Source organism: Nonomuraea sp. MG754425 (genome assembly GCF_021699195.1).
Taxonomy (GTDB): Bacteria; Actinomycetota; Actinomycetes; order Streptosporangiales; family Streptosporangiaceae; genus Nonomuraea.
This window is the reverse complement of record NZ_SSXE01000036.1, coordinates 1-56,539: the sequence shown is the minus strand read 5'-3', so window position 1 is coordinate 56,539 and position 56,539 is coordinate 1. Positions and strand designations below refer to the sequence as shown.

At 71.2% G+C, this 56,539-nt stretch carries 53 protein-coding genes (1 of these 53 cut by a window edge); 28 read left to right on the top strand and 25 right to left on the bottom strand.

All coding sequences use genetic code 11. The features are described from left to right. Positions 1-505 carry the 5' portion of a 3-hydroxybutyrate dehydrogenase gene (locus FAF44_RS15530; protein ID WP_237103859.1) on the bottom strand. The gene continues 260 nt to the left of window position 1, outside the view, so the window shows 505 of its 765 coding nt (coding positions 1-505); its start codon is at positions 503-505; its stop codon lies off the left edge, out of view. A gap of 243 nt (positions 506-748) precedes the next feature. Between FAF44_RS15530 and trpD the strand changes: the two genes are divergently transcribed. After that, a complete protein-coding gene (trpD, locus tag FAF44_RS15525; protein WP_237103858.1) occupies positions 749-1,789 on the top strand; it encodes an anthranilate phosphoribosyltransferase in 1,041 nt (346 codons plus the stop codon). A 16-nt stretch (positions 1,790-1,805) separates the two neighbouring features. Here trpD and FAF44_RS15520 read toward each other — a convergent pair whose 3' ends face one another. The 3 genes from FAF44_RS15520 to FAF44_RS15510 all read right to left on the bottom strand — a co-directional run bounded on the left by FAF44_RS15520 (position 1,806) and on the right by FAF44_RS15510 (position 6,256). Further along, the gene (locus tag FAF44_RS15520; RefSeq protein ID WP_237103857.1) at positions 1,806-3,191 is read right to left on the bottom strand and encodes an aspartate ammonia-lyase; all 1,386 of its coding nucleotides are present in this window, start codon (positions 3,189-3,191) and stop codon (positions 1,806-1,808) included. A 66-nt stretch (positions 3,192-3,257) separates the two neighbouring features. Beyond that, complete coding sequence (locus FAF44_RS15515) at positions 3,258-5,087, bottom strand: serine/threonine-protein kinase (protein WP_237103856.1); 1,830 nt, start codon at positions 5,085-5,087, stop codon at positions 3,258-3,260. Between the two features lie 35 nt (positions 5,088-5,122). Beyond that, positions 5,123-6,256: a serine/threonine-protein kinase gene (locus FAF44_RS15510; protein ID WP_237103855.1), complete on the bottom strand. Its 1,134-nt coding sequence runs from the start codon at positions 6,254-6,256 to the stop codon at positions 5,123-5,125. A 726-nt stretch (positions 6,257-6,982) separates the two neighbouring features. Here FAF44_RS15510 and FAF44_RS15505 point away from each other — a divergent pair. Next, positions 6,983-7,171 (top strand): DUF5999 family protein, encoded by a 189-nt coding sequence (locus tag FAF44_RS15505; RefSeq protein WP_237103854.1) that lies wholly within the window; start codon positions 6,983-6,985, stop codon positions 7,169-7,171. 117 nt (positions 7,172-7,288) lie between these two features. Here FAF44_RS15505 and FAF44_RS15500 read toward each other — a convergent pair whose 3' ends face one another. Further along, positions 7,289-8,941, bottom strand: a complete 1,653-nt coding sequence (locus FAF44_RS15500; RefSeq protein WP_237103853.1) for a fumarate hydratase — start codon at positions 8,939-8,941, stop codon at positions 7,289-7,291. A 56-nt stretch (positions 8,942-8,997) separates the two neighbouring features. After that, a complete protein-coding gene (locus FAF44_RS15495) occupies positions 8,998-9,873 on the bottom strand; it encodes a DMT family transporter (RefSeq protein ID WP_237103852.1) in 876 nt (291 codons plus the stop codon). Between the two features lie 68 nt (positions 9,874-9,941). On the opposite strand from FAF44_RS15495, the gene FAF44_RS15490 reads away from it, so the two are divergent. After that, positions 9,942-11,342 (top strand): PLP-dependent aminotransferase family protein, encoded by a 1,401-nt coding sequence (locus FAF44_RS15490; RefSeq protein ID WP_237103851.1) that lies wholly within the window; start codon positions 9,942-9,944, stop codon positions 11,340-11,342. Positions 11,343-11,391: 49 nt separating this feature from the next. Beyond that, a complete protein-coding gene (locus tag FAF44_RS15485) occupies positions 11,392-12,336 on the top strand; it encodes a Gfo/Idh/MocA family oxidoreductase (protein ID WP_237103850.1) in 945 nt (314 codons plus the stop codon). A gap of 116 nt (positions 12,337-12,452) precedes the next feature. Here the strand turns inward: FAF44_RS15485 and FAF44_RS15480 are convergent, their stop codons facing one another. From FAF44_RS15480 to FAF44_RS15470, 3 genes are all read right to left on the bottom strand, one after another. After that, positions 12,453-13,607 carry an MFS transporter gene (locus FAF44_RS15480; RefSeq protein WP_237103849.1) on the bottom strand — a complete coding sequence of 385 codons (1,155 nt, stop codon included), beginning with the start codon at positions 13,605-13,607 and terminating at the stop codon, positions 12,453-12,455. A gap of 110 nt (positions 13,608-13,717) precedes the next feature. After that, on the bottom strand, positions 13,718-14,410 hold the full coding sequence (locus FAF44_RS15475) for a DUF998 domain-containing protein (protein ID WP_237103848.1): 693 nt from the start codon (positions 14,408-14,410) through the stop codon (positions 13,718-13,720). A gap of 86 nt (positions 14,411-14,496) precedes the next feature. Beyond that, on the bottom strand, positions 14,497-15,294 hold the full coding sequence (locus FAF44_RS15470; RefSeq protein ID WP_237103847.1) for an SDR family NAD(P)-dependent oxidoreductase: 798 nt from the start codon (positions 15,292-15,294) through the stop codon (positions 14,497-14,499). 218 nt (positions 15,295-15,512) lie between these two features. Here FAF44_RS15470 and FAF44_RS15465 point away from each other — a divergent pair, with 218 nt between their 5' ends. Further along, positions 15,513-16,163: a DUF1707 domain-containing protein gene (locus FAF44_RS15465; protein WP_237103846.1), complete on the top strand. Its 651-nt coding sequence runs from the start codon at positions 15,513-15,515 to the stop codon at positions 16,161-16,163. A 60-nt stretch (positions 16,164-16,223) separates the two neighbouring features. On the opposite strand, the gene glpX is transcribed toward FAF44_RS15465, so the two are convergent. Then, positions 16,224-17,258 (bottom strand): class II fructose-bisphosphatase, encoded by a 1,035-nt coding sequence (gene glpX / locus FAF44_RS15460; RefSeq protein ID WP_237103845.1) that lies wholly within the window; start codon positions 17,256-17,258, stop codon positions 16,224-16,226. Positions 17,259-17,428: 170 nt separating this feature from the next. Between glpX and FAF44_RS15455 the strand changes: the two genes are divergently transcribed. From FAF44_RS15455 to FAF44_RS15445, 3 genes are read left to right on the top strand one after another with little or no spacing between them, the layout of a single operon-like run. Next, positions 17,429-18,040 (top strand): TetR/AcrR family transcriptional regulator, encoded by a 612-nt coding sequence (locus tag FAF44_RS15455; protein WP_237103844.1) that lies wholly within the window; start codon positions 17,429-17,431, stop codon positions 18,038-18,040. 11 nt (positions 18,041-18,051) lie between these two features. Then, positions 18,052-18,582 carry a DUF4245 domain-containing protein gene (locus FAF44_RS15450; RefSeq protein WP_237103843.1) on the top strand — a complete coding sequence of 177 codons (531 nt, stop codon included), beginning with the start codon at positions 18,052-18,054 and terminating at the stop codon, positions 18,580-18,582. Between the two features lie 32 nt (positions 18,583-18,614). Further along, positions 18,615-18,875, top strand: coding sequence for an exodeoxyribonuclease VII small subunit (locus FAF44_RS15445; protein WP_237103842.1), 261 nt, complete (start codon positions 18,615-18,617; stop codon positions 18,873-18,875). A gap of 16 nt (positions 18,876-18,891) precedes the next feature. Here the strand turns inward: FAF44_RS15445 and FAF44_RS15440 are convergent, their stop codons facing one another. Next, positions 18,892-19,305, bottom strand: a complete 414-nt coding sequence (locus FAF44_RS15440; protein WP_237103841.1) for a nitroreductase family deazaflavin-dependent oxidoreductase — start codon at positions 19,303-19,305, stop codon at positions 18,892-18,894. 84 nt (positions 19,306-19,389) lie between these two features. On the opposite strand from FAF44_RS15440, the gene FAF44_RS15435 reads away from it, so the two are divergent. After that, on the top strand, positions 19,390-19,992 hold the full coding sequence (locus FAF44_RS15435; protein WP_237103840.1) for a TetR/AcrR family transcriptional regulator: 603 nt from the start codon (positions 19,390-19,392) through the stop codon (positions 19,990-19,992). Positions 19,993-20,011: 19 nt separating this feature from the next. Here FAF44_RS15435 and xseA read toward each other — a convergent pair whose 3' ends face one another. Further along, the gene (gene xseA, locus FAF44_RS15430) at positions 20,012-21,235 is read right to left on the bottom strand and encodes an exodeoxyribonuclease VII large subunit (protein ID WP_237103839.1); all 1,224 of its coding nucleotides are present in this window, start codon (positions 21,233-21,235) and stop codon (positions 20,012-20,014) included. Positions 21,236-21,262: 27 nt separating this feature from the next. Further along, on the bottom strand, positions 21,263-22,288 hold the full coding sequence (locus FAF44_RS15425; protein WP_237103838.1) for a hypothetical protein: 1,026 nt from the start codon (positions 22,286-22,288) through the stop codon (positions 21,263-21,265). A 101-nt stretch (positions 22,289-22,389) separates the two neighbouring features. Between FAF44_RS15425 and FAF44_RS15420 the strand changes: the two genes are divergently transcribed. Then, positions 22,390-23,355, top strand: a complete 966-nt coding sequence (locus FAF44_RS15420; protein ID WP_237103837.1) for a 4-hydroxy-3-methylbut-2-enyl diphosphate reductase — start codon at positions 22,390-22,392, stop codon at positions 23,353-23,355. A gap of 9 nt (positions 23,356-23,364) precedes the next feature. On the opposite strand, the gene FAF44_RS15415 is transcribed toward FAF44_RS15420, so the two are convergent. Continuing rightward, complete coding sequence (locus tag FAF44_RS15415; RefSeq protein WP_237103836.1) at positions 23,365-23,874, bottom strand: DUF6542 domain-containing protein; 510 nt, start codon at positions 23,872-23,874, stop codon at positions 23,365-23,367. 14 nt (positions 23,875-23,888) lie between these two features. Then, entirely contained in the window at positions 23,889-25,145 is a 1,257-nt protein-coding gene (gene rmuC / locus FAF44_RS15410; protein ID WP_237103835.1) for a DNA recombination protein RmuC, read from the bottom strand. A 95-nt stretch (positions 25,146-25,240) separates the two neighbouring features. On the opposite strand from rmuC, the gene FAF44_RS15405 reads away from it, so the two are divergent. Both FAF44_RS15405 and ychF read left to right on the top strand, forming a co-directional pair. After that, the gene (locus FAF44_RS15405; protein WP_237103834.1) at positions 25,241-25,957 is read left to right on the top strand and encodes a hypothetical protein; all 717 of its coding nucleotides are present in this window, start codon (positions 25,241-25,243) and stop codon (positions 25,955-25,957) included. 11 nt (positions 25,958-25,968) lie between these two features. Then, positions 25,969-27,045, top strand: a complete 1,077-nt coding sequence (ychF, locus tag FAF44_RS15400) for a redox-regulated ATPase YchF (RefSeq protein ID WP_237103833.1) — start codon at positions 25,969-25,971, stop codon at positions 27,043-27,045. 44 nt (positions 27,046-27,089) lie between these two features. Here the strand turns inward: ychF and FAF44_RS15395 are convergent, their stop codons facing one another. Continuing rightward, on the bottom strand, positions 27,090-27,287 hold the full coding sequence (locus FAF44_RS15395; protein ID WP_237103832.1) for a hypothetical protein: 198 nt from the start codon (positions 27,285-27,287) through the stop codon (positions 27,090-27,092). Positions 27,288-27,481: 194 nt separating this feature from the next. On the opposite strand from FAF44_RS15395, the gene FAF44_RS15390 reads away from it, so the two are divergent. The 11 genes from FAF44_RS15390 to FAF44_RS15340 all read left to right on the top strand — a co-directional run bounded on the left by FAF44_RS15390 (position 27,482) and on the right by FAF44_RS15340 (position 42,419). Beyond that, positions 27,482-27,781, top strand: coding sequence for a hypothetical protein (locus FAF44_RS15390; RefSeq protein ID WP_237103831.1), 300 nt, complete (start codon positions 27,482-27,484; stop codon positions 27,779-27,781). A 628-nt stretch (positions 27,782-28,409) separates the two neighbouring features. After that, positions 28,410-29,129 (top strand): conjugal transfer protein, encoded by a 720-nt coding sequence (locus tag FAF44_RS15385; RefSeq protein WP_237103830.1) that lies wholly within the window; start codon positions 28,410-28,412, stop codon positions 29,127-29,129. A 62-nt stretch (positions 29,130-29,191) separates the two neighbouring features. Next, positions 29,192-29,461: a hypothetical protein gene (locus tag FAF44_RS15380; RefSeq protein ID WP_237103860.1), complete on the top strand. Its 270-nt coding sequence runs from the start codon at positions 29,192-29,194 to the stop codon at positions 29,459-29,461. A 57-nt stretch (positions 29,462-29,518) separates the two neighbouring features. Beyond that, positions 29,519-32,677 carry a TcpE family conjugal transfer membrane protein gene (locus FAF44_RS15375; RefSeq protein WP_237103829.1) on the top strand — a complete coding sequence of 1,053 codons (3,159 nt, stop codon included), beginning with the start codon at positions 29,519-29,521 and terminating at the stop codon, positions 32,675-32,677. 47 nt (positions 32,678-32,724) lie between these two features. After that, the gene (locus FAF44_RS15370; RefSeq protein WP_237103828.1) at positions 32,725-35,199 is read left to right on the top strand and encodes an ATP-binding protein; all 2,475 of its coding nucleotides are present in this window, start codon (positions 32,725-32,727) and stop codon (positions 35,197-35,199) included. Further along, positions 35,196-37,562 carry a type IV secretion system protein gene (locus FAF44_RS15365; RefSeq protein ID WP_237103827.1) on the top strand — a complete coding sequence of 789 codons (2,367 nt, stop codon included), beginning with the start codon at positions 35,196-35,198 and terminating at the stop codon, positions 37,560-37,562. Before FAF44_RS15370 ends, FAF44_RS15365 begins: the two co-directional genes overlap by 4 nt. Positions 37,563-37,564: 2 nt before the next feature. Continuing rightward, on the top strand, positions 37,565-38,188 hold the full coding sequence (locus FAF44_RS15360) for a hypothetical protein (RefSeq protein WP_237103826.1): 624 nt from the start codon (positions 37,565-37,567) through the stop codon (positions 38,186-38,188). Further along, positions 38,185-39,276, top strand: coding sequence for a bifunctional lytic transglycosylase/C40 family peptidase (locus FAF44_RS15355; protein ID WP_237103825.1), 1,092 nt, complete (start codon positions 38,185-38,187; stop codon positions 39,274-39,276). Before FAF44_RS15360 ends, FAF44_RS15355 begins: the two co-directional genes overlap by 4 nt. After that, positions 39,273-39,665, top strand: a complete 393-nt coding sequence (locus FAF44_RS15350) for a (deoxy)nucleoside triphosphate pyrophosphohydrolase (protein ID WP_237103824.1) — start codon at positions 39,273-39,275, stop codon at positions 39,663-39,665. The genes FAF44_RS15355 and FAF44_RS15350 overlap by 4 nt, the downstream gene beginning before the upstream one ends. 67 nt (positions 39,666-39,732) lie before the next feature. After that, positions 39,733-40,986: a hypothetical protein gene (locus tag FAF44_RS15345; RefSeq protein ID WP_237103823.1), complete on the top strand. Its 1,254-nt coding sequence runs from the start codon at positions 39,733-39,735 to the stop codon at positions 40,984-40,986. Between the two features lie 98 nt (positions 40,987-41,084). Beyond that, complete coding sequence (locus FAF44_RS15340; RefSeq protein WP_237103822.1) at positions 41,085-42,419, top strand: hypothetical protein; 1,335 nt, start codon at positions 41,085-41,087, stop codon at positions 42,417-42,419. Between the two features lie 46 nt (positions 42,420-42,465). Here the strand turns inward: FAF44_RS15340 and FAF44_RS15335 are convergent, their stop codons facing one another. The 7 genes from FAF44_RS15335 to FAF44_RS15305 form a co-directional block, all read right to left on the bottom strand. Further along, a complete protein-coding gene (locus tag FAF44_RS15335; protein ID WP_237103821.1) occupies positions 42,466-43,227 on the bottom strand; it encodes a succinate dehydrogenase/fumarate reductase iron-sulfur subunit in 762 nt (253 codons plus the stop codon). After that, the gene (locus FAF44_RS15330; protein ID WP_237103820.1) at positions 43,224-45,125 is read right to left on the bottom strand and encodes a fumarate reductase/succinate dehydrogenase flavoprotein subunit; all 1,902 of its coding nucleotides are present in this window, start codon (positions 45,123-45,125) and stop codon (positions 43,224-43,226) included. The genes FAF44_RS15335 and FAF44_RS15330 overlap by 4 nt, the downstream gene beginning before the upstream one ends. A gap of 12 nt (positions 45,126-45,137) precedes the next feature. Further along, positions 45,138-45,926 (bottom strand): hypothetical protein, encoded by a 789-nt coding sequence (locus FAF44_RS15325; RefSeq protein ID WP_237103819.1) that lies wholly within the window; start codon positions 45,924-45,926, stop codon positions 45,138-45,140. A 204-nt stretch (positions 45,927-46,130) separates the two neighbouring features. After that, on the bottom strand, positions 46,131-46,571 hold the full coding sequence (locus FAF44_RS15320; protein WP_237103818.1) for a response regulator: 441 nt from the start codon (positions 46,569-46,571) through the stop codon (positions 46,131-46,133). After that, positions 46,568-47,734: an ATP-binding protein gene (locus FAF44_RS15315; protein WP_237103817.1), complete on the bottom strand. Its 1,167-nt coding sequence runs from the start codon at positions 47,732-47,734 to the stop codon at positions 46,568-46,570. The genes FAF44_RS15320 and FAF44_RS15315 overlap by 4 nt, the downstream gene beginning before the upstream one ends. Further along, positions 47,731-48,843: a PP2C family protein-serine/threonine phosphatase gene (locus FAF44_RS15310; RefSeq protein WP_237103816.1), complete on the bottom strand. Its 1,113-nt coding sequence runs from the start codon at positions 48,841-48,843 to the stop codon at positions 47,731-47,733. The genes FAF44_RS15315 and FAF44_RS15310 overlap by 4 nt, the downstream gene beginning before the upstream one ends. Before the next feature lie 56 nt (positions 48,844-48,899). Further along, entirely contained in the window at positions 48,900-49,829 is a 930-nt protein-coding gene (locus tag FAF44_RS15305) for a LysR family transcriptional regulator (protein WP_237103815.1), read from the bottom strand. Positions 49,830-49,960: 131 nt separating this feature from the next. On the opposite strand from FAF44_RS15305, the gene FAF44_RS15300 reads away from it, so the two are divergent. Genes FAF44_RS15300 through FAF44_RS15290 form a run of 3 tightly spaced genes read left to right on the top strand, consistent with a single transcriptional unit; the run spans position 49,961 to position 53,375 of the window. Beyond that, positions 49,961-50,716: a succinate dehydrogenase cytochrome b subunit gene (locus tag FAF44_RS15300; RefSeq protein WP_237103814.1), complete on the top strand. Its 756-nt coding sequence runs from the start codon at positions 49,961-49,963 to the stop codon at positions 50,714-50,716. After that, a complete protein-coding gene (locus tag FAF44_RS15295) occupies positions 50,713-52,638 on the top strand; it encodes a fumarate reductase/succinate dehydrogenase flavoprotein subunit (protein WP_237103813.1) in 1,926 nt (641 codons plus the stop codon). Before FAF44_RS15300 ends, FAF44_RS15295 begins: the two co-directional genes overlap by 4 nt. Further along, positions 52,635-53,375 carry a succinate dehydrogenase/fumarate reductase iron-sulfur subunit gene (locus FAF44_RS15290; protein ID WP_237103812.1) on the top strand — a complete coding sequence of 247 codons (741 nt, stop codon included), beginning with the start codon at positions 52,635-52,637 and terminating at the stop codon, positions 53,373-53,375. The genes FAF44_RS15295 and FAF44_RS15290 overlap by 4 nt, the downstream gene beginning before the upstream one ends. An 85-nt stretch (positions 53,376-53,460) precedes the next feature. Here FAF44_RS15290 and FAF44_RS15285 read toward each other — a convergent pair whose 3' ends face one another. Both FAF44_RS15285 and FAF44_RS15280 read right to left on the bottom strand, forming a co-directional pair. Then, entirely contained in the window at positions 53,461-54,393 is a 933-nt protein-coding gene (locus FAF44_RS15285; protein WP_237103811.1) for a hypothetical protein, read from the bottom strand. 570 nt (positions 54,394-54,963) lie between these two features. Next, positions 54,964-55,770, bottom strand: a complete 807-nt coding sequence (locus FAF44_RS15280; RefSeq protein WP_237103810.1) for a UTRA domain-containing protein — start codon at positions 55,768-55,770, stop codon at positions 54,964-54,966. A gap of 196 nt (positions 55,771-55,966) precedes the next feature. On the opposite strand from FAF44_RS15280, the gene FAF44_RS15275 reads away from it, so the two are divergent. Both FAF44_RS15275 and FAF44_RS15270 read left to right on the top strand, forming a co-directional pair. After that, positions 55,967-56,317 carry a hypothetical protein gene (locus FAF44_RS15275; protein ID WP_237103809.1) on the top strand — a complete coding sequence of 117 codons (351 nt, stop codon included), beginning with the start codon at positions 55,967-55,969 and terminating at the stop codon, positions 56,315-56,317. Then, complete coding sequence (locus FAF44_RS15270) at positions 56,308-56,493, top strand: hypothetical protein (protein WP_237103808.1); 186 nt, start codon at positions 56,308-56,310, stop codon at positions 56,491-56,493. The genes FAF44_RS15275 and FAF44_RS15270 overlap by 10 nt, the downstream gene beginning before the upstream one ends. Positions 56,494-56,539: the final 46 nt, after the last annotated feature.

Sequence of the window (56,539 nt, the reverse complement as noted above, 5' to 3'; positions counted from 1 at the left end):
GAGCCCCTTCGAGCGCCACGACCTTGGAGAACCCCTCCAGCGCGTGCTTGGCCGTGGTGTAGGCCGACTTGTACGGGGAGGCCCGCAGCCCGTGCACCGACGAGATGTTCACGAACCGGCCCCAGCCTCTGGCGTACATGCCGGGCAGCACCTTGCGCGCGATCAGGAACGGCGCCTCGACCATCACCTTCAGCATCGTGGCGAACACCTCGGGCGGGAACTCCTCGATCGGCGCCACGTGCTGGAAGCCCGCGTTGTTCACCACGATGTCCACCGGCTCGCCGGGCAGCGCCTCGACGAAACCGGGCGCGCCGAGGTCGGCCACCACGGCGAGGCCGCCCACCTCGGCGGCCACCTGCCGTGCGGACTCGGCCCGCAGGTCCACGACCAGCACCCGGGCACCCGCCGCGGCCAGCCGCCGGGCGCAGGCCGCCCCGATGCCGCCGCCCGCCCCCGTCACCAGCGCGGTACGTCCGGTGAGCTCCCCCGTGAGATGCTTCGCCATACTCCGAACCCTAAGCCGTCACCCTCCCGGGACGCATGGGCGCGGCCGACATAGCTGGCCGTCCAGCTATGTGGATCCGGTGCGTCTGCTATGGTGAGAGGCATGATCGCGTATCCGGCACAGTGGTGGCCCGCCTCCTAGGCGGACCTCCCGACGCGATACGCACACGGCCGCCTCGACGAGGCGGCCGTCACCGTTGTTGTGGGTGGCCCCCCGTCGAGCACAGACATGAAGGGGCACTCAATGACCACCACCTGGCCACGGATCCTCACCACGCTGCTCGACGGCGCCTCGCTTACCGCGCACCAGGCGGCCTGGGCCATGGAGCAGATCATGTCCGGCCTGGCGACAGACGCCCAGATCGCCGCGTTCGCGGTCGCGCTGCGTGCCAAGGGCGAGAGCGTCGAGGAGGTGTCCGGGCTCGCCGAGGGCATGCTGGCCAAGGCCGTGCCGATCCGCGTCCCGGGCGAGTGCGTCGACCTGGTCGGCACCGGCGGCGACCGCGCCAACACCGTGAACGTCTCCACGATGGCCGCCGTCGTGGCCGCCGCCGCGGGGGCCAAGGTCGTCAAGCACGGCGGCCGGGCCGCCTCGTCCACGGCGGGCGCGGCGGACGTGCTCGAAGAACTCGGCGTGGTCATCGACCTGCCGCCCGCGGCCGTGGCCAGGATCGCGGACGACGTCGGCATCACGTTCTGCTTCGCGGCGGCCGTCAACCCGGCGCTGCGGCGCACCTCGGGGCCGCGCCGCGAGCTGGGCGTGCCCACCGTCTTCAACTTCCTCGGCCCGCTCACCAACCCCGCGCGCCCGTCGGCGCAGGCGATCGGCGTCTTCCACCCGGCGATGGCGCCGACCATCGCCGGGGTGCTGGCCGGGCGCGGGTGCTCCGCGCTGGTCTTCAGGGGCGACGACGGCCTCGACGAGCTGACCATCTGCGGCCCCTCGTCCATCTGGGTGGTACGCGAGGGCGGCGTCACCCCCACCGCCTTCGACCCGCTCGACCTGTCGATCCCCCGGGCCAGGCCCGGCGACCTGCGCGGCGGCGACGCGCGGCACAACGCCGACGTGGCCCGCGCCGTGCTCGGCGGCGAACGGGGCCCGGTGCGTGACATCGTCCTGCTGAACGCCGCCGCCGCCCTGGTGGCCGCCGACGGCACGCCGCCGGCGGCCGAGCTCACGCCCGCCCTGGCCGCGGGTCACAAGCGGGCCGCCGACGCCGTCGACTCGGGCGCGGCGCTGTCGCTGCTCACCCGCTGGGCCCACGCCACCCGGACGGCCGCCTAGCCCGCCCGCGGCAGGCTCATGGCCGGGTCATCGACAACACATCGAGCGCGGCGTCGAGCTGCTCCTCCGTGAGCCTGCCCGCGGCCACGTGACCGCGCTCGAGGACGACCTGCCTGATCGTCTTGCGCTCCGCCAGGGCCTGCTTGGCGATCTTCGCGGCCTCCTCGTAGCCGACGTACCTGTTCAGCGGGGTGACGATCGACGGGGACGACTCGGCGTACTCGCGCAGACGCTCGACGTTGGCGGTGATCCCCGCGACGCAGCGGTCGGCGAGCAGGCGCGAGACGTTCGCCAGCAGCTTGATCGACTCCAGGATGTTGCGCGCGATGACGGGCAACTGCACGTTCAGCTCGAAGGTGCCCGACGCGCCGGCGAACGTGATCGCCGCGTCGTTGCCGATGACCTGGGCCGCGACCATGGCGGTGGCCTCGGGTATCACCGGGTTGACCTTGCCCGGCATGATCGACGAGCCGGGCTGCAGGTCGGGCAGGTTGATCTCGCCGAGCCCGGCCCGCGGCCCCGAGCCCATCCAGCGCAGATCGTTGACGATCTTGGTCAGCGACACCGCCACCACCTTGAGCTGCCCCGACAGCTCGACGATGGAGTCTTGGGCACCCTGGGCCTCGAAGTGGTCGCCGGCCTCCTGGAACGGGATGCCGGTCGCCTCGCGCAGCTTGCCGATGGCCTCCTGCGCGAAGCCGGGCGGGGTGTTGATGCCCGTGCCCACGGCGGTGCCGCCCAGCGGCAGCTCCAGCACGTGCTCAAGGGCCGCCGCCACGCGTACGACACCGTGCTCGACCTGCGTGGCGTACCCGCCGAACTCCTGGCCCAGGGTCACCGGCGTCGCGTCCATCAGATGCGTGCGCCCCGACTTCACCACGCCGTCGAACTCGATCGCCTTCTCCCGCAGCGCCTCGGCCAGATGCCGGAGCGAGGGCAGCAGATGGAAGGTCACCTCGGTGGCCGCGGCCACGTGGATCGAGGTCGGGAAGACGTCGTTGGACGACTGCGAGGCGTTCACGTGGTCGTTGGGGTGCACGGGCCGGCCCAGCCGCTCCTCGGCCAGCGTCGCGATCACCTCGTTGGCGTTCATGTTGGACGAGGTGCCGGAGCCCGTCTGGAACACGTCGATCGGGAACTGGGCGTCGTGCTCGTTCTCCGCCACGTCGGCGGCGGCCTGCGCGATCGCCTCGGCCATGTCCTTGTCGATCACCCCCAGCTCGCCGTTCACCTCGGCGGCCACCGCCTTGATCAGGCCGAGGGCGGCTATGTGCGACGGCTCCAGCGGCCGTCCGGAGATCGGGAAATTCTCCACTGCCCGCTGGGTCTGCGCACGCCATTTCGCGCCGGCCGGCACGCGTACCTCGCCCATCGAGTCATGTTCGATCCGGAACTCACTCATGACCTCCAGTCTGACCCACGGCGGGCTGAACAGCCGGAAGGCCCCCCGGCCGGCCCGGAGCGGGGCTCAGCTCGAGAACAGGGCGACGATGAGGACGGCGATCACCACGGCCGCCGCGGCGGCCACCGCCATGAGCACCAGCATGCCGTTGCGGTTGCCCGCCGGCTTCTTCTCCTCCGGCCCCGCGATGGCGAACAGGTCGGTACCCAGGCCGTGCCCGCCGAACTGACGGGGGCCGCCCTGCTGGGGCGGCGGCTGCGGGGGCATCATCGGCTGCTGCTGCTGCTGCTGGGGCCGGGGCTGACCGGCCGGGGGAGCGGGCACCGGGTAGACCTGCTGGCCCGGTGAGCCCTTCGGGATGCGGGTGGTCTGGAGGGCGCCCTCGTCGCCGGACGGCTGCGGCTGCGGCGGCCGGCCGCCCCGCTCAGGTGCCGGGAACGGGCCCTTCGGACGCGAGATGCTCACCGTGCGCTCGGGGTCGTAGTCGTCCTCGCCGGGCACGTCGCCGTGCGGCCCGGCAGCCGGGGAGCCGGGACGCTGCTGCTGCCCGGGCGGGGGATAGCCGGGAGCGGCCGACTGCGGCACGGTCGGCGCGTTCGGCCCGTGGGCCTGTCCCTGCGGACCCGGCCCGGTGCCCGGCGCGTCGTTCGGCCCCGACGCGGGACCGCCCTGGGGACCCGCCGGTCGGGCCGGCACGGGGCCGCCGGGCCAGGGCCCGCCGTAGCCGCCGCCGGGCCCGTTGAAGGCGTTCGGCCCGGTGGGCGCGCCGGGCGCGCCGGTTCCCTGCATGGCGTGACCCACCCCGGGGGCTCCCGGGCCGCCCGGCCCGTAGCCGCCGGGCGGGCCCGCCTGCGGTCCGTTCTGGCCACCTGGCCCCGGCCCGTAGGGCCGCTGCCCGGGCGGCTGGCCCGGCCCGCCGGGGCCCTGGGCCGGTGGGCCGCCGGGCCCGCGACCCGCGGCGCCCTGACCGCCTGGAGTGGAACCCGCGGGGGTTCTCTGGGCGGCGAACGGATCAGGCAAAGCGGCCTCCTGCGCCATAAGAGCCTCGGCCGTCAGCACCGGCATCTCGCTCGTGGGGGTGTCGGCGACCATGCGCAGCAGGGTCTCCGCCTTGGCAGCGCCGAGCCGCTGCCGATAGTCCTTGTTCAGCAGCCCGTCGAGCACGGGACGGAGCTGGCCCGCCTGCGTGGGCGGGTCGGTGTTCTCGGTCAGCAGCGCCGCCAGTGTCTCCGCGATCGTGGAGCGCTCGTAGGCCGGCCGCCCCTCGACGGCGAAGTAGAGCGTTGCGCCGAGCGACCAGATGTCCGACTCGGGGCCGGTGTACTCGCCCCTGGCACGTTCCGGGGCGGTGTAGCCGGGTGAGCCGATCACCATGCCCGTCTTCGTCAGCCGGGAGTCGCCCTCGGCCTTGGCGATGCCGAAGTCCGTCAGCACCACGCGCCCGCTCGCGGTGATGAGCACGTTGCCCGGCTTGACGTCGCGGTGGGTGATGCCCTGGGCGTGCGCGGCGCGCAGCGCGCCGAGCAGGTCGACGCCGATCTCCGCCACGAGCCGCGGCGGCAGCGGCCCCTCCTCCTCGATCACCTGCTCCAGCGAGCGGGCCTCGATGAGCTCCATGATGATCCACGGACTGTTCTCGTGGATCAGCACGTCGTGGATCGAGGCCACCGACGGGTGGCTGATCCGGGAGGCGATGCGGCCCTCGCGCACCATACGTTCGCGCAGCTCGGCCCGTTGTTCCTCGGTGAGGCCCGGGTCCTGGCGGATTTCCTTGACCGCCACCTCGCGCCCGAGCGCGCGGTCGCGGGCGCGCCAGACCGTGCCCATCGTGCCCCGGCCGAGCGGGGCGATGAGCTGGTAGCGCTCCGCGAGCAGGCGTGTCTGCTGTTCCGGCATGAGAAGAAGATATCGATTCTCGCTTGGGAAGTGCTTTACCCTCGCTTGCGAAGTTCTCTTGGCCAGAACCGTCGAGGAAGGCACAACTTTATCACCGTCGCTTTGAAACGAGCATAAGCCGACGGCGCCGGCCGCTGTTCGACACGCCTCCTGTGCACGCCCTCGCCGGGTTTGCGTTCCTGGCGCGGTCGTTCCTGACGTGGTGAGGGCACGTCCACCGCGCCCGCCGGCGGATCGGCCCGGTGCAGCCCGCGGTGGGTCGGCCGGCGCGCGAACGACGGGGGCTGCGGCAGCGGGAACGACGACGTGGCACGCGTGGGCCTGCGCGGCGTCAGCGGCTCCTCGGCCGAGCCGCCCGCGGCCACCCTGGCCAGCATGAGCGAGGCGCGTACGGAATCGAGCCTGGTCGCGGGGTCGATCCGGAGCAGCGCGTCGAGCACGGGCGCCAGCGGGCCCGCCTTGCTCATCGGGATCGGCTCGCCGCTGGTGAGGGCCGCGAGCGCGGCGGCGGCCGTCCGCCTGCCGTGCAGGCCCCGGCCCTCGACGGTGGTGTAGAGGGTCGCGCCGAGCGACCACAGGTCGGCCGCGGGGCTGGCCTTCGAACCGAGCACGCGCTCTGGAGCGATGTATCCCGCGGACCCGAGAACGATGCCCGCCTGGGTGATGGAAACGTCACCTTCGAGCGCGGCCAGGCCGAAGTCGGTGAGCACCGCGCGGTCCTCCGTCACCAGCACGTTGCTCGGCTTCACGTCGCGGTGCAGGATGCCCTTGGCGTGCACGGCGCGCAGCGCCCCCAGGATCTGCCGGCCGATCTCGGCCGCCCTGCGGGGGTGGAGCGGTCCTTCCTCCTGGATGAGCTGCTCCAGCGACTTGGAGTGCAGCAGCTCCATGACGATCCACGGCCGGTCGTCCTCGGTGACGACGTCGAAGACGGTGATGACCGACGGGTGCGCGACCATCGCGGTTGCCCGGCCCTCGCGCTCGGTGCGCGCGCACAGCTCGGCGCGCAGCTCCTCGTCGAGCACGGAGGGCAGCCGCACCTCCTTGACCGCCACGTCGCGGTCCAGGAGTTCGTCATGTGCCCGCCAAACGGTGCCCATGCCGCCGCGACCAACCGGCTCCACAAGCCGGTAGCGCGCGGCGAGTAGGTAACCGGAGGGCGCACGCATGCCAGGCAGCTTACCTATTTGTGTAAACCGACCAGTAGAGGCGGGGCCGATAATTTGTTGCGAACTTAAGTCAACCCGCCTGACTCGTCACGTCAGCAAACCTCCTGGTCACATCGTCCCGGTTGGGGAACCCCGCGGTTTGTCCGACGCGGCCCGGAGCGGCTCGCCGAGGTACCGAACGTGGTGCGCGCGACCCCGTACGTCGAGCCACGCGGCGGGGCGGCAATCCCCGGCGCGGTCGGGGCGCGGGGCCCGCGGCGGCGTCCGGGCATCTGTGCGGGCCGGCGGCGCGGTGCCGGCCGGAACCGGGGCCGAGATGTTTGCGCAGTTCATCGCACATGTGTGCCGATCGGCACAACGACTTGCCGAATATTTGTGCATGATGCCAGGTACGGGACTTTCCGCGATGCGGCAGGCTGACTGGCAGGAACCGAGGGGCGAGGTCAGCCACTTGTAAGGGTGCCGTAAGGGGGCGGGGGCATGGTTACGGCAGGCGAAGAAGGCGAGCGCCTTCGAGCGGCACACGAGGTCCCGTCCAGTGAAGTGAAGACCATCCGAGCATGGCCCTGTTGCCTGACCGTTGAAGGACGTGATGAGGATGCGCCAGACCCGGGTTCGCCGCCGGCCGAGCAAGCCGACCGTTGCCACGCTGGATCTTCGCACGCCGTCGGGGCGAACACTGCCCTTTTGAGTCCGCGAACCGGAGCGCCGTCTGAGAGGTGCGCGATGTGCTGTCACAACCCCGTCTGCCCGAGTGCCGACTCTCCCGACCGTGAGCGGTCGCACGTCATCTCCGCCCACCCCGACCAGGGCTGGAGCCTGCTCTGCAACGGCGTCGTGTTGTTCGACGACACCGGCCTGCTGCTGCCCGACGGCTCGGTCGTGGCGCCGCACCGGGCTCCGGTGGCCGCGTGAGCGAGCGCCGGGTGCCTGGCGGCGGCGCGATCGCCGGCGCCTGACGTCGCCGGGGCCTGCCGAGCCGGGCGGGGGCGGCCTGCGCGCCACCCCTCGCCCTTGCGCGCGGCGGGGCCGTCAGCGGCGGCCGATCGACAGCACCGGCCCGGTCCTGTCGGTGAAGAAGTCCTCGCCCTTGTCATCGACCACGATGAACGCGGGGAAGTCCACCACCTCGATCTTCCACACCGCCTCCATCCCCAGCTCGGGGTACTCCAGCACGTCCACCTTCTTGATGCAGTCCTGGGCCAGCCGGGCCGCCGGGCCGCCGATGGAGCCGAGGTAGAAGCCGCCGTACTGCCGGCACGCCTCGGTGACCTGCTTGGAGCGGTTGCCCTTGGCCAGCATCACCATCGAGCCGCCCGCCGCCTGGAAGCGCTCGACGTAGGAGTCCATGCGCCCGGCCGTCGTGGGCCCGAACGAGCCCGAGGCGTAACCCGTGGGGGTCTTGGCGGGGCCGGCGTAGTAGACCGCGTGGTCCTTGAGGTACTGCGGCATCTCGCCGCCGGCGTCGAGCAGCTCGGAGATCTTGGCATGGGCGATGTCGCGGGCGACGACGAGCGGGCCCGTGAGCGACAGGCGGGTCTTGACCGGGTAACGGGTGAGCTCGGCGAGGATCTCGGGCATGGGCCGGTTGAGGTCGATCTGGACGACGTCGTCCGAGAGGTGCTCGTCGGTGGTCTCGGGCAGGAAGCGGGCCGGGTCGGTCTCCAGCTTCTCCAGGAAGACGCCCTCGGGGGTGATCTTGGCGAGCGCCTGGCGGTCGGCGGAGCAGGAGACCGCGATGGCGACCGGGCAGGAGGCCCCGTGCCGGGGCAGGCGGATGACGCGGACGTCGTGGCAGAAGTACTTGCCGCCGAACTGCGCGCCGATGCCGAGCTTCTGCGTCAGCTCGAAGACCTTGGCCTCCATCTCCAGGTCGCGGAACCCGTGCCCGGACGGCGAGCCCTCGGTGGGGATCGAGTCGAGGTAGCGGGCGCTGGCGTACTTGGCGGTCTTGAGGGCGTACTCGGCGGAGGTGCCGCCCACGACGACGGCGAGGTGGTACGGCGGGCAGGCCGCCGTGCCGAGCGAGCGGATCTTCTCCTCCAGGAAGGCCATCATGCGCTTCTCGTTGAGCACGGCCTTGGTCTCCTGGTACAGGAACGACTTGTTGGCCGAGCCGCCGCCCTTGGCCATGAACAGCAGCTTGTACTCGTCGGGGTGGCCGTGGGGGTCCTCGGCGTACAGCTCGACCTGGGCGGGCAGGTTGCTGCCGGTGTTCTGCTCCTCCCACATGGTGAGCGGGGCCATCTGCGAGTAGCGCAGGTTGAGCTTGGTGTAGGCGTCGTACACGCCGCGCGAGACGTGCGCGGCGTCGTCGCCGTCGGTCAGTACGTGGCGTCCGCGCTTGCCCATGACGATGGCGGTGCCGGTGTCCTGGCACATGGGCAGCACGCCGCCGGCCGAGATGGAGGCGTTCTTCAGCAGGTCGAGGGCGACGAAGCGGTCGTTGCCGCTGGACTCGGGGTCATCGACGATCTTCCTGAGCTGGGCGAGGTGGGAGGCGCGCAGGAAGTGGGAGATGTCGTGGACGGCCGTCTCGGTCAGCAGCCGCAGCGCCTCGGGGTCGACTTCGAGGAACGTGCGCCCGGCCGCCTCGACCTTCCGCACCCCCTCCGAGGTGATCAGCCGGTATTCCGTTTCGTCGGCTCCAAGCGGCAGCAGGTCGGTGTAGTCGAAGTCGGCCATGTCCATCCTTTCGGTCGCCCCAAGAGATTACGCGCACTGAAAGGAGGCGGTGCCGGTCAGGCTTCGGACGGCCGGACGGCCGCCTTCGCGCCCGACCGTTGCGCGCTGAGGCCGATGAGGATGCCGACGACCACGAGAGCGGCTCCGAGCAGGTCGTACGCGGTCGGCATCGCCACCCCGAGCACGACCCCGGTGATGATGGCGGCCACCGGGATGAGCCCCGCGAACAGCCCGGCCCGCCCCGGGCCCAGCTTGGGCAGCGAGTTGTACCAGAGGAAGAACGCCACCACGGTCACCACGAGGGCCAGGTAGGCGAACCCGAGCGCCTCGGGCAGGGTCGGCACTCTGACCAGGTCCGTCCCGGCGTCGATGAAGCCGACCACGACCAGCATCGGCACGGCCAGCGTCGTCGAGTACGCCGAGACCCGGATCGCCCCCAGCTTGGGCAGCAGCGGGATGGCCAGCAGGGAGAAGCTCACCTCGCCCACGAGCGCGCCCAGCGCCCACAGCAGGCTCTCCACGCTGCCGCTGCCGAGCCCCGCGGCCAGCGTCGCCCCGGTCGCCACCACGCCGGCCCCGAGCAGCAGCCGGGGCGCGGGACGTCCGCCGGCCAGCGCCAGCGCGAGCGGCACGGTGCCCAGCACGGTGCCGACCAGGGCGGGGCCGGAGGCGCGGGCGGACTCCACCACGCACACGTTGAAGAGCACCATGCCCAGCAGCGTCACCCCGACCAGGCAGAGCAGCTCGCGCGGCGTCATGCGGACGAACCGCAGGCCGAGCAGCCACGTGATGGTGAGCAGGATGACCGAGGCCACGAGGTAGCGAACGGCCTGGCCGCCGTAGATGGGGTAGTCGCCGACGAACCCGGACACGCCGGCCAGTGTTCCGATCAGGAACATGGCGGTGGCGGCCCCCGCGATGCCGTTTCTCATGCGACGGATGCTAGAGAGACGATGGTTCGCGCAAACAGTCCAATATGCCGCCGGAAGACAGGACCAATATGGCCGACCTCCACATCCGGATCGATCGCGGAACGGGTGGTTTCGCCGGGCAGATCGCGACCGAGCTGCGTGAGTCCATCCGGGGCGGCCGGCTCACGGCGGGCACCCGTCTGCCCGCCACCCGTGACCTCGCCGCCGACCTCCAGGTCTCCAGGGGCGTGGTCGTGGAGGCGTACGAGCAACTGGTGGCCGAGGGCTTCCTCGTCTCGAAGGTGGGCGCCGGCACGCGGGTCACCTCCAGGACCGCCGCCCGCCCCGCGCCCAGGCCGCGCGAGCCCGCCGAGCGGGACCGCCGGGCGTCGAACACCCAGGCGCGCCCTTCGTTCTACGGTCATCGCCCCACCTCCCCCGACCTCGGCCACTTCCCCCGTGAACGCTGGCTCGCGGCCGTGAGGCACGTCCTGACCACCGTACCGTCGGACGCCTTCGATTACGGGGACCCCGGCGGCGTGCCTGAGCTGCGCGAAGAGCTGTCCGCCTACCTCAGGCGGGTGCGCGCGGCCGACGTGCGCCCGGAGGGTCTCGTCATCGTGGGCGGCGTGGCGCAGGGGCTCAGCCTCGCCCTGCACGTGCTGACCCAGCGGCGCGCGCTGCGGCTGGGCATCGAGGACCCGACCAGCCACCGTCAGGTGCCGCTGCTGCGGCGGGCGGGCGCGCACCTCGTGCCCGCGCCGGTGGACGAGGAGGGCATCGACGTGCGCGCGCTCAACGCGGACGCCGTGCTGGTGACGCCCGCGCACCAGTTCCCGACCGGCGTGGTGCTCTCCCCGGCGCGCCGGGCGGCGCTGATGGAGTGGGCGCACGCGGGCCACCGGATCATCCTGGAGGACGACTACGACGCCGAGTTCCGCTTCGACCGCGACCCCGTCGGCTGCCTCCAGGGCCTGGCCCCCGACCGGGTGATCCTGTCCGGCAGCGTGAGCAAGGCGCTCGCCCCCGGCCTGCGGCTCGGCTGGGTGGCCGCGCCGCCCGACCTGGCCGAGGCCATCCGCCGCGCGCGCGGCGAGCTGGACCTGGGCTCGCCGGTGATCGAGCAGTACGCGCTGGCTCACTTCCTGCGTACCGGCGGCTACGACAAGCACCTGCGGCGCATGCGCAGGGAGTACCGCCGCCGCCGGGACGCCCTGGTCGGGGCGCTGGCCGGGGAACTGCCCGAGATCCGGGTCAGGGGCATCGAGGCGGGGCTGCACGTGTATCTGGAGCTGCCCCCCGGCTGGGACGAGCGGCGCACGGCCCGCGCCGCGCGGGAGCTGGGCCTGTCCGCCGAGTCGGTGGGGCCGATGCGGGAGCTGCCCGGACCGCAGGCCGTGGTGGTCGGGTTCGCGCGGCTGCCCGCGCACAAGGCGGCCGAGGCCGTACGCGGGCTCAAAGTCCGAATGTCAGGACAAGATGTTGACTGAAGGAGAGGCGCTCGCTTAGAAAGAGAGCAATCCCGGACCGGAGGGTGTCATGCGTGTGGGACTGCTGGGGCTGGGCCGGATCGGAGCCTTCCACGCCGCCACCCTGGCCGCGCATCCCCTGGTGGACGAGCTGATCGTGGCCGACCCCGTACGCACCTCGCCGCACGGCAGGCCGGGCGACCCGTTCGAGGCGGACGCCGTGGTCATCGCCACCCCGACCAGCACCCACGCCGAGTTGATCGTCAAGGCGTGCGCGCTGGGCATCCCGGCCTTCTGCGAGAAGCCGGTGGCGGGCACCGTGGCCGACACCGTCGAGGTGCTGGCGGCGCGGGCGGGCAACCGGGTGCAGATCGGCTTCCAGCGCAGGTTCGACCCCGGGTACGTGGCCGCGGCGCACGCGCTGCGGGCGGGTGAGCTGGGCGAACTGCACCGGGTGCACCTGATCACGGCCGATCCGGCCCCGCCGCCCGCCGGGTACCTCCCGCTGTCCGGCGGCATCTACCGCGACTGCCACATCCACGACTTCGACATCCTGCGCTGGGTGACCGGCCGCGAGGTGGTGTCGGTCTACGCGAAGGGGGCCAACCGCGGGGCCGCGTTCTTCGCGGAGGCCGGCGACGTGGACACCAGCGCCGCGCTGCTGACGCTGGAGGACGGCACGCTCGCCACCCTGCAGGGCTCGCGGTACAACGGCGGCGGCTACGACGTGCGCATGGAGTTGGCCGGCACCCGGCGCACCCAGGCCGTCGGCCTCGGCCCGCGCGCCCCGCTGCACACCACCGAGGACCTGCCCGGCCTCGACGAGCCCTGGCCGGACTTCGTCGCCCGCTTCGAGACCGCCTACCGCGCCGAGATCGACGCCTTCCTGCGCGGCGACCGGAGCCCGTGCTCGATCGAGGACGCGCTGGAGGCGCTCTACGTGGCCGAGGCCGCCGACCTGTCGCTGCGTGAGGGCCGCCCGGTCGAGGTCGCGGAGGTGCGGGCACGGGGCTGAACCCGGGATGAGGGCTTGGCGCAAGGGCCCGGTTCGAGCGGGCCGGGACTCGGGCGGCGGCCGGGGCTGAGGCGGTGGCCGGGGTTCGGGCGGTGGCTGGGGGCCGTTCGAGGGGGTCAGGTGGTGGTGGCGAGTCTGGGTGCGAAGCCCGGGGCCAGCACGATGATCGCGGCGGCCAGCACGAGCGGCGCGGCGTACGCCACCCGCATGTCGGCCGCGTCCGCGATGCCGCCCACCAGGGCCGCGCCCACGATGTAGCCGACGTAGTTGAAGAGGTTCACCCGCGCGATCGCCACCCCGGTGCCCGCCGGGTCGAGCCGTCCCGCCGCCGAGAACGACTGCGGCGCCACCACCGCGAGGCCCACCCCGGTCAGCCCGAAGGCGACGAGCCCCAGCACCTGGTTCGGGGCCAGCACGACGCCGAGGAAGCCGAGCGTGGCGAGCACCCCGCCGATCCTGACGATGACGGCCGGGCCGTACCGCCTGACGGCGAGGTCGCCGCCGAGCCGGACGATCAGCGTGGTGGCCTGGTAGGCGGCGTAGGCCAGCGGGATCACCCACGGGTCGGCGGTGAGCACGTCCCTCATGTAGACGGTGTTGAAGTTGGAGACGGCGGCGTCGCCGACGTACAGGAAGGCCATGGCCAGGCAGAGGGGGACGATCGGCCGCCACGGGAAGCCGCCGGCCGCCAGGGTCTCGGTCTCGGACCGCTCCTGCGCCGGGGTGTAGAGGCCGCGGCCGGCGTACAGGGAGCCGGCCACGGCGAGGAGCATCGGCAGCGCCATGACGAGTTCCAGCGGGAGCGCGACCGCCGCCGACGCCCACAGCGCCCCGGCCATGCTGAGCGCGCTCCACACGCAGTGGAACCCGTTCAGCACCTGGAGGCCGTACCTGCGCTCGACCGCCACGCCCTGCATGTTCATGCCCGCGTCCACCGCGCCCACGGCCAGTGCGTACAGCAGCAGGGCCGGGACCAGCAGCGGCACGTCGGGGGCGAGCGCGGCGAGCACGACGGCGACGGCCACCACCGGCTGCGCGATCCGCAGCAGCAGCCGGCTCCCGAGCCGGGCGGCGAACGCCCCGGCCGCCACGCTGCCGACCCCGGCGAACACCGGCACGATGAGCAGCAGCAGCGTGAGCGAGCCCTCGTCGAGGCGGTGCTTGGCCTGGAGGCCGGCGATCTGGACGAGCAGCGTGGCGAGGGACAGACCCTGCGCGCCGAAGACGACGTACGTGGCGACACGGGCCTGGCGATCACGTGCGGACGGCACAGCGGCCTCCTGATCGGGGGGAATCAAACGTGAGGCGCGGTCAGGTTAACGGCTGCCGGAGGCCGTCCGCCAGAGGCCGTCCGTCGGCACCGGATTCACGTGCCGCCCGGCTACCGGGACGTTCCGGATCGGCGCGCGTCGGCCCCGGGCCCGGCCAGGGCGACGGCGGGCGCCGGCTCCGCCGGGCCGAGCCGTCTCGCGGCGGCCCACACGCCGAGCGCCAGCAGCGCGGCCACCTCGGTGGCGGCCAGCCCCCGCTCCACCAGCCCCAGCGGCACGACGCGGTACCACGGCAGCCCGTTCCCGGCCCCGACCAGCACCGCCGCGCCGATGCCCAGCACCCACAGCACCGAGCAGATCCCGAGCCCGAACGCCGCCAGCGTGGCCTTCGAACGCTCCGCGTGCCGCCACGGCCGCGCGATGATCAGCGCCGCGAGCGGCAGGCTGAGGAAGGCCACGAGGCTGCCGGCCCGGTGGATGTCGCCGCTCAGGCTGGGCCCGACCGACCAGTCGTGCTTCTCGAACCAGGCGGTGACGAGCAGCCCGGCGCTCCAGCCCACGAGGGCGAGGGTGCCGGCGACCCCGGCCAGCCTCCTGCGCGCCAGCGACACGCAGATGGCCAGCGAGCCCGCCGCCAGCAGGGCCACTCCCAGCGCGAAGATCCAGCCGTCGGGGCCGAGGCCGTGCTCGCTGATGGTCCGCCGGAACGGGTTGGTCTCGTCGAAGCTCGTCAGGTCGAGGCCCAGGATGATCACGCTGCCCGCGCCCGCCGCGCCGAGCCCCCACCGCGCCGGTCGATGCACGTACGCACCTCCCCTTTGTCCGGCTTCCTGCCCGGGACAACGGTCGTGCGCGGACCGGGGTTCCGCCGACATCTCCGGCATACCGGTCAGTCGAGCGCCCGGCGGACGAGCTCGTCGCTGAGGTGCCGCAGCCGCTTCCTGGCCTCCAGGTCGTACGCCTGCGCGGCGGCCCGGCTCTCGCTCTGCTGGTCGAAGTAGCGCCCGGTGACGCCGTCCAGCTCGTCGATCAGCCGCATGGTGGCCGTGGCGCCCTGGCCGACGCTGCTGATGGGCGGCACCAGCGCCTCGCGCACCATCGAGGTGTTCATGAACGTCGCCGGGTGCAGCGCGTTGACCGTCACCCCCTGGCCCGACAGCTCCTCCGCCAGGTCGAAGGTGAACATGATCTGCGCCAGCTTGCTCTGCGCGTACCCGCGCATGCGGCTGTACCCCCTGGCCAGGACGGGGTCGCCGAAGTCGATGGCCTGCTGGCCGGCGGAGGCCACGTTGACCACGCGCGCCGGCGCCGAGGCGACCAGCAGCGGGGTGAGCCGCCGCGTCAGGTGGTACCCGGCCAGGTAGTTGACCGCGAGGCGGAGCTCGATCCCGTCGGCGCTCTCCTCGCGCCCGGACAGCGGCCGGCCCGCGCCGATGCCGGCGTTGTTGACCAGCACGTCGAGCCGGTCGAAGCGGTCCAGCACCTCCTCCGCCATGCGCTCCACCTGGCGCAGCTCGGACAGGTCGGCCACGACGCCCTCGGTGCGTCCGCCGGCCCGCTCGCGGGCCTTGCGCACCCGTCCGGGGTCGCGGCCGTGCACGATCACGAGGTCACCCGCGTCGGCGAGCCTGCGGGCCAGCTCCTGCCCGAGGCCGGCGGTGGCGCCGGTGATCAGGATCGTCCTCATGCGGCTCTCCTTCAAATACGAGCGAATATTCGAGACAACTCACCTCGAATATAAACGAGACCACACGTCTTGCATAGCTGGCGGGCGGGCAGGCGACCGCCACGCCGAAGCGAACGAGGGGGCAGTCCCGAGAGATGGCCGCGCCACGGGCCGCTATCCGATGACATCGGGTCATTCGGCACGAGCGAACGGGGCGAGAGCCAGATATCGTCAGAAGTGTGAACGAACGCGCGGGATCGTGGTTGCCCAAGCTGCAGGAAGTCGGTGAGCGGCTGGCCGAGGAGTGGGTGTCCGCTCGCCGTCCCCCGGCGTCGAGCGAGGTGCCGCAGCCTCACGAGCTGCGCGCGTCCGACGCCGACCGCGAGCGTATCGCCCAGGTGCTCCAGGACGCGCACGCCGACGGCCGCATCTCCCTGGACGAGCTGGAGGAACGGCTCGGCGTGCTCTACTCCGCACGCACGCTCGGCGAACTGGCCGCCCTCACCGCCGACCTCCTGCCGGCCGACGAGCAACCGCTCAACCTCGACGGCCGGCCCGTCTCGGCCATCTTCAAGCAGGAGCAGCGCGGCGGCCGCTGGGTGGTGCCCGCCGAACTCGAGGTGACGGCCATGTTCGGCACCACGAAGCTCGACTTCCGCGACGCCATCCTGCAGAACCGGCGGATCGTCATCAACGCCACCCTGGTCTTCGGCGGGCTGGAGATCCACGTGCCGGAAGGGCTGGAGGTGATCAGGGTGGCCAAGGACAAGACGGTCCGCCTGACCAAGCAGCCCACCGAACCGGGGGCGCCCGTGGTGGAGGTGCGCACCACCAACTTCGCGGGCGAGGTCAAGGTCAAGGAGCCGCCCCGCCGCAAGCGCCGCCGCTGACCTCCGGCCGTCCCACCCCCTGCGGCTCGTCCTACCCCCGGCTTCCGGCCCGGCGCCGTCTCACCCCGCGGTGTCGAAGTTGATGGCGCTGTACGCACGCAGCTTCCACAGTTGGTGCTCGCTCTCGATCTTGCGGATCGTGCCCGACCGGCCGCGCATCACCAGCGACTGGGTCACCGCCGATCCGGCGCGGAAACGTACGCCCCGCATCAGCTCGCCGTGCGTGATCCCGGTCGCCGCGAAGAACACGTCGTCGGACCTGACCAGGTCGTTCGTGGTGAGCACCTGGCCGAGATCGTGCCCGGCGGCCACCGCCTTGGCGCGCTCGGCGTCGTCGCGCGGCCACAGCCGGCCCTGGATCACCCCGCCCAGGCACTTGAGCGCGCACGCGGCCACGATGCCCTCGGGGGTGCCGCCGATGCCCAGCATCAGGTCGATGCCGGTGCCCTCGCGGGCCGCCATGATCGCGCCGGCCACGTCGCCGTCGGTGATGAACTTGATCCGCGCGCCCGTCTCCCTGATCTCCTTGACCAGCCGGTCGTGCCGGGGGCGGTCCAGCACGACCACGGTCACGTCCGACGGCGAGCAGTGCTTGGCCCTGGCCACGGCGCCGATGTTGGCGGCCACGGGAGCCTCGATGTCCACCACGTCGGCCGCCTCGGGACCGGTGACCAGCTTCTCCATGTAGAAGACGGCCGACGGGTCGTACATGGAGCCGCGCTCGCTGACCGCGATCACCGAGACCGCGTCTGGCATGCCCAGCGCCGTCAGCCGGGTGCCGTCGATGGGGTCCACCGCCACGTCGCACTCGGGGCCGCTGCCGTCGCCCACCTGCTCGCCGTTGAACAACATCGGGGCGTGATCCTTCTCGCCCTCCCCGATCACGACCACGCCGTCCATCGACACCGTGCTGATGAGCTGGCGCATCGCGTTCACGGCCGCGCCGTCGGCGCCGTTCTTGTCACCCCTGCCGACCCACCGGGCCGCCGCCATCGCGGCCGCCTCGGTGACGCGGACGAGCTCCAGCGCCAGGTTTCGATCCGGGGCGCGTTCGCTCGTGGCGAGCGCCGGAGGCACGGAAGTCTGGTCGGACATGATGAATGGCCCTCCTCTGGACATATACCTCGATCGTAGTTGCCGGTCTCTTCCCGGTCAGAGGGGGATAATCTGCTTACCGAAAACGGATTTTGCGCCATACGCTGTGCGCGTCGAGGATCTTGCCTCCACCATGGAGCGTGGCGCCCCCGCCGTGGAGGAGATCCCTTATGAGCCCCGATGTGGAGAACGCGGTCGCCCAGCCGCGTACGTCCGAGCGTGGCGCCGCCACGCGCAGCTCGCTGCTCGCCGCCGCCCGTGAGGTGTTCGTCTCGAAGGGATTCGCGGAAGCCGGCGTGACGGACGTGGTGGCCAGGGCCGACGCCAGTGTGGGCAGCCTCTACCACCACTTCGCCGGCAAGGCCGACCTGTACCTCACGCTCTGGGAGGAGTTCCAGACCCGGCAGACGCAGCGGACCAAGCGCGCGGTCCGCACGGCCCGCGCCGCCGGCGAGAGCGACCCCATGCGCGTGTTCGTCGGCGCGGCGCGCGCCTACCTCGACGGTTGCGTGGAGGAGCGTGAGCTGGCCGCGCTGTTCCTGCGCGGGGACGGGCCGCCCGGCTTCGAGGTCGTGATGCGCGACCGGATGCGCCTGTGGGCCCGGCGCAACGCCGCGCTGTTCGAGGACGAGCCCGCCCTCGTCCTCGTGGTCACGGGAGCGCTGGCGGCGGCCGTGTCCGAGGTGGTGTGCTCCGGCGACCGCGGCCTGGCCGGGGAGGTGCTGGCCATCATCGGCCAGATCCGTCCGGCCGCTTCGGCGACCGCGCCCCACAGCGGGTAACCTCGCCAACTGTGCGACGGTTCACGGAAGGTCTGTACGGCTACGCGGTAGCCCTGTTCGTCTGCCTCGCGGGGGCCGGGTTGTTCCTGCTGGTGGCCCCGCAGGGGCGGGAGGAGCACATCCCGCGGCTCGACTACTCCATCACCGTCGCCAACTTCGGCCACACGGTGCCGTTCGGCGTCTGGGCCCCCCAGCAGGACCCCGCCGACTGGGTGGCCAACAGCAACCGGATCGCCGAGGGCGAGAACGGCGCCCAGGTCCTCTACCTCGGCTACGCCACCGCCAAGCGGCAGCACGCGATGTTCGTCCAGAGCGACGAGCGGCCCGCGGCCGACTTCGCCAACCGCATGGCCAACAGCGACAAGAGCGTGGGCACCCAGCAGGTCGGCGGGGTGGCGTGGGAGCAGCGCTTCCGTAAGGACAAGAACCAGCGGTCGCTGGTGCGCGTGCTCCCCGACGTCACGCTCGTCGTCACCGGCACCGCCGACTGGAGCGAGCTGGGAGAGCTGGCGGGCCGGCTCCAGCAGCGAGCCAAAGGCTGAGGTTGTCGGCTCGCCCGTCTAGGGTGGTGGCCGTGGCAGACGAGAAGGCGGCAACCTCAGGCTCCGACGGCAAGACGCCCACCTACGAGCAGGCTCGCGAAGAGCTGACCGAGGTGGTGCGGCGGCTGGAGACCGGGGGGCTCACGCTGGAGCAGTCGATCGAGCTGTGGGAGCGGGGGGAGAAGCTGGCGGCCGTCTGCGAGGAGTGGCTCCAGGGCGCGCGGGTCAAGCTCGCCGCCGCCATGGCCCGCCGTTCCGAGCCCGCCTCCGGCCACGACGACACCCCGTTCTGACCTCCTGCCGGGCAGGTCAGCCGGCGCTGCGGTGGAGGGCGACGACCGGGATGCGGCGGGTGGTCTTGGCCTCGTACTCGGCGAAGCCCGGCGCCACGGCCACCATCCGGGCGTAGAGCCGATCGCGCTCCTCCTCCGCCACGAACTCCGCCTTCACCCCGAATGTCTCCGTCCCGATCTCCGCCGTGGCCTCGGGCGTGGCGCGCAGGTTGTGGTACCAGGCGGGGTGGTGGTCCGCGCCGGCGTTGGAGGCGATGACGACGTAGCGCTCGCCGTCCGCCAGGTACATCACCGGAGTGGTGACGGACCGGCCGCTCTTCGCTCCCGTGGTGGTGAGCAACACCAGCGGGGAGCCCTCGAACATGCCGCCGACCCGGCCCTCGTTGGCGCGGAACTCGTCGATGATCTGCTGGTTGAAATCGTTGGGCATCCTCGGCTCCTTCGATAATCGGAGAATTCTCCGGTTGGAAGGGTAATCGGAGAACTCTCCGTTTACAACCGGTATGCTGCGCCCGTGCGCGAACGCCGATCGCTGCCCGTCGTCGGGCAACCCCCGCAGGAGCGGGCCGATGCCGCACGCAACCGGCAGAAGATCATCGAGGTGGCGGCCAGGACGATCGCCGAACGCGGCGCCGAGAACCTCTCGCTGGACGAGGTCGCCCGCGCGGCCGGCGTCGGCGTGGGCACGGTCTACCGGCGCTTCGGCGACCGCACCGGGCTGCTGCTCGCGCTGCTCGACGAGCGCGAACGGCGTTTCCAGTCGGCCTTCTTCTCGGGGCCGCCGCCGCTCGGCCCCGGCGCGCCCGCCGGTGAACGGATCGAGGCGTTCCTGCACGCGCTGGTCGATCGCATCCTGGCCGACCAGGACCTGTTCCTGCTGCTGGAGAAGGGGAAGACGGGCAGCGGCCGCACCGGGCCGTACCAGGTGCACCACATCCACCTGGCCACCCTGCTCGCACGGGCGTGCCCGGCGACGGACGCCGCCTACCTGGCGGACGCCCTGCTCGCGCCGGTCAACGCCCACCTGATCGCCGCGCAGCGGGAGGAGCGCGGCATGAGCGTCGAACAGATCAAGGCCGGCCTGACCACGCTGGTCGAGGCTGTGACACGAGCCTGAACGAGCCGCCGCCGGACGATCAGGCGCCGGTGTCCTCGCCCGGCTCCTGCGCGCGGACGGTCAGGCGGTCGTCGGTCAGGCGGATGGTCAGCAGCGTGCCGGGCACGACGTCCTTGGCCAGCCGCACGACCTCGCCCGACGGGTGCTGCACGATCGCGTAACCGCGCTCCAGCGTGGCCGCCGGGGACAACGAGACCAGGCGGGCCCGCAGGTGGGTGAGATCGTCGGTGGCGCGGTCGAGGGAGCCCGACAACGAGCGCCTGGCCCGGTCGCGCAGCGCCTCGGCCTGCTCGGCGCGGCGTTCGAGCTCGCGTACGGGGTCGGCCAGCGAGGGACGCGAGCGGGCGGACGTCAGCCAGGACATCTCACGGTCGAGCCAGCCGCTCACCACCCTGCGGCCACGGTCGCGGAGCTGGCGCACCAGCGTGAGCTGCTCGCCGACGTCGGGCACGACCTTCTTGGCGGCGTCGGTCGGGGTGGACGCCCGCACGTCGGCCACCAGGTCGAGCAGCGGGTTGTCCTGCTCGTGCCCGATCGCGCTCACCACGGGCGTGCGGCAGGCGGCCACCGCGCGCACGAGGGTCTCGTCGGAGAAGGGCAGGAGGTCCTCCAGCGAGCCGCCGCCCCGGGCGACCACGATCACGTCGACCGAGGCGTCGGCGTCGAGCTTGCGCAGCGCCTCCGTCACCTCGGCCACCGCGTACGGCCCCTGGACGGCCACTTCCTCGACCTTGAACCGCACGGCCGGCCAGCGCCTGCGGGAGTTCTCCAGGACGTCGCGCTCGGCCGCCGACTCACGCCCGCAGACGAGCCCGATCGTGCCCGGCAGGAACGGCAGCCGCCGTTTCCTGTCGGCGTTGAACAGCCCCTCGGCGGCCAGCAACTGCCTGAGCCGCTCGAGCCTGATCATCATCTCGCCGACGCCGACCGGGCGCATCTCCAGCGCGGTGAACGCGAACGAGCCCCTGTTGACCCAGAAGTCGGGCTTGACGTGCAGCACCACCCTGGCGCCGTTGGCCGGCCGGGGCACCGTCGCCTCGTAGACGCCACGCGGGGCGGTGACCCTGGCGGACACGTTGGCCACCGGGTCACGCAGGGTCAGGAACACCGTGCCGCCACGCGCGCTCAGGTCGGTGATCTCTCCTTCGACCCAGACCGTGCCGAGCCTGCCGATCCAGCCGCCCACCATCTGCAGGACCGTGCGGATCGGCAGGGGAGACTCGGGCGTGGTCTTCGAGGTCATGGCGGAAGACTACGGGTTCGGTGTGACTTATTCCCCGGCCTGGAGCTTCGCGAGACGGTTCTCGAACATCCTGATGACCTCGGGACGTGCCGTCGTCGCCCGCTCGTAGGCGAGGAAGTCGCCGATCTGCCCGGCCGTCTTGCCGCGCATCCTGGCGCGCAGCGACGCGACGGTGAGCTCGGACCAGCCCGGCAGCGGCTCGGTCAGGTCGACGGCGGCGGGGGCCGCGACCGGCTCGGGGGCCGTCGCCGGCTCGGGCGCCGTGGCGGGCTCCGCCGTGGCGGCGGGCTCGGCGGGGGCCGGGGCGGGCTCCGGCGCGGGAGCGGGCTCGGCGGCCTTCGGCTCCGCCTTGGGCTTGGCCTTGGCCCTCGCGGTCTTCGGCTTGGCGGCGGGCTTCACCTCGGGCTTCACAGCGGGCTCCACGGCGGGTTCTGCCGCGGCCTTGGGTGCTGCCTCCGGCTCTGCGACGGCGTCCGCGACGGCTTCCGCGACGGCTTCCGCGACGGCCTTGGGCTCCGTGACCGGGGACTCCACGACCGTGGACTCCGCCGCCTCGGGCTCGGCGACCTTGGGGGCGTCGGCGGCCTTGGGAGCGGACGTCTCGGCAACCGGGGCCTCCGGCGCGGCGGTCTCGGAGCCCGGCTTGGCCGCCGCCTCCGTCTTGCCCGCCGGAGCGAAGATGACCGGGTCCGGCTTGGTCTTGGCCACGCCGTTGGGCTCGGCGGGGGCGGAACGCGGCGCGAAGATGACCGGCTCCTTGCGCGCCGGACGGTCCTCCGCCTTGGTCTCCGTCGCGGAATCGGCCGCGGATTCGGCCGGGGCGGCGGCCACCTGCTCGGCGGCGGAGGGACGGGACTCCTGCTCCTCCTCCCGCTCCTTGTTGCCGAGCCCCTTGATGGAGTTCTTCATCCGGTCCACGAGCAGCAGAGCCTGCCCCGCGGCGCTGAGCGTGGTCTGGACGACGAGAAGCGGCAGGTCCTTGGCCTTCTCTTTGAGTTCGTCCTTGTTGGTAACGGTTCTGGTGATGTTGCGTATCACGTCGCTGAGGGACATGTACGTCTCCCTGGGAGGTCAGTATTGGACGGCTAGTCTGGCAAACCGTGGACAACCACGCACGGGCGGGCCAGATGGCCGCTCCACGTAGCATAGAAAGTATGGAGCCCCAGACCCCCTCTTCCCGCCGAGTCCTCGTCGCCAAGCCGCGGGGCTACTGTGCCGGAGTCGATCGAGCCGTGGTAGCGGTCGAGAAGGCTCTGGAACAGTACGGCGCCCCGATCTACGTCCGTAAGCAGATCGTGCACAACACCCACGTCGTCAAGACGCTCGAGGCCAGGGGCGCCATCTTCGTCGACGAGACCGAGGAGGTGCCGGAGGGGGAGATCGTCGTGTTCTCGGCCCACGGCGTCTCGCCGGCCGTGCACGAGGAGGCCAGGCAGCGCGGGCTGCGCACCATCGACGCCACCTGCCCGCTGGTCACGAAGGTGCACAACGAGGCCAAGAGGTTCGCGGCCAACGACTACGACATCCTGCTGATCGGGCACGAGGGGCACGAGGAGGTCGAGGGCACCTCGGGCGAGGCCCCCGACCACATCCAGCTCGTCGACGGGCTCGACGCGGTCGACCAGGTGCGGGTCAAGGACCCGAGCAAGCTGGTGTGGCTGTCGCAGACCACGCTGTCGGTCGACGAGACCACCGAGACCGTGGCCCGGCTCAAGCAGCGCTTCCCGACACTCATCGACCCGCCCAGCGACGACATCTGCTACGCCACCCAGAACCGCCAGGTCGCGGTCAAGGAGATCGCGGCCGAGTCCGAGCTCGTCATCGTGGTCGGCTCCGAGAACTCCTCCAACTCCAAGCGCCTGGTCGAGGTGGCCAAGGACTACGGCGCGCGGGAGTCGTACCTGGTCGACAACGCCGACTTCATCCGCGACGAGTGGTTCGAGGGCGTCACCACGGTCGGCGTCACCAGCGGCGCATCGGTGCCGGAGGAACTGGTGGCGGAGGTGCTGGCCCGGCTGGCCAGGCACGGCTACGGCGAGGTGACCGAGGTCGAGCCGGTGGAGGAGCACATGCGCTTCGCCCTGCCCCACGAGCTGCGCAAGGACCTGCGCGCCTCCTAGCCGCGGCGGTCAGTCCTCGCCGCGCGGGGTGCCGTACACCTTGGGCTCGAAGTAACCTTCGGGCTCCGGCACGAACGGCTGGCGCGGGCGCGACACCTCCGCGCCCGCCTTCAGCTCTTCCCGCAGCTCGCGGACGTTGTCGCGGAGTCCGCGCCGCCACGCGACGCCCAGCACCAGAGCCGAGCCCGCGAACAGCCACGGCGCCCCGCGCGTCATCGACGTGTAGAGCCCGAGCGCCAGCGACTGCACGATCGACACCGAGCCGAACGCCCGCCCCAGCTCGACGAACAACGTGGCGCAGAAGAACACCAGCGGCGGCGTGACCACCAGCGACAGCAGCTCGCGCCGGTTGACCAGCACCGCGCCGAGCGCGCTGGCCAGCACGAACGCCGCGCCCACGATGTGGTCGACGCCGAGCAGAGCCGTCAGCACGTAGCCCGCCAGAGTGGCGACCAAGGCGAGCGCGATGGCGCCGCGTGCGGTCAGTCTGACGGCAGGACGCCTGCCCTTCTCACCCACTCGCCCACCCCCATTTACTGCGACCCGCCTGCCAACTTACCGTTCGCGTGGGAAATCAGAGATGGGGTTTCGAGCAGTTCGGGGGAGGCCAGGGGCCTGGGGAGCCCGTCGAGCATCTCGGGGGAGTCGAGATCGCCCTCGACGACCCCGAGATCGTGCAGTTTGCGAGCGGTGACCAGGACGCGGCTTTCGAGCGACCCCACCGACTTGTTGTACGCCTCCACGGCCCGCGTCAGCGCCCGGCCGAGCGACTCGACGTTCCTGCCCAGGGAGGACAGCCGCTCGTACAGCTCCTTGCCCAGCTCGAAGACCGCCCGCGCGTTCTCGCTCAGCGCGGCCTGCTGCCAGGCGTAGTGGGCGGTGCGCAACATCGTGATCAGCGTCGTCGGGGTGGCGATGTGCACGCGCCGCGTCATCGCGTACTCCAGCATGCCGGGATCGCGTTCGAGGGCCGGGGCCAGGAACGCCTCCCCGGGGATGAACAGCACCACGAACTCCGGCGACGGGTTGAACCCCTGCCAGTACGCCTTGGCCGCCAGCCGGTCGATGTGCTCGCGTACGTGCCTGGCGTGCGCGTCGAGGCGTACGGAGGCGAGCGACTCGTCCGCCGCCTCGGCGGCCTCCAGGTAGGCGGCCAGGGAGACCTTGGAGTCGACCACGACGTTCTTGCCCCCGGCGAGCCTGACGACCATGTCGGGCCGCATGGAGCCCTCGGTGACCTGCTCCTCGAAGTCGCAGTGGTGCTGCATGCCGGAGATCTCGGCGACCCTGCGCAACTGCAGTTCGCCCCACCGGCCCCGGGCCTCGGGCCGCTGCAGGGCGCGCACCAGGGCGGTGGTCTGGGAACGGAGCTGCTCGTTGCTCTGGCGGACGAACTCCATCTGCTTGGTCAGCTCCGCGCGCGCCGCGCGCTGCCCCGACTCGGTGTCGCGTAGCTGCGCCTCGACCCGGGCCAGCGCGTCCTTCAGCGGCTCGACCAGGTGCTCGACGGCCTGCCTGCGCTGCTCCAGATCGCCCGCGGCCTCCGCGCGGCTGGCCGAGAACCGGGTCTCGGCCAGTTCCAGGAACCGGACGTTGTTGACGTCGAGCGCCCGCGTGGAAAGGGCCTGGAACCGCTCGGCGAGCTGTTCCTCGACGTAGACCAGCTTCTCGGCGGACGACCTGGCCCGCGCGTCGGCCTCGGCCACCCGGACCGCGGCGCGTGTCCTGGCCACCAGGAAGCCCACGAGCAGCCCGATGGCGATACCGATGAGAAGCGACACGACATCCACTCCATTGATGATCGCAGGAGACGGGGCGCGAATCTTCCCGACACGCTTGGTCGTTCCGCTTGTGCGCCCTGACGCCCGTCACGCACAGTACTGGGATGGATACGCGACCGAAGCTGGCCGCCGCGGTCGCCGCCCTGGTGGTCGCGCTCCTGGCGCTGGCCGGCGCGGTCATCGCGGGCGCGAGGGAGGGGGCGCAACCGCGTCCGGTGCTGCGCTGGACGCCCGGCGCGTGCGTCACGGACAAGCTGGCGCTGACGGCGTGCAACGGCGGCGAGGCCGAGGTGGTGGCGATGGCCCCCGACCCGCCGGGGCCGGGCGACTGCCCCGCGGACACCGACGACGTCCTGCGGGTCGGCTCGGGCCGCACGGCGTGCGTGCGCAACTTCCTGGAGCCGCACCCCGGCGATCCCGGCGCGGGCGGCGGGGTGCTCCGTCCGGGCGACTGCGTCACGCTGGACGGCCTGGAGCGGGCCTGCGCCCGGCCCGGCTGGCACGGCAGGGCGCTCGCCCTCACCCCCGACGCCGCGGCCTGTCCCGAGGGCACCCTCGACACCCTCGACGGCGGTTCCCAGGTCATCTGCCTGGGCCGGGGCGGTCAGGTCCTCGACGTCGGCGACTGCGTGGCCGAGCCCGCCACCGACGTGATCGCCAGGTCGGCCGTCGGCCGGGTGCCGTGCGACTCCCCGCACGCCTGGGCGAAGGTGCTGTCGTTCGAGCGCGCGCCCTCGGCCTGCCCGGCGGGCGCGCGCCGCTACCTGCGCGCCGACGAGGGCAATCGTCCGGTTACCTGTCTGGACGTACTCAGCAAGTAAACTCGCTGTCCGTGAGTCTCTCCATCGGCATCGTCGGCCTGCCCAACGTCGGTAAGTCCACGCTCTTCAACGCGCTGACCAAGACCGGCAACGCGCTCGCGGCGAACTATCCGTTCGCCACCATCGAGCCCAACGTCGGCATCGTCGGCGTGCCCGACGACCGGCTGCCCGTGCTGGCCGAGATCTTCGGCTCGGCCCGGATCCTGCCCGCCAAGGTCGAGTTCGTCGACATCGCGGGCCTGGTCAAGGGGGCGTCGGAGGGGCAGGGCAGGGGCAACCAGTTCCTCGCCAACATCCGCGACACCGACGCGATCTGCCAGGTCATCCGCGTCTTCGCCGATCCCGACGTCACGCACGTGGACGGCGACATCTCCCCCAAGCGCGACATCGAGACCATCAACACCGAGCTGATCATGGCCGACCTCCAGACGGTCGAGAAGGCCGTCCCGCGCTTGCAGAAGGAGGCGCGCAACAACAAGGACAAGAAGGCCGCCCTGGAGGCCGCGGAGGCCGCCCTGGCCGTCCTGGAGACCGGCAAGACCGTCTTCGAGAGCGGTCTCGACCGCGACGAGCTGCGCGAGCTGCACCTGCTGACGGCCAAGCCGTTCCTGTACGTGTTCAACCTCGACGCCGACGAGCTGACCGACGCCGCGCTCAGGGAGCAGCTCTCGGCCCTGGTCGCCCCGGCCGAGGCGGTCTTCCTCGATGCCAAGATCGAGTCCGAGCTGGTCGAGCTCGACGAGGAGGAGGCGCTGGAGCTGCTGCAGTCGGTGGGCCAGGAGGAGTCGGGCCTGCGCCAGCTCGCCAGGGTCGGCTTCGAGACGCTGGGCCTGCAGACGTACCTGACGGCCGGGCCGAAGGAGACCAGGGCCTGGACGATCCGCAGGGGCGCCACGGCGCCCGAGGCGGCGGGCGTCATCCACACCGACTTCCAGCGCGGCTTCATCAAGGCTGAGGTCGTCTCCTTCGGCGACCTGGTGGAGATCGGCTCGATCGCCGGCGCCCGTTCGGCGGGCAAGGCCAGGATCGAGGGCAAGGACTACGTCATGCGCGACGGTGACGTCGTGGAGTTCCGCTTCAACGTCTGACTTGGGCGGCGGGAAGAGTCTTCCGGCCGCCCGGCAGGGCGCCGTCAGCCGTGGATGAGCTGCTGGTCCCAGGTGCCGCCGCTGCAGATGGCCTTGCCCCTGCCGACGGGGGTGAGCTTGCCGCCGCCGTCGAGGCACTCGTCGGTGGTCACCCAGGCGGGCGCGGCGGTGGCCGGGGCGCCGATGAGGGCGTACGCGGTGAGCACGGCGGCGGGCGCGAGTGCCGCGGCGAATCGTCGCATGTCATGAGTCCAATCACGTAGAGCGATCATTCGCTACGGTAGGTTACCGACGGCGGACGGCGGCGAGGCCCCCTTGGACGTCTGATGCCCCGGAGGCGACCCTGCGTTTGTCGCCGGGGCGGGCGATGCGTCAACCACTTTGGGCCCCCGCGCGTCGAATCGTCACGGCGTTCACGCTGACTCGGGAGGCCCTCATGTTCCGTCGCATCATCCGGAAACGACGCTCGGCGCCCACGCTCGCGGGCATCACGCTCGAGGAGGAGCTGGCCCTCATCCGGGTCGAGCTCATGTACGGCCTGCGCGTCAACCGCGAGGCGTATCTCCGCAGGAAAGTGGACGAGCGTAACGAGATGGCCACCCGGATGCGGGAGCGCGAGCCCGCCGAGATGCTGGCGGACCTGCGCGGCTCCCTGGAGCGCGCGGTGCGGCCGACCGTCGTCGACCTGCACAGCAGGCGTCAGGCGCGTACGAGCCAGGATCCCGAGCCGGCCTGACGGGGGCCTCCCGGGTTCAGATCCATGCCGATTCCGCAGGTCGAGACAGGTCCATGCCTGTTTTGGACAGGAATCCGTGGCCGCCCGGCTATGCGATTTTAGGCGTCTGGCCTGGTCAAAAGGCCATTCCACCGGGAAGTGACAGGAATCGACGGCGTGGCCTGTCAGGTGGGCCCGGTTTGCCGGTGGGGACCGTCATGCCGCAGCATGGGCGTGGCTTTCCTGGAACAATGGCGGAGACCGGATAGGGTGACTACTTCACCGCGGATGATGGGGATCGGCAACGGACGACACCGCGCCAGCCGGGGGGATCGGCGCGAGCGGAGGCGTGATGGCTCGTAGGTCTACCGTCCAGCACGATCCTCGGATCGCTGACGGGCCCGGCCTTTCCGCAACCCTTGATACGGCTGACTTCGAGGCGCCGCCGCCTCGCCGGCCGCGGCGCGGTGGCTGGTCGGGTGGTGGCGGACGGTGGCTGGTGTGGACCGGCCGCATCATTCTCTGGGCACTTATCATCGTTATTGTGGTGAATGGGGTTCGTGCCCCATTTGAGCGATTTACCCAGCCAGGGGCTGTGGTGGCCAATCCTGCCACTCAGGCCGACAAGGGATTCCCCGGTGAACGCGGCATGGCTTTCGCCGCACAGTTCGCGGGGGTCTATCTGAATTTCAGCCCCGACGACGCGGGGAGCAGGTCCAACAAGCTCGCGGCGTTCCTGGCCCAGGGCATGGACCCGCAGATGGGCTGGGACGGTTACGGCAAGCTGGCGGCCGTCGCGATCCAGCCGTACGACATCGAGCCGAGCGACGCCCAGAACGCCGTGGTCAGCGTGGCGTTCCAGTCGGGCCCGCGCCGGATGATGCTGTCGGTGCCGATCTACTACTCAGGCGACGACGCCGGAGGGCGCTTCGTCGTGGCGGGCCGCCCGGCGATCCTGCCCGCCCCGGCCCCGGCCGACCTCCCGCAGGTGGCCGCGCCGGAGACCGACGACGCGGCGGCGGCCGAGCTCAAACCTCAACTGGAGGGCTTCTTCAAGGAATACGCCTCCGGTGACGCCGCCGGCCTGCAGCGCTACGTCGCCGCCGGCAAGAGCCTGCCCAGCTTCGGCGGCACGTTCACCTTCTCGCAGCTCAAGGAAGTCGTGGTGCCTGTGGGGGGTGCCACCCGGGAGATCCAGGCGGTGGTGGTGTGGGCCGTGCCCAACGGTGACACGCCGCCCTCCCCCAACGCCACCGACCCGGCCGCGGTCGGCGGGACGTTGGAGCAGGCCTATCGCCTGACCGTGGAAAAGCAGGGCGACAAGTGGTTCGTCGCCGACATCCGCGGCGGTAGCCGCGTCGTCGGGTAGAGGCACGGCCGCGCCGCTGATCGGTACCCCCCAGGAGGACAAAAGTGACGCTTAACACCATATTGCTCAACTTGATCGAGCTGACGCCGACGCCGGGGTCCCCGACGACCGGCATTGACACGGGCGGGCTCGCCGACTTCCTGCGCGCCTTCTTCGCCCCGTTGTTCCTCGTGGTCGTCTCCGTGGTCGCGCTGTTCTTCCTCTTCACCCGGGAGATCACGCGTTTCGTGCAGTTCCTGATACTCGCCGTGGCCATCGGAGTGATCTTCTACGTGCCCAACATCATCGAGGTGACGGCGCGGGCGATCGCGGGCGCACTGGGCATCAGATAAGGGTTGAGACCGCTCTCCGGCGGTCATGAACGAGCGGGTGGAGAGGAGGAGGACCGGGTGGACCTGCCCACGTATACGAACATCTGGCGCATCGAGAAGCGGCTCTACAAGCTGTACGACCTACGCCTGCCGATGCCGTTGCCGATCGTCTGGATCGGCGTGTTCGTCGGGGTGTTCGTCCCGTGGTCGCTCCTGCTGGTCCTGGTGGGCGTGCCGGTGGAGATGCCCTGGCACGTGCTGTTCCTGGTGCCGCCGGGCATCGTGACGTGGTTGTCCACCCGTCCGGTCATCGAGGGCAAGCGGCTCACCGAACTGCTCGAGTCCCAGCTCCGCTACCTGGGCCAGCCGAAGGCGTGGTACCGCCTGGCGCCCAGCCCGGAGCCCGAGACCGTCACGTTCTCCGGCCGCGTGTGGCGGACCGGCCCGGCGCGGGTCAAGTCGAAGGGGCCGGGCAAGGTCCGCGTCCGGCAGCGCAAGCGGGAGGGCCAGCGGATCGCCGGGCCCCGCCAGGTTCGTCCGGCCGTCGCCGCCGCGGCCGCCGCCGCCACGCAGGCGCCCGTCGCCGAGCCGCCCGCGCGTACGGGCTGGGGCACCCGCCGCCGCGGCACCGCGCCCGCGCTCAGGAGCCACGTACGCCAGGGAGCCGCGGCCCCGGCACCGACGACCGGGGTGGCGCCCGTGTGGCGCGAGGAAGGGGCCTCAGGCGGTGCTGGACGGCGTCCGGAGCGGGCGCTCCTCGACGAGGTGGTCGGGGCGACCCGCGCAGCCGTCCCCGCCGAGAGCCGTGAGCCCGTGGACGCGGCCGGCCCGGTGTCCGCAGGCGACGTCCACGACTCGCCGGAGCGCGGGGACGAGCGGTGGGCGAGCGCCGTCGCGCACGCCGAGATGGGCGCCGAGATGGGCGCCGAGATGGGCGCGGAGGCGCTGGCCGCGCACGAGGTGGGCGTGCCGATCAGGACCGCGGAGAGCCGCAAGCCCGCGGCGGGCAAGCCCATCGACACCGAGGCGCTGCGCCGGTTGCGGCGGCTCGCGGCGAGCGCCGGCGCGCCCGCCGACACCGGGGAGCGGGCCGAGACCGGCACGCGCAGGCCGCCGGCCCGGCACCAAGACGACGCCGCCAGAGACCAGCACAGGAAGGGGCAGCCGCCGCGGCTCGCGCCGGGGCTGCTGTCCGGCACGCAGGGGGTCTGGCCGCCGCTCGACCCGAACGCCAAGCCGCTGCCCCGCCTCGGCGCCCAGCAGACCGCAGACGTCCCGGGCGACGGTGACGTGGCACCCCGGCCGGGTGACACCCCGCCGGCGCGGGCCGGCGACGGCGCTGCGGCGGGTTCCGCCGGTCACGGACCGGATACGGTGGCGGGCGACCATGACACCGCCGCGCCGGTGGCCGGCGACCTGGCCGAGCCGGTGGACGACGGCCGAGCCACGGTGGTAGCCGGCGAGCCGGCGATCCGCCGACCGGACGCGGGCGACCCGGAGGTCCCCGGCGACCAGATGGTGGCGCGGGCTCCTGAGATTGCGGCACACGACGAGACGGCGGCCCCCGGTGACGGGGCGCGCGCGGCGTCGGAGCACGATCAGGCGGCGGCACATGACGACGGGGTCGCGAGCGGCCCCGAACCGCCGGCGCGCGACGAGACGGCCCCGGACCACTCGGACACGCCGGTGACAGAGCGCCGCACCCGAACCGGAAGGCGTCGGCGGCCGGCCGCCGACGAGAGCCAGACGGTGAGCCGGCTCACCGGACCGGTGGACGCGGAGCACGAGCCGGCCCCCGAGGTCACGCCCCGACCGGCTCCCGAGCCTGAGGCGGCACCCAGCCAGGCGGCACACGGCGACGACGCCGAGCACGAGGCGCGGCACGGCGATGAGGTCGGCCGTGAGGCGCGGCACGATGGCGACGCCGGGCGCGCGGCCGCACCTGCTGTGCACACCGGTCGTGAGGCGGCACAGGGTGGCGACGCCGGGCGTGAGGTCGTGCGTGTTGAGCACGCTGGTCGTGAGGTGGCACGTGGTGATGACGCCGGGCGTGAGGCGTGGCACGGTGACGAGGCCGGGCGTGAGGCGGCACGCGGTGATGACGCCGGGCGTGAGGGTGCGCGTGATGAGCGCGCCGGTCGTGAGGCGGCACGCGGTGATGAGGTGGCGCGGGATGAGCGTGTCGGGCGTGAGGTCGCCTACGGGGATGAGGCTCGGCCGCGTGACGGGCAGCCCGGTGACCTGGTCACCCCCGTTCCGGGACCGCGGCCGGGCGAGGGCAGGGTGCGCAGGATCGAGTCCGTGGTGGGCCGGGACTCGGGGGGATGGCGGCGCATCGCGCAGGTCGTGGTCGGCGGCGGCGGAGTGCGTACGGACGGGTCCGAGATCGACGAGGCCAGGGCCAGGGCCGTGTTCGGGGGCAGCAGGCGGATCGTCGTCCTGGGCTGCACGGGCGGGGCCGGCCAGACCACGACGGCGCTCATGCTCGGCCACGCCTTCGCCCAGTACCGCGACGACCGGATCGTGGCCGTGGACGCCAACACCGGCGGCGGCACCCTCACCAGCAAGATCCAGCCGGAGACCCCCGAGACGCTGACCTCGCTGCTGTCGGGCCTCGACCGGGTCAGCGGCTACCTCACCATGCGCGGATACACCACGCGGACCGCCTCGGGTCTGGAGGTGATCAGCGCGGACACCGACGCGGGCGCCGAGCAGCGCCTCGCGGACCGGTCCTTCTTCTCCGACCACCGGCTCGGCGAATCCATGCGCCTGCTCGACCGCCACTACAAGCTGGCCGTCATCGACCCGGCCGCCGCCCTGGCGGCCAGGTTGCTGCCGTACGCCGACCAGCTCGTCCTGGTGGTTCCGGCGAGCGAGGAGGCGTCGGAGGCGGTGGCGATGACGTACGAGTGGCTCGACGGGCACGGCTGCGCGGAGCTGCGCAGGCGGGCGGTGATGGTGGTCAACGGCGTGAGCAGGCGTTCGATGACCGATGTCGAGCAGGCGGAGTCGGTGGCCAGGGGCAGGTGCCGGGCCATCGTCAGGGTCCCCTGGGAGGACGATCTGGCGCCAGGTGGCGCGGAGGTCGTCGACCCGGGGCAGTTGCGCGCGGCCGGACGGCGGGCCTACCTCGCCCTCGCCGGCGTCGTGGTCGCGGGCTTCGCGGCACAGAGCGTACGACCGAGCGAAGAGGAGTTGGCGAGTGACCCCCCGGGCACGAGAATCGGTGAGCGTTAAGTGAACAAGCGAGCAGGTCTGGCCCGTTCATGCGCCGAGGGGGCGGCATGAGCAGGGCGTCCCGAGCGCATCAGCGCCTCGCGGTCCGGTACTTCGACGATCGCATCCTGCTCACGGACACCTGCGCATGGGCGTACTTCCGGCTTCCGACGATCAGCTACGAGTTCGTCACGCCGGAAGAGCGCGAGGCGCTGGCCACCAACATCACGATCGCGCTGGCGGCGATCAGGATGCCCGACGCCGAGGTGCACCTGAGGGTGGCGCACCGCACCTACCCCGCGGCGGAGTGGGCCATGGCGCTGAACGCCACGTCCGACGAGGGGTCCGGCTGGCGCGACTACCTGGAGGAGATGTACCGGCACGTCTGGGCCAAGGACTTCTGGACGAAGGAGGTCTACCTGGGCGTGCGGCTCGGCCCGCGCGGCAAGCAGCTCGGCAGCGGGGTGCTGGCCCAGGTCTTCGGCTTCTACCAGAAGACGGAGAAGGTGCTGGGCATGGAGGACGACCACGTCCACGACAGCGAGATCGGGCGCTGGACGGAGCAGGCCGAACGGCTCGGCCGGGCGCTGGCGTCGAGCGCGCTGTACGCCCGGCACGCCACGTCGGTCGAGGTGGCGTGGATGTTCCAGCACGCGGCCGCGGGCGCGGTGGGCGATCCGCCGCCGTCGGCGAGCCCGCGACGGCGCTGGGGCAAGGGCGAGATCGAGTCGCTCATCGAGGGCGAGATCCACAACGGCCGGTCGCTGCTGCGGATCGTGCAGCCCCAGGGCGACTCGTACGTGTCCTATCTGTCGTTCGCGCGTTTCCCCGACCTGATGCCGTTCCCCGACGGCGAGCCGTGGCTGCACTTCGCCGACCAGTTGCCGTTCCCGGTGGAGATCTCCTCGCGGATGCGGCTCATCCCGCCGGTCAAGGCGTCGAAGGACGTCGCGCGCAAGCTGGCGCACGCCCGCGACATGGACCACCACATCCGCGAGGCGGGCGCGGAGGCGCCGCTGGCGCTGGCCGAGCAGATCGACGCGGCCCGCATGCTGGAGCACGGCATCACGAAGGAGCGGCTGCCCTTCGTGTACGGCTGGCACCGCCTGATCGTCTCGGCCCCGACCGAGGACATCTGCGTCCAGCGGGTGGAGGCCGTGGTCGAGCACTACCGCGACATGGGCATCGACGTGGTGAACTCGACCGGCGACCAGTTCTCGCTGTTCCGCGAGTCGCTGCCGGGCGAGAAGGTGGGCATCAACGCCTACGCCCAGCGTCAGCCGCTGCGGACCATCGCGGGCGGCATGGCCACGGCCACCGTCGATCTCGGCGACCGGCCGGGCGAGGGCAGCGAGGGCTGGCTGGGGCCGTACATCGGCGAGACCGTCGGCAGGGCGCGCAGCATCGTACACTTCGATCCGCTGGTGGCGGCCACCCGCAACCGGCCGACCGCCATCGCGATCACCGGCGAGCCGGGCGGCGGCAAGACGACGCTGGCGCTGCTGATGATCTACCAGATGGCGTTGCGCGGCGTGACGGTCGCGGTGATCGACCCGAAGGGCGACGCCGAGTCGCTGGTGCGGCTCCTGGAGAAGCGGGGGCGCAGGGCCCGGATCATCCCGCTGGGATCGGCCGCCCCCGGGCTGCTGGACCCGTTCTCGTTCGGCGACGACATCGCGGCGAAGAAGACGATGGCCACCGAGACCCTGCGGCTGCTGCTGCCCCGGATGTCGGAGGAGCGCGAGTCGGCGATGATCCAGGCGGTGGCCGCGGTGTCGAACGGGGCGGACCCGTCGCTGGGCAAGGTCGTGGACTTCCTGGAGCAGGCCGACGACCCGGCGTCGAAGAACCTCGGCGCGGTGCTGCGCTCGATGTCGGAGATGCACCTGGCCCGGCTCTGCTTCGACCCGTCCGGCGGCGACCAGATCGACACCGAGGGCTGGACGACCGTGTTCACGCTCGGCGGCCTGACGCTGCCCGACGTGACCACGGGCCGGGAGGACTACTCCTACGAGCAGCGGCTGTCGGTGGCCCTGCTCTACCTGGTGTCGCAGTTCGCGCGCAGGCTGATGAACGGCCTCGACCGGCGCGCGCCGAAGGCGATCTTCCTGGACGAGGCGTGGGCGATCACCTCCACGCCCGAGGGCGCCAAGCTGGTGCCGGAGGTCAGCCGGATGGGCCGCTCCCGCAACACCGCCCTGGTACTGGTCTCCCAGAACGCGGGCGACCTGCTGAACGAGCAGGTGACCAACTGTCTGTCGTCGGTCTTCGCGTTCAGGTCCACGGAACGGGTGGAGGTGGACCACGTCATGTCCCTGCTCGGGGTGGAGGCGTCGGAGGAGCACAAGGCCGTGCTGCGCTCGCTGGGCAACGGCGAGTGCGTCTTCCGCGACCTGGACGGCAGGGCGGGCCGGATCGGGGTGGATCTGATCTCCGAGGATCTGCTCCGCTGGCTCGACACGAACCCGACACACGACAAACCCGACGGCAGCGGGCATGATCTTCAAGGGGGCGTGGGCAGGGCGCAGGAGGTACGGTCATGAAGGTCCGGCTATCCCGACGGCTGGCGCTGGTTCTCGCGCTGGTCTGCGGTGTCCTGGTGGTTCCGCTCGTGCTGGGCGCGGTCTCGACGCCGGTCGCCGCCGCTCCCTGCGACCTCTCGGGCCCGCTCTCGCCCGAGATGGTGGGCAGCGGCCTCGACGGTCTGATCCAGGCCCCGCCCCCGGAGGGCGGGCCGCAGACCCCGACGACCAACTACTCGCAGTTCGGCATGAGCGGCCAGTTCTGGCACACGCACGAGCTGACCTGCTCCGACTACGTGGCCGTGCTCGGCAACATGTGGGCCAACGGCATCTTCACCGCGGCCAAGGCCGTGGACCGGCTGACGATCACCACGTACCAGGCGGCGGCGACCGAGGGGCCGCTGCAGTCGATCAAGGACGTGGTCGACGACATCGTCACGAACCTGTCCAACGCCATGTACTGGCCCTTCCTGCGCCCGATCGTCATCCTCGGCGCGATCTGGCTGGCCTGGTACGGGCTGATCCGCAAGCGCGCCACCACGACCGCCGAAGGCGTGATCTGGATGGTGCTGGCGGTCACGGTGGCGGTCTGGTTCTTCAGCCGTCCCGGCGACTTCACCGGCCTGGGCAAGGTCGTCACCGACAAGACCGGCGAGGTGGTCAACTCCGCCTTCTCCGGCCTGCCCGGCGCGGGCGGCGCGTCCTGCCTGCCGCCGCCCGGCGAGGCCGACCCGCAGATCAAGGCGGGCGGGTACGCCCAGGGCGGCACGCCGGGCGTGGACCAGAACGCCGACGCGCTGTGGTCCACGCTGGTCTGCAAGCCGTGGCTGGTGGGCCTGTTCGGCACCGCCGACCCGCAGCAGCCCATCGTGCGCGACTGGGGCCGCAAGGTGCTGGAGATGCAGTCGGCCCCGGCGATCACGGCCGGCCAACCGGCGCCCGACATTGGGGCCAGGCAGTCGGAGTACGCCTCGCTGGGCGACAAGCTGCGTAACGACCCCCGCTACGCCACCTTCTCCGGGCGCGACTGGTCCAACCGGCTCGGCGTGGCCGTCGGGGCGTTCATCGCGGCCCTGGTGGCGGGGCTGCTCATCTTCCTCGTGGCGGTCTCGCTGCTGGTGCTGAAGGTGGGCTTCCTGCTGCTGCTCATCCTGGGGCCGATCTTCCTGCTGATCGGGGTGCATCCGGGCAGCGGCCGGATCGTCGCCATGCGCTGGGTGGAGATGCTCATCGGCACGCTGCTCAGGCAGGCCGTGCTGACGATCGTGCTCGGCGTGCTCGTGTACGGGTACGCGCTGATCATCTCCACGGCCATGCCATGGGGCATGCAGGTGCTGTTCATGGCGCTGCTGACGATCGCCGTGTTCTTCTACCGGCGGCCGTTCCAGCACCTGTTCGCCTCGATGAGCGGGCACACGGTGACCACCCGCATGCTCGGCGAGGCCGCCAGTTCCTCGGTGCTCGAACGGTCGGCGGGCGCGCTGCCGCCGGTCGCCTCGGCCCGGATCGGCCGCTGGGGGCTGCGCAAGGCGGAGCCGCTCATCAGGGCGGCGGGGGCGGTCAACCCGGCGGGCGCGGCGGCCTCCGCGGCGGCCGGGCAGGTGCGGATGCGCAGCGAGGAAGGGGAGGGCTCGCCGTCCGGCACCAGGATCCCGGCCACGGCGGCTCCTCTCGACACCGACCAGCAGAGCGGCAAGGCGGCCGGACGGGCCACGCCAGAACCGCGCCGGGGCACCGCGCCCCCGCTCAACCTGAACGGCGCGCCCACCCGTAGCCGCGGCCCAGCGGCCGGCGGTTCCAGGCCCGGCCCCGGCGCGCCCGGTTCGGGCGGTTCGGGCGGTTCGGGCGGTTCGGGCGGTTCGGGCGGTTCCGGGGGGTCGGGTGGATCCGGTTCCGCGGGCGGCTGGTTCGGCACGGGCTCCGGCGGCGGCTGGGCCCGTCGCGGCGGTTCGGGCGGTTCGGGCGGCTCGCGCGGTACGGGTTCCCGCACCTCACGTTTCGGCGGCTCGGGCGGCTCGCGTTCGGGCGGGTCCCGCTCACGCGGCGGCTCCGGCGGCCTGTTCGGCGGCGGCGGTTCACGCGGCGGCTCAGGAGGCGGCTCGGGCGGCGGCGCGGGCGGTGGCAGCATCTTCGGCGGCGGCTCGCGCAGGTCCGGCGGCTCGGGTGGTTCGGGCGGCGGCCTGTTCGGCGGCGGCGGTGGCGGGGCCAGGTCGGGCGGCGGCACGTCGGGCGCCCCGCGGATCTTCGGCTCCGGCGAGTCGTCGTCCCGCGGCTCCGAGGCGCCCCCGCTCTGGTTGCGCAGCGGACGCGACGGCGGCGGCTCCGGGGGTGACAGCCCCGACGTGCCCTTCTGGCTCAAGCCAAACAATTCGGACAAGGACTGAACATGGCGCAGCCAGGTGACAGGCGGGGCGTGGCCTTCGTCGTCATCGTCGTGGTCATCGCGGCGGTCGGCCTCTATCTGACGATGTGGCCGGACTCCTCCGACGAGGCCGCCCGGGAGCCGACGGCGAACCCGCCCGCCACCCGCTCCGCCGCGGTGCCGAGCGCGCCGCTGGCGACCGCGAGCGCCGCCCCGTTCGACATCTACTCCTACCTGCCGATGCGCAAGGAGCAGCTCGCCGCGGCGGCGGACCTGGCCGAACGGTTCACCGCCGCGTACGGCACGTTCCGGCACGACGAGGAACCGGCCGCCTACGCGCAGCGGCTGAAGGTGTTCACCACGCCCGAACTGGCCGGCACCCTGACCAGGACGGTCACCTCGGCGGGCTTCGTCGAGCAGATGCGTGCCGACCAGACCGTCTCCACGGCCACGGCCGCTCTGAAGGAGATCAGGCAGGTCGAGCAGTCGTCCATCGTGTTCGTGGTCACCGCGAACAGGCAGGTCACCGCCAAGAGCGGCAACCAGCTCGCGACGGAGGAGTACGCGGTCACGGTGAGTCAGCTCGGCGCCGACTGGCGGATCTACGACCTCCGTCCGGCTCTTGAGGGCCAGAAAGGGGACCAGTGAACCCTTCTCGAGCGCGTCTCGCCCTGATCGTCGGTCTGGCCGGGATGGTGCTCTTGGTCGCGGTCATCGTGTCCCCGCTGCTGCTGATGTCGCCGCCGTCGTTCCTCGGCGACGGCGGCTTCTCCGTGGACTGCGACGACACGGCCCAGGTGGAGGAGGTCTCCGACTCGGCCTCGTCCGACATCCCGGACGAGTACCTGGGGCTGTACAAGGAGTACGGCCGGAAGATCGGCGTGCAGTGGAACATCCTGGCCGCCGTCGGCAAGCGCGAGACCGACCATGGCCGCTCCGACCTGCCCGGGGTCAAGAGCGGCACCAACTCGGCGGGCGCGGCCGGGCCGATGCAGTTCCTCATCTCCACGTGGGGCGGCAAGGCCAGGATCCCGGCGTCGTCCGACGTCAACGGGTACGCCTCCGACGGTGACGGCGACGGCGTCGCCGACGTCTACGACCCCGCCGACGCCATCCTGGGCGCCGCCAAGATGCTCAAGCGCAACGGCGCGCCCGAGAACGTGCGGCAGGCGCTGTTCGTCTACAACCGCGCCTGGTGGTACGTCGACCAGGTCGAGGAGATCGCCCGGCGCTACGCCAGGTCCGGCGATGTCAAGGTGCCGCCGCAGGCGTCGCGGGAGTGCGATGACCCGCTGGTCGAGGCCGCGCCGAGCGACCTCGTGGCCAAGATCCTGCAGTTCGCGCTGGCGCAGCGCGGCAAGCCGTACCTGTGGGGCGGCACCGGGCCGGACGCCTTCGACTGCTCCGGCGTCATCTACGCGGCCTACCGGGAGGCGGGGTTGTCGATCCCGCGCACGACGTTCACGCAGTGGCCGTTCGGGGTCAAGGTGTCAGAGGGTGAGGAGCAGCCTGGTGACCTGGTGTTCTTCAACGCGGGGCCGGGCACCAGGCCCGACAGTCCCGGTCATGTGGGGCTGGTCGTGTCCAAGGGCAAGATGCTGGAGGCCCGGTGCACGTTGTGCGGGCCGATCAAGGTGACCAGTTACCAGGCGCGGGACAACCGGGTGGGTTTCACACGTCCGCTGCAGAACCCCGATGTCGTCGATCAGATCGAGAAGTTGCAGAATCCCCTATGAGCATCGTCGTGGTCGCCGCCGTGATCGTCGCCCCGGGCGGGCGGGTGCTGGCCGCGCAGCGGGCCGAGCCCGCCGCGCTGGCCGGTGGCTGGGAGTTCCCCGGAGGGAAGGTGGATCCGGGGGAGGGGGAGACGGCGGCGCTGGTCCGCGAGTGCCGGGAGGAACTCGGCGTGGAGGTCACGGTGGGCGAGCGCGTGGGCGCGGACTGGCCGCTGGCCGAGGGGTACGTCATGCGCGTCTGGTTCTGCGCGCTGCTCTCGGGCGTCCCGGAGGCCAAGGAGCACCTGGCGCTGCGCTGGCTCGGGCCCGGCGAGTACTACGACGTCGAGTGGCTCGGGGCGGACCTGCCCATCATGAAGACTGTGGAGAATCTGCTCCACAACGATTAGACCGTCCCTCTCTGTGACACAATGATTACTAGGCGTAGTTTGTGGCGCGGCGGGGGAGTGGGGAGCGATGCGGCGGAGTTGGGTCGTCGCCGGTGCGCTGGTGCTGGTGGTGGTGCCCTCCGTGCCGGTGGCGGCGGCCGGGGTGTCGCTGGTGCTCGAGAGGGTGACCGGCGCCGACGGCGTCGGCAGGTGGGTCAGGACCGGTGACGTGCAGCGTTTCCGGGTGCGGCTCAACGGGATGGCCAGAGGGGCGCGGATCGCGGTGGCGGCCAGCCCGGTGCAGGCGCTGACCGAGGTGGCCTGTGTGCCGTCGTCGGGGCGCGGGCCGGGGTCGGCCGGCCCCGAGGCGAGCGGCTCCGCCGAGAGCCCGGCCGCGGCGGGCCCGTCAGACCTGCCGTTCGCGGGCGGCCACGAGGTCGCGGGTGGCCATGACCCGACGGACCCGCAGGAGACGGCGGATGCCGGGGAGCTGACCTTGCGGGCGTTGAGCGTGGTCACGGCCCCGGCGACGGCGCAGGCGGCGCCCGGCACGCGGGTGTGCGTGCTGGGGAGGGTCGCCGGCGAGCGGGTCGTGGACGTCACCCTCAAGGCCCCTGAGGGGGCGAAAGAGGTGGTGGTCGCCGCGGTGGCCCAGGTGCTCGACGTGGAGACCGGCGGGCTGACGACCATGAGCAGGGCCGCCGTCGTCCAGGTCGGGGAGACGCTCGGGAAGGAGGCGGCGACGCTCAGCGGCTTCGCGCACCGTGTGCGCCCGGGGCGGGGCGCGGAGAGCGGGCCGCAGCGGACGCGGACCGGCAGCACGTCGAGGCCCATGGACGGCATGCCGGGGGTGCGACCCGGAGCGGTGTCGCGGGACGTGGAGAGCGTGCCGGGGCGGGCGGGGGCGGTGCCGGGCGGCGCTGTCGAGAGCGTGCCGTCGGCCGGCGTCACGGCGGTGCCGTCCGCGAGTGTCGCGCCTGAGGTGCTGGGCGGTGTCACGGCGGTGCCGTCCGCGAGCGTGGCGCCCCCGCCGTCGTCGAGTGCGGCGCCGCCGGGTGCCGTGCCGCAGCTCGTGCCGCAGGCGTTGCCCACGGCGGGCGCGGTCGTTCCCGGTGCGCCGCAGGCGGCCGGCACGTTCCAGTCCGAGGCCGCCGGCGGCGAGGCGCCGTTGCCGTGGGGGATGGCCGTGGCCGCGAAGCCCGTCGAGCCTGTCCGGTGGGTGAGCCCGATCGACGGACCGGGTGCGCTGCCCATGGTCGTCGCGGCCATCGGGGTGCTCATGGGGGGCCTGTGGGCCGTTGTCACGGTACAACGAGGTCGTAACCGTAGAAAGGTGATGTAATTCGTCTTTACTGTTACTTTGACCCGGCTAGTATTCCCTTGACCATGGTTCCGGGATTACGCGGAGGACACCCGGTGGCACGCACGCGAGCGACAGCCGTGTCCGCAATCATCCTGGCGCTGGGGCTGGCTGGCGCCGGGGCGACGCCGTTCATCGTGCAGAGCGCGAGCGCGTCCGTGCAGTTCGACCCCGTGGAGCCGTGTGACCCCGAGGTTCTGGCGTGCGACGTGAACGACCCGGAGACCACGGTCACGATCACCACCACGGTGGAGGCGACGCCCGGCCCCGAGGAGCCGGACGGGACGCCGGAGACGACGGTCACCAAGACCGTCACCGCGACGCCGCCCAAACCCTCGAAGTCGCCGACCCCGACGAAGACCACCAGCGCGCCCGTCGTGCCCCCGCCGTCCACCGAGGACAACCCGCAGCCGCTGCCCACGCAGAGCGCCGAGGTGCCACCGGTCACCTCCACCTCGCCCACGGCGGAGGAGTCGGTCGAGATGCCGGCCATCGCGCCGTCCGACACCCCCACCCCGGAGGCGTCGCCGAGCCAGACACAGGCCGCCTCGTCCGAGGAGGTGCCGCTGGAGCTGCGCAGGGCCGCGCCGGAGTTCGACCAGACCGACCTGACGCGCAAGCTCAGCATCCCGGCGCTGGTGCTGGTCCTGCTCGCGCTCTTCGCGGTGCTCATCTTCGAGGGCAGGCTGCGCCGGATGGCCCACGCGGCGGCGGTGCGCAAGGCCGGGCCCGCGCCGATGGGCGGCCCCGAGACGCACCACCCGGCCGCCGGTTACCCCGCGGGCCCCGGTTACGCCACCGCCGGAGGCTTCCCGGCGCCGCAGTACCCGGGCGGCACGGCGTACGCGCCGATCATCAGCTTCGTGCCGGTGCAGACCTATCCGAGCGCCCCGCCCCAGTACGGCTACCCCGAGCCGGCCCACCCGTACCCGCCGCACGGCTACGCCGAGGAGCCGCCGCCCACGGAGCCCGAGCCCGTGGTGCTGAGCCCCGACGAGTTCGACTCCTTCAGCGAGCCGCCGAAGCCGCGCGACCGCGACCCGTTCGAGCCGGTGCTCCAGCCCGAGCCGGTGCCGTCGGACATCCCGCCGGGCGGCTCCGGCCCGTACGACGACGGCGACCGGCCCCTCGGCCCGGCCTCGCCCCCCTCGCTCGCCTCGGCGGCGGAGGCGGGCGACCAGGACCCGTGGAAGCCCGAGCAGCCGGGATCGTTGTTCAAACCGGCCAAGGACTACGAGCCGGCCGGTGACTACGATCCGGAGCGGGAGTACGAGCCGGCGCCGTACCTGCCGATGGACGAGGACGTCACGGCCGTGCAGCCGCTGCCCGAGCCGCACGAACCCCAGGAGCAGCCGGAGCCGACCAAGGAGTTGCCGGACGCCACGCGCCGGCGGTTCGGCAGGAAGAAGAAGTAGCCGCACGACAAAGCGGGGGCCGGATGACCGGCCCCCGCTTTCTCGTTCACTTCCCGTTGTCGCCGCGCCTGAAGATCTTGTTTCCCAGCCACACCAGCGGGTCGTACCTACGGTCCACCACGCGCTCCTTCATCGGGATCAGCGCGTTGTCGGTGATCTTGATGTGCTCGGGGCAGACCTCGGTGCAGCACTTGGTGATGTTGCAGTAGCCGAGGCCGTGCTCCTCCTGGGCCGCGTCCTGCCGGTCGGCCACGTCGTACGGGTGCATGTCCAGCTCGGCGATCCGCATGAGGAAACGGGGACCGGAGAAGTTGGTCTTGTTCTCCTCGTGGTCACGGATCACGTGGCAGACGTTGTTGCACATGAAGCACTCGATGCACTTGCGGAACTCCTGGGAGCGCTCGACATCGACCTGCTTCATCCGGTACTCGCCGGGCCGCACACTGCTCGGAGGCGTGAAGGACTGGACCTCCCTGGCCTTCTGGTAGTTGTACGACACGTCGGTGACGAGGTCCTTGATGACCGGGAACGTCCGCATCGGCGTGACGGTGATGGTCTCGTCCTCGGAGAAGGTGGACATGCGGGTCATGCAGCCGAGCCGCGGCTTGCCGTTGATCTCCATGCTGCACGAGCCGCACTTGCCGGCCTTGCAGTTCCACCGGACCGCGAGGTCGGGGGCCTGCGTGGCCTGGAGGCGGTGAATGATGTCGAGGACGACCTCGCCCTCGTTCACCTCCACCGTGAAGTCCTCCAGCTTGCCCTCGCCGCCCTCACCGCGCCAGACCTTGAACTTTGCCTTGTAGCTCATGACTTCGCTATCCCGTCGAACTCGGCCATCTCTTCGTCGGTGAGGTACTTCTTCAGCTCGTCCCGGTCGAACAGGGTGATCAGGTCGTCGCGCATGCCCGGCTGGAGCCGCTCCTCGACCTCGACCGCGGAGCCGTCCTGGGTGGAGCAGACGAGCAGCCTGCGGCGCCACTCCGGGCTCATCTCGGGAAAGTCGTCGCGGGTGTGCCCGCCGCGGCTCTCCTCGCGGATGAGCGCGGCGCGGGCCACACACTCGGAGACCAGCACCATGTTGCGCAGGTCGATCGCGAGATGCCAGCCGGGGTTGTAGACGGCGGAGCCGGCCGCGCCGACCAGGCGTACGCGCTCCTTGAGCTTCTCCACGACCTCCAGGGCCTCGGCGACCTCCTCCGACTTGCGGATGATGCCGACCAGGTCGTTCATCGTGCGCTGGAGCTCGTGATGCACCTCGTACGGGTTCTCGCCGGTGTGGCCCAGCGGGGCCAGCGCCTCTTCCCTGGCCTCCGTCACCTGCTCGGGCAGCACCTTGGGCCGGCTCTTGAGCGCGTCCACGTACGCCGCCGCGCCCGCGCCCGCCCTGCGGCCGAACACCAGCAGGTCGGACAGCGAGTTGCCGCCCAGCCGGTTGGAGCCGTGCATGCCGCCGGAGACCTCCCCGGCCGCGAACAGCCCCGGCACGGCCGCCGCGCCGGTGTCGGCGTCCACCTCGACGCCGCCCATGATGTAGTGGCAGGTCGGGCCCACCTGCATGGGCTCGGCGGTGATGTCGACGTCGGCCAGCTCCTTGAACTGGTGGTGCATCGACGGCAGCCGCTTCTTGATCTCCTCGGCGGGCAACCGGGTGGAGACGTCGAGGAACACGCCGCCCTGCGGCGAGCCGCGCCCGGCCTTCACCTCGGAGTTGATCGCGCGGGCCACCTCGTCACGCGGCAGCAGCTCCGGCGGGCGCCGGTTGTTGGCCTGGTCGGTGTACCAGCGGTCGCCCTCCTCCTCGGTGGTGGCGTACTTGTCCCTGAAGACCTCGGGGATGTAGTCGAACATGAAGCGCTTGCCGTCGGAGTTGCGCAGCACGCCGCCGTCGCCGCGGACGGACTCGGTGACCAGGATGCCGCGCACGGACGGCGGCCAGACCATCCCGGTGGGGTGGAACTGGATGAACTCCATGTTGATCAGCTTCGCGCCGGCGAGCAGGGCCAGGGCGTGACCGTCGCCGGTGTACTCCCAGGAGTTGGAGGTCACGACGTACGACTTGCCGATGCCGCCGGTGGCCAGCACGACGGTGGGCGCGTCGAAGAGCACGAAGTTGCCGCTCTCGCGCCAGTAGCCGAACGCGCCGGAGATGGCGTCGCCGTCCTTGAGCAGCCGGGTGACCGTGCACTCGGCGAAGACCTTGATGTAGGCCTCGTAGTCGCCGTGCGTCTCGTAGTCCTCCTGCTGGAGGGCGACCACGCGCTGCTGCAGGGTGCGGATGAGCTCCAGCCCGGTGCGGTCGCCCACGTGTGCGAGCCGTGGGTACTCGTGCCCGCCGAAGTTCCGCTGGCTGATCTTGCCGTCTTTGGTGCGGTCGAACAGCGCGCCCCACGCCTCCAGCTCCCACACCCGGTCGGGGGCCTCCTTGGCGTGCAGCTCGGCCATCCGCCAGTTGTTGAGGAACTTGCCGCCCCGCATGGTGTCGCGGAAGTGCACCATCCAGTTGTCGTCGGGGTTGACGTTGCCCATCGCCGCGGCGGCGCCGCCCTCGGCCATGACCGTGTGCGCCTTGCCGAACAGCGACTTGCAGACGATCGCGGTCCTCTTGCCCTGCTGGCGGGCCTCGATCGCGGCTCGCAGGCCGGCGCCGCCCGCGCCGATGACGACGACGTCGTACTCGTGGCGCTCTGTGTTGTGCGTGTTTTCCACGGAAAGCTGTCCTTACGCGTACGGGAAGGCGATGATGCCCTTGGCGACCAGGCGGACGTACAGGTCGGCGCCCATGACCGAGAACATCGAGGCCCACGCGAGGGGCTGGTGTTTGGCGTTGAGCTTGGAGACGAACGTCCAGGCCCGGTACCTCAGCGGGTGACGGGAGAAGTGGTTGAGCCGGCCCGCCGTGATGTGCCGGCAGGAGTGGCACGACAGCGTGTAGGCGTTGATCAGGATGGCGTTCACGATCAGGATCCAGGTGCCCAGGCCCAGCGGCTTGTGCACGAGCGCCAGCACGGCGTCCCAGGCCAGGATGAGACCGATGAGGATGGCCGCGTAGAAGAAGTACCGGTGCACGTTCTGCATGATCAGCGGGAAGCGGCGCTCACCGGTGTACTTGCCGTGCGGCTCCTGCACCGCGCACGCCGGCGGGGACAGCCAGAACGAGCGGTAATAGGACTTGCGGTAGTAATAGCAGGTCAGCCGGAAACCGCCGGGCAATGCCAGGATCAGCAGCCCCGGTGACAAGGTGTACCAGTCGCCGATCGGCGCCCAGCCGAACAGCCGCGCCCCTTCAGGGCACGTCACCTCGGCCAGGCACGGCGAGGCGAACGGGGCGATGTAGGGATCGACGAAGATGCTGTTGTCGATGATCGCCCATACACCGTAGACCAGGAATGAGCTGAGCCCGAGAAATGTCAGGAACGGGGTCAGCCACCATCTGTCCGTGCGCAGGGTGCGCACCTTCACTTGCGCACGCTGCCGTCGGACCGGAGCGTCGGGCGTCGTCTGGGTCATCGCGGACCTCTCCACCTCCCGCGGACCCTTCGCGCAGGGGGTCCGTGGTTTCGTTTCGCTGAGCGCGCTCACACGGCGGCTGATCCGCCCGGGCGCGTATTGGTGGGGGATACGTTACGACGACCGCATCGAATTTTGTGAGCGGGGTCACTCACTTTTTCGATGACTGACTGTGATTCCTGTCACCTTCGTGCGTCAGGCCCGCTACCCCTGCGTCGGCAACTTCACTACAGTCACAAAAAAATCATCAATCTGCCGGACAACTCGGATAAATTGCTCGAAATCTACAGGTTTCGCCACATATGCATTCGCATGTAACCGGTAGCTGTGCAGGATGTCCTCCTCCGCCTCGGAGGTCGTCAGGACCACCACGGGAATCGTCCGCAGCTCCGCGTCCGCCTTGACCTCGCGTAACACCTCCATCCCGCTCATCCGCGGCAGGTTGAGATCGAGCAGGATCAGGTCGGGACGCGTCGCGTCGGCGTAGCCCTCCTCCTGACGCAGGTACGCCATCGCCTGCTCGCCGTCGTTGACCACGTTCAGCCGGTTGCGCACCTTGTTGAGGTCGAACGCCTCCTTCGTGAGCAGGATGTCCCCCTGGTCGTCCTCGACGAGGAGCACGTCTATCGGCCGCCATCCGGTCATCGAGGGCCTCCCGTCGCGGGCAGTGTCCAGCGGAAGGTCGCGCCCCGGCCGTCCGTGTCGTCACCGGGATCGCTGTCGGGAGCGCCGTCGAGCCAGAGCCGGCCGCCGTGGTACTCGACGATCTTCCGGCACAGGGCCAGCCCGATGCCGGTGCCGGGGTACACGTCGCGCGCGTGCAGGCGCTGGAAGATGAGGAAGATGCGGTCGGCGTACTTGGGCTCGACCCCGATGCCGTTGTCGGAGCAGGAGAACTCCCACAACTCGCCGTCGCGTCTGGCCCCGACGTGCACGCGCGGCGGCTCCTCCGAGCGGAACTTGACGGCGTTCTCGACCAGGTTCTGGAAGAGCTGGGTGAGCTGCGTCTCGTTGCCGTTGACGCGGGGCAGTTCGTCGCGGGTGACGACGGCCCCGGCCTCCTCGATCGTGGCCGAGAGGTTGTCCAGCGCCCGGTCCAGCGCCGCGCCCGAGTCGACCTCCGACCTCTCGCCGGTGACCCGGCCGACCCTGGAGAAGTCCAGCAGGTCGTTGATCAGCAGTTGCATGCGCTTGGCGCCGTCCACCGCGTAGTGGATGTACTGCCTGGCGCGCTCGTCGAGCTGCGGGCCGTAGCGCTGCTCCAGCATCTGGGTGAAGCTGGCGACCTTGCGCAGCGGCTCCTGGAGGTCGTGGCTGGCCACGTACGCGAACTGCTCCAGCTCGCTGTTGGACCTGCGCAGCTCCTCGGCCTGGTCGGCGGCCGTCCGCCAGGCCGAGACGATGCGGGCGCGCATGGAGTCGATGTGGCTGGACAGTTCGGCCAGCTCCGCCGGGTGATCGACGTGCAGGCGGTGGTCGAAGTCGCCCGCGGCCACCGTACGGACCTGCGCCGTGAGCCGGCTGACGGGCTTCAGCAGCGCGTAGTGGACGACGGCCCCCAGCGCCACGCCCAGCACCAGCAGCAGCGCGAACAGCGCGATGAGGATCACGATCAGCAGGTCGAGCTGGGCGGCCACCTCGGTCCGCGGGTCGAGCAGCGCGGCGCGGGCGTTCAGCGTCATGACGATGGCCGCCCCCGCCGCGAGCGTGACCCCCGCCAGCGCCCCCACCAGCAGGAACCAGCGGGCGGCCGGCAGCCGGCCCAGGCCGGTCGGCTCTCTGGGGGGCGGCAGCGGATTGATGCTCATCGGCTCCTCCTGCGGACCATGACCACCGCCAGATCGTCGCTCAGTGTGCCCACGTGGGTGATGAGCCGGTCGAGGTCGACCCCGCCGTGCTCGCGAACCAGGCCGACCAGCCCCTCCACGCCCAGGAACCGGCTGGGCCGGCTCGACGCCGCCTCGATCAGGCCGTCGGTGTAGAGCATCATCGTCCACTCCGCGCCCAGCGGGACGTCGATCACCGGCCACCGCGCGTCCTGGAAGATCCCGAGCGGCGGGCCGGAGGGGGTGCCGCGCACCACGTCCACCGTGCCGTCGCGGACCAGCACCGGCGGCGGGTGGCCGACCACGCGCATCCGGGCCGAGGCCAGGTCGGGGGCGATCGTGGCCATGCAGAGCGTGGTGAAGATCTCCGGGGCCTTGCGCTCGGCCCGCAGCAGGGCGTCGAGCGTGCGCAACAGCGTGTCGCCCGTCTGCCCGGCCAGCACCAGCGTGCGCCAGGCGATGCGCAGCGCCACGCCGAGCGCGGCCTCGTCGGGGCCGTGCCCGCACACGTCGCCGACCACCACGTGCACCGCCCCGTCGGGGGTCTGCACGGTGTCGAAGAAGTCGCCCGCCAGGGTGCCGCCGCTGCCGGGCAGGTAGCGGGTGACGTGCTCGATCGCCGCCGTACGCAGCAGCGGGCCGGGCAGCAGGGCCCGCTCCAGCCGCGCGTTCTCCTTGGCCGTCAGCTCCGCCTGGACGAGCTTGAGCTGGGCCAGGTCGGCGCGCTTGCGCTCCATCGAGTACGTGATGGAGCGGGCCAGTAGCCGCGCGTCCACGTCACCCTTGACCAGGTAGTCCTGGGCGCCGGACTGCACGGCCGAGACGCCCACGTGCACGTCCCTGAGCCCGGTGAGCACCAGCACGGCCGTGTGCGGCGGGGCCACGGCCAGCACCTCGTCCAGCGCCTCCAGCCGGCTGGCGTCGGGCAGGGAGAGATCCACCAGGACGCACTGGATCTGGGGGGTCAGCTTCGTCCTGGCCTCGCGCAGGCTGCGCGCCCGCAGGATCCGGGGCGGGGCCTCGGCCTGTTTGAGCAGCTCCTCGACGAGGAGCGCGTCACCGTCGTCGTCCTCGATGAGGAGCAGGGTCAACGTTTCCGAGAGATTTGCCGTCAACACGCCTCTCCGAGAGTCGGGCCTCTTGGTGCTCATTCTGCGATGAGCGCGACCCCTTGCGGAAGCGTGCCTTCGTGACCGGCTTCGACCACGAAGGACAGCAGGGTCTCCCTGAACGCCTGCGCGGCCCTGGTCGGCTCGACGTCCTTGCGGTGCGCGAGCGCGATCGTACGGCTCAGGCCGGGCGGGGCCAGTGGCGTGCCCAGCAGCCCGGGACGCCCGTCGAGCACCATCGACGGCACCACCGCCACCCCGAGCCCTGCCTCCACGAACCGCAGCACGGCGTCCATCTCCCCGCCCTGCACCGCGAACCTGGGCTCGAACCCGGCCTGCCGGCAGGCCGCCAGCGTGGCCTCGCGCAGGTCGTAGCCGCGCCGGAACATCACCATCGGCCTGCCCCGCAGGTCATCGATCCGCAGGTAGGGGCCCTTGATCTGCTCGTGGGAGGGCGCGACGACGACGAGGTTCTCGTGCAGGATCTCCTCGGTCACCAGCGCGGGGTCGTCGCTCTGCAGCGGCATGATGATCAGCGACAGGTCGAGCTGCCCTCTGGCCAGCGCCCTGACCAGGTCGCGCGAGCCGCCCTCCTCCACCAGCAGTTCGATGCCCGGGTACGTGCGGTGGAAGCGGGCCAGCGCGTCGGCCAGCAGCCCCGCGCAGAGCGACGGCGTGGCCCCGAGCCGCACCCGGCCGCCGCGCAGCCCGGTGAGCTGGGCGACCTCCTGCCTGGCGGTGTCGGCGTCGGCCAGGATCCGGCGGGCGAGGGGCAGCAGCGCCTCACCGGCGGCCGTCAGCGTGACGTTGCCGCGCGCCCGCGAGAACAACCGCGCGCCGAGATCCTCCTCGAGCGCCTTGATCTGCTTGCTGAGCGACGGCTGCGCGACCCGCATGCGCTCGGCCGCCTGGGTGAAATGCCGGCTCTCCGCCACCGCCACGAAGTACGCGAGCTGCTGGAACTGCATGTGATTTTCCTCGCACCGGCGCGGTATAAGAAGCTGATAAAGCCGCGCCTACCCGCATCATAGCCCAGGGCTATCGAAACCAGGCCCATCATGACTTGGACGGATCATCGCTGGATACCTAGCGTTCAAACGTGACTGCCACGATAGAGCGCGGCTCCGCCACCGCGCCTGTTAACACCCCTGCTGCCAAGAAGACACCAACACGGAAGAAGCCGGGCGGGTTCCTGACGTCGTCCAACGGCAAGAAAGTCGTCATGGCCGTCACGGGCGCCGTGATGGTGGGCTTCCTCGTCCTGCACATGCTGGGCAACCTGAAGATCTTCTTCGGCCGCGACTCCTTCAACGACTACGCCCACGCGCTGCGCACCCTGCTGGAGCCGATCGCGCCGTACCGCTCGGTGCTGACGATCCTGGAGATCGGCCTCGTGCTCGCGGTCGTCCTGCACATGTGGGCCGCGATCTCGCTGTCGTACCGCGCGGGCAAGGCCAGGCCCGTCAAGTACGTGGCCAAGAAGTCGCAGGCCAACGGCTACACCACGCACATCATGCGCTGGGGCGGCCTGACGATCGTGTTCTTCGTGATCTGGCACCTGCTCGACCTGACCTTCGGCGTGGTCAACCCCAAGGGCTTCGACTCCGCGCCCGCCGACCGGATGATCGCCGGGTTCGACCCCTCCCGCTGGTGGGTGACGCTGCTCTACCTCGTCGCCGTCGTCATGGTCGGCCTGCACCTGCGGCACGGCATCTGGAGCGCCTTCCAGACGCTGGGCTGGGCCAACCGCGACCGCAACAAGGTCCTGCGCGCCACGGCCGGGCTGATCTCCATCGTCCTGGTGGTCGGCTTCCTGGCCCCGCCCCTCGCGATCACGTTCGGAGTTGTCAAGTGAAGTTCACCGAAGGTCCTGAGATCAGGGACACCAAGGCTCCCGAAGGACCCGTCGAGGAGCGCTGGGAGAAGCGCAAGTTCGGCGCCAAGCTGGTCAACCCGGCCAACAAGCGCAAGCTCAACGTGATCGTCATCGGCACCGGCCTGGCGGGCGGCTCGGCCGCGGCGACGCTGGGCGAGCTGGGCTACAACGTCAAGTCCTTCTGCTACCAGGACACGCCGCGCCGCGCCCACTCCATCGCCGCGCAGGGCGGCATCAACGCCGCCAAGAACTACCGCGGCGACGGCGACTCGATCTACCGCCTCTTCTACGACACCGTCAAGGGCGGCGACTTCCGCGCCCGCGAGTCGAACGTCTACCGCCTCGCCCAGGTCTCGGTGAACATCATCGACCAGGCCGTGGCCCAGGGCGTGCCGTTCGCCCGCGAGTACGGCGGCCTGCTCGACACCCGCTCCTTCGGCGGCGCCCAGGTCTCCCGCACCTTCTACGCCCGCGGGCAGACGGGCCAGCAGCTCCTGCTCGGGGCCTACCAGGCGCTGGAGCGGCAGATCGCCGCCGGGACCGTGCAGATGCACACCAGGCACGAGATGCTCGACCTGATCGTCGCCGACGGGCGGGCGCGCGGCGTCATCGTGCGCGACATGGTCACCGGCGAGATCGAGCGCCACCTCGCCGACGCCGTGGTGCTGGCCTCCGGCGGCTACGGGAACGTGTTCTTCCTGTCCACGAACGCCAAGGGCTGCAACACCACCGCCATCTGGCGGGCGCACGAGCGCGGCGCGTACTTCGCCAACCCCTGCTACACGCAGATCCACCCGACCTGCATCCCGGTGTCGGGCGAGTACCAGTCGAAGCTCACGCTCATGTCGGAGTCGCTGCGCAACGACGGCCGCGTCTGGGTGCCGCTGCGCAAGAACGACGAGCGCGCCCCCGGCGACATCCCGGAGGAGGAGCGCGACTACTACCTGGAGCGCATCTACCCGAGCTTCGGCAACCTGGTGCCGCGCGACATCGCCTCCCGCGCCGCCAAGAACGTCTGCGACGAGGGCCGCGGCGTCGGGCCCGGCGGCCTGGGCGTCTACCTGGACTTCCGGGACGCCATCAACCGCCTCGGCCGCGACGCGGTCGAGAAGAAGTACGGCAACCTGTTCGAGATGTACGAGCGCATCACCGGCGAGAACCCGTACGACGTGCCGATGCGCATCTACCCCGCCGTCCACTACACGATGGGCGGGCTGTGGGTGGACTACGACCTGCAGTCCACGATCCCCGGCCTGTTCGTCATCGGCGAGGCCAACTTCTCCGACCACGGCGCCAACCGTCTCGGCGCGTCGGCGCTGATGCAGGGCCTGGCCGACGGCTACTTCGTGCTCCCCACCACCATCGGCGACTACCTCGCCGCCGGCCCGTTCGGCGACGTGGACGACGAGGCCGTGGCCCAGGCCGAGATCAGGGTCCGCGACAAGATTGACCGCCTGCTCGCCGTCAACGGCACCCGCACGCCCGACTCCTTCCACCGCGAGCTGGGCAAGCTCATGTGGGACTACTGCGGCATGGAGCGCACCGAGGAGTCGCTGCGCAAGGCGCTGGAGCGCATCCCCGAACTGCGCGCCGAGTTCTGGCAGAACGTCAAGGTGAGCGGCACCGCCGAGGAGCTGAACCAGGTGCTGGAGAAGGCCGGCCGGGTGGCCGACTTCTTCGACCTGGCCGAGCTCATGTGCCTGGACGCCCTGGTCCGCTCGGAGTCCTGCGGCGGCCACTTCCGCGCCGAGTCCCAGGACGCCGACGGCGAGGCGCTGCGCGACGACGAGCACTTCGCGCACGTCTCGGCATGGGAGCACGGCGGCGAGGACGGCCCGGTGCTGCACAAGGAAACGCTCGAGTACGAGTACGTCAAGATGACCCAGCGGAGCTACAAGTGAACCTGACCCTGCGCGTATGGCGTCAGAGCGGCCCCTCGGACGCGGGACGCATGGTGACGTACAAGGTGGAGGACGTCTCCCCGGACATGTCGTTCCTGGAGATGCTGGACGTCCTCAACGAGCGCCTCATCGTGGAGGGCGACGACCCGATCGCCTTCGACCACGACTGCCGCGAGGGCATCTGCGGCATGTGCGGCATGGTCATCAACGGCGTCGCCCACGGCGAGCAGCGCGCGACGACCACCTGCCAGCTCCACATGCGCCACTTCGAGGACGGCGCCGAGATCACCATCGAGCCGTGGCGCGCGGCCCCGTTCCCGGTCGTCAAGGACCTGGTGGTGGACCGCAGCGCGTTCGACCGCATCATCCAGGCGGGCGGCTTCGTCTCGGTCCCGGCGGGCTCGGCCCCGGACGCGCACAGCGTCCCGGTGCGCAAGGAGGACGCGGACGCCGCCTTCGACGCGGCCACCTGCATCGGCTGCGGCGCCTGCGTCGCGGCCTGCCCGAACGGCTCGGCCTCGCTCTTCACCGCCGCCAAGATCACCCACCTCAGCCTGCTGCCGCAGGGCCAGCCGGAGCGCCTGTCGCGCGCCAAGGCCATGGTGGACCAGATGGACAGCGAGGGCTTCGGCGGCTGCACGAACACCGGCGAGTGCACGGCGGTGTGCCCGAAGGGCATCCCGCTCGACACCATCGCCCAGATGAACAGCGACTACCTCAAGGCCAACGCCAAGTAGAGCCGTTCGCGGCGAGACACCGGACCCGCCCGCGCACGAGCGCTCCCTTACCGGAGCGGCCCGGCGCGGGCGGCTTCGTGTGGTCTCAGCGGGCCGGACGCAGGTCGCCGTCGCGTCGTACCCAGCCGAGGAACACGCCGTCGGGGGAGTGCGCCGCCAGTGCCGCCGCGATCGAGGCGTGCAGGGGCGCGTCGTTGGGCAGGGCGAGGTGGCGGACGTCCGGCTCGTCGTAGAGGGACAGGTCCAGCCGCGCCCCCGGGTACCTGCGGACCCCGGCGACGACGGCCGTCTCGCCCGCGTGTGACAGGGTGACCGAGCGGAGCCTGGACCAGGGGTGCTCGTCGATGCCCCGCGTGGTGACGGAGAGGACGCCCATCGCCCTGGCCTTCCGGTCGATCCGGACGTATCCGGCGACGCCGATGACCACCACCAGCACCACGCCGACCATGAAGGCGATGTAGTCGGGGGCGTCGACCCCACGCCCCGCGGGCAACATCGCGCCGATGACGCCGACCACGATCAGCACGACCGCGCCGATGACGAGCATCAGGCAGCCGAACATGCCCCGCTCCTGCCTGAGCGAGGCGGACCGCAGGTCGAAGGCGGTTCCGTCGGGCGGCTGAACGACCACCCGCGTCTGGACGGTGGACAGGCTCCACCGTTTGACGTCCTCACGGCGGAGCAGCACCCCGCCGGCGATGCCGCACAGCGCGGACGCGACCCCGATCAACTGCGACGGGTACACCTCGCCGCCGGTGATCCCGACGGCCAGCACGAAGCTGACGATCATGATCGGGCCGAGGATGAGCAGCGCCTTGCGCATGAGCCCGATCGCCATCGGCCCGCCCATCCAGACCCGGGCCACCCAGAAGTACCAGACGCAGGTCCAGAACACCCCCGCGAAGATCTCGAAGGGCGCGGAGTCGCTCGACCAGACGAGCACGATGCCACCGGCGAGACCGACCCAGAGCACGGCGATCAGACCGACGGCCAGCTTGTGGGCGAGGGGTCGCTGCATGCGCGGCATCCTAGCCTTCCCGCCCCATTCGGGGACGTTTCCCCTGATGCCGGAGCGTCTCCCGCCCGACACCGTCTACGGGGACGTGACGACACTCTCCGCGTCGATCGTGAAGTATCCGTCGTGCCTGGTGCACTTTCCCGGTGGAGTGCCCATCAGAGGGTATTCCGGGTGGTCTTTGACGCTCCACGATCCTCGATCCCGAGCCGTGGGTCATGATGGCCGGGTTGGCTCCGACCGTACTCAGGCATAACCCGGTCGTGCACGGCTGGGGGGAAGGCGACCGCTGACCAAGTGCGACAAGTGTGCGAGAAGGCGGAGTTGCTTGGCTCTCCCGGTTGAGCACCGAAGCCGAACTCCCGAAAAGGGGTGCCAGGGAAGCTCTGGCACCCCTTCTGACCGGCTAGAACCTGGTCGGGACGACAGGATTTGAACCTGCGACCCCTTGGTCCCCAGGCACATCACGCGGGGGCGGGACCATGGCAAATGCCCGTCCAACCTGGGGATATGATCCTTACGAATCCCTTGGAGTCCAAGGCCGTCCATCGCGATCGTCACTCAGTTGGTGACTCAGAATTCGTCGTGGCCTGAGACCTGGCCAATGGGGAAAATGTGCCGGTTCGCCGCGCAGATCGTCTCCAGGATGTGAACAGGTGTGCCCTCGGTCGAATAGCTCGCACGAAGCACCTGAACCACCCACTCGCTCGACTCCAGCTCCAGAGTCTCCCGCTCGAAGGCGGTCGGTGGCCTGGCGGTCAGGTTCTCCTCCGCGTGACCGAACGCGTAACCCAGGGCGATCAGCGCGGACTGCAGGGACGGCTTCACGAATTCCGGTTCGGCCAGGCGGGTATCGCCGAACAGGTCCGCGCGGAAGTAGCTCGTCGCGATCCGCACCGGCACGTCATTGGCGGTCATCAACTTGCGCCGCGCCACGATGTCCGTACCGGGCTCGACGCTCAGGCAGGTGGCCACATGATCGCTGGCGGGCTCCAGGCCGACGTAAAGCATCCGGCGGTCGGCCCTGAGCCCCTGTCGCTCCGCCTCCGCCAGGAACAGGGACTTGGAGCCCCGCACGGCGGGCTCGGTCGGCAGCGCCCGCTGCACCAGCACCCGAGGAGCCGGGGACGCGGGCCCCTCCGGCGCACGAGCCGTCGGCCCCTTGCGCATCTGGGAGATGCGTCCTGGCGAGACGCCCAACCGGCCTGCGATCTCCTCCAAGCTCATACCGGACTCACGCGCCTCCGCGATGGCCTGCCGCCGCATCTTGGCAGCCTCGGCTACCAATCCCTGTTCTTCGGTCATAAGTCGGCTGAGGAGACGGGCCCGTTCCACAGGCTCACTGACCTGCGCGACTTCCCTCAGCGTCTTCAAGTCCATCCGGGCGTTGCCTCCTCAGCGACCGACATTCGGCGCACTTTAGCCCCCCTATTGCGAGGGCTTGGTGACAGCCCTACCTTCGACTTTAGCCCCCCTAAAACGGGGCCTCAAGCAGACCCCATCTACGGGACAAATGGTGCGGTAACACCGCCCGCAGACGAGGGTCTGAAGCATCGAGAGCTTTGGGGCGTCAACGATGCACGACCAGATTATCGCCGTGCCCAAGAACGGCAAGAAAACGCAAGCCGCGCTGGCTGCAGAGCGTCTGCGCCAGACCTTCGAGACCGAGCACGGCATTCATGCGGACGTACATGAGGGCTACGGCCTCGCCCTGGTGTCGGTCTGGGTGGGGCTGGTGGTGTGGTGTGACGGTGAGCGGTACTGGTGGCGAGTGGGTTGGGACGCCCGCCGCAAGCGCGTGCTGTACGCCCGTCATCCGGCCATCGAGCCATCACAGGCTGCGCGCCGGATCGCCTTCCACTGCGCCCAACTTCGAGAGCCGCATGCGCTCTCTACGCCGATCGCCGGAGCGCCGCCGTGCGCGTGACCTTGGAGCAGTTGATCAGGGCCTACCCGTCGTGGCGCATTCAGGACCTGGCTGGAGGATGGGTGGCCATGCGCAAGAACCTGGTTCCTCGCGCAAGCGGGCTGTCCAACGTCCGTTGCGGGGTGACGTTGGCCGAACTGGCCGCGAACCTGGAGGCGGAGACCAGGCTGAAGTGATCCCCTGCACTACACCCGGAAACCACCACGGGCAGCGACCCGGGCG

Bases quoted from the DNA above. Each gene is read 5' to 3' on its own strand.
- trpD (WP_237103858.1), top strand. From the start codon at position 749: ATGACCACCACCTGGCCACGGATCCTCACCACGCTGCTCGACGGCGCC.
- FAF44_RS15520 (WP_237103857.1), bottom strand. From the start codon at position 3,191: ATGAGTGAGTTCCGGATCGAACATGACTCGATGGGCGAGGTACGCGTG.
- FAF44_RS15515 (WP_237103856.1), bottom strand. From the start codon at position 5,087: ATGCCGGAACAGCAGACACGCCTGCTCGCGGAGCGCTACCAGCTCATC.
- FAF44_RS15510 (WP_237103855.1), bottom strand. From the start codon at position 6,256: ATGCGTGCGCCCTCCGGTTACCTACTCGCCGCGCGCTACCGGCTTGTG.
- FAF44_RS15505 (WP_237103854.1), top strand. From the start codon at position 6,983: ATGTGCTGTCACAACCCCGTCTGCCCGAGTGCCGACTCTCCCGACCGT.
- FAF44_RS15500 (WP_237103853.1), bottom strand. From the start codon at position 8,941: ATGGCCGACTTCGACTACACCGACCTGCTGCCGCTTGGAGCCGACGAA.
- FAF44_RS15495 (WP_237103852.1), bottom strand. From the start codon at position 9,873: ATGAGAAACGGCATCGCGGGGGCCGCCACCGCCATGTTCCTGATCGGA.
- FAF44_RS15490 (WP_237103851.1), top strand. From the start codon at position 9,942: ATGGCCGACCTCCACATCCGGATCGATCGCGGAACGGGTGGTTTCGCC.
- FAF44_RS15485 (WP_237103850.1), top strand. From the start codon at position 11,392: ATGCGTGTGGGACTGCTGGGGCTGGGCCGGATCGGAGCCTTCCACGCC.
- FAF44_RS15470 (WP_237103847.1), bottom strand. From the start codon at position 15,294: ATGAGGACGATCCTGATCACCGGCGCCACCGCCGGCCTCGGGCAGGAG.
- glpX (WP_237103845.1), bottom strand. From the start codon at position 17,258: ATGTCCGACCAGACTTCCGTGCCTCCGGCGCTCGCCACGAGCGAACGC.
- FAF44_RS15455 (WP_237103844.1), top strand. From the start codon at position 17,429: ATGAGCCCCGATGTGGAGAACGCGGTCGCCCAGCCGCGTACGTCCGAG.
- FAF44_RS15440 (WP_237103841.1), bottom strand. From the start codon at position 19,305: ATGCCCAACGATTTCAACCAGCAGATCATCGACGAGTTCCGCGCCAAC.
- xseA (WP_237103839.1), bottom strand. From the start codon at position 21,235: ATGACCTCGAAGACCACGCCCGAGTCTCCCCTGCCGATCCGCACGGTC.
- FAF44_RS15425 (WP_237103838.1), bottom strand. From the start codon at position 22,288: ATGTCCCTCAGCGACGTGATACGCAACATCACCAGAACCGTTACCAAC.
- FAF44_RS15420 (WP_237103837.1), top strand. From the start codon at position 22,390: ATGGAGCCCCAGACCCCCTCTTCCCGCCGAGTCCTCGTCGCCAAGCCG.
- FAF44_RS15405 (WP_237103834.1), top strand. From the start codon at position 25,241: ATGGATACGCGACCGAAGCTGGCCGCCGCGGTCGCCGCCCTGGTGGTC.
- FAF44_RS15395 (WP_237103832.1), bottom strand. From the start codon at position 27,287: ATGCGACGATTCGCCGCGGCACTCGCGCCCGCCGCCGTGCTCACCGCG.
- FAF44_RS15390 (WP_237103831.1), top strand. From the start codon at position 27,482: ATGTTCCGTCGCATCATCCGGAAACGACGCTCGGCGCCCACGCTCGCG.
- FAF44_RS15385 (WP_237103830.1), top strand. From the start codon at position 28,410: ATGGCTTTCGCCGCACAGTTCGCGGGGGTCTATCTGAATTTCAGCCCC.
- FAF44_RS15370 (WP_237103828.1), top strand. From the start codon at position 32,725: ATGAGCAGGGCGTCCCGAGCGCATCAGCGCCTCGCGGTCCGGTACTTC.
- FAF44_RS15365 (WP_237103827.1), top strand. From the start codon at position 35,196: ATGAAGGTCCGGCTATCCCGACGGCTGGCGCTGGTTCTCGCGCTGGTC.
- FAF44_RS15360 (WP_237103826.1), top strand. From the start codon at position 37,565: ATGGCGCAGCCAGGTGACAGGCGGGGCGTGGCCTTCGTCGTCATCGTC.
- FAF44_RS15350 (WP_237103824.1), top strand. From the start codon at position 39,273: ATGAGCATCGTCGTGGTCGCCGCCGTGATCGTCGCCCCGGGCGGGCGG.
- FAF44_RS15345 (WP_237103823.1), top strand. From the start codon at position 39,733: ATGCGGCGGAGTTGGGTCGTCGCCGGTGCGCTGGTGCTGGTGGTGGTG.
- FAF44_RS15335 (WP_237103821.1), bottom strand. From the start codon at position 43,227: ATGAGCTACAAGGCAAAGTTCAAGGTCTGGCGCGGTGAGGGCGGCGAG.
- FAF44_RS15325 (WP_237103819.1), bottom strand. From the start codon at position 45,926: ATGACCCAGACGACGCCCGACGCTCCGGTCCGACGGCAGCGTGCGCAA.
- FAF44_RS15320 (WP_237103818.1), bottom strand. From the start codon at position 46,571: ATGACCGGATGGCGGCCGATAGACGTGCTCCTCGTCGAGGACGACCAG.
- FAF44_RS15315 (WP_237103817.1), bottom strand. From the start codon at position 47,734: ATGAGCATCAATCCGCTGCCGCCCCCCAGAGAGCCGACCGGCCTGGGC.
- FAF44_RS15305 (WP_237103815.1), bottom strand. From the start codon at position 49,829: ATGCAGTTCCAGCAGCTCGCGTACTTCGTGGCGGTGGCGGAGAGCCGG.
- FAF44_RS15285 (WP_237103811.1), bottom strand. From the start codon at position 54,393: ATGCAGCGACCCCTCGCCCACAAGCTGGCCGTCGGTCTGATCGCCGTG.
- FAF44_RS15280 (WP_237103810.1), bottom strand. From the start codon at position 55,770: ATGGACTTGAAGACGCTGAGGGAAGTCGCGCAGGTCAGTGAGCCTGTG.
- FAF44_RS15275 (WP_237103809.1), top strand. From the start codon at position 55,967: ATGCACGACCAGATTATCGCCGTGCCCAAGAACGGCAAGAAAACGCAA.